Annotated in this window: 55 protein-coding genes (1 of these 55 cut by a window edge); 36 read left to right on the forward strand and 19 right to left on the reverse strand. The window is 63.5% G+C overall.

Annotation, left to right across the window (positions count from 1 at the left end):
* The 6 genes from alaS to AC07P1_RS13225 all read left to right on the forward strand — a co-directional run.
* A protein-coding gene (alaS, locus tag AC07P1_RS13200; RefSeq protein ID WP_494696238.1) for an alanine--tRNA ligase crosses the window boundary here: on the forward strand, positions 1-812 show its 3' end. 1807 nt of this gene lie to the left of the window's left edge; the window shows 812 of its 2619 coding nt (coding positions 1808-2619); its start codon lies off the left edge, out of view; its stop codon occupies positions 810-812.
* 216 nt (positions 813-1028) lie between these two features.
* Entirely contained in the window at positions 1029-1286 is a 258-nt protein-coding gene (locus AC07P1_RS13205; protein ID WP_373999957.1) for a sulfurtransferase TusA family protein, read from the forward strand.
* A gap of 184 nt (positions 1287-1470) precedes the next feature.
* A complete protein-coding gene (locus tag AC07P1_RS13210) occupies positions 1471-2220 on the forward strand; it encodes an electron transfer flavoprotein subunit beta/FixA family protein (protein ID WP_090315761.1) in 750 nt (249 codons plus the stop codon).
* A gap of 10 nt (positions 2221-2230) precedes the next feature.
* Complete coding sequence (locus tag AC07P1_RS13215) at positions 2231-3163, forward strand: electron transfer flavoprotein subunit alpha/FixB family protein (RefSeq protein ID WP_494696239.1); 933 nt, start codon at positions 2231-2233, stop codon at positions 3161-3163.
* A 75-nt stretch (positions 3164-3238) separates the two neighbouring features.
* The gene (locus AC07P1_RS13220; protein ID WP_494696240.1) at positions 3239-5029 is read left to right on the forward strand and encodes an acyl-CoA dehydrogenase; all 1791 of its coding nucleotides are present in this window, start codon (positions 3239-3241) and stop codon (positions 5027-5029) included.
* Between the two features lie 222 nt (positions 5030-5251).
* Positions 5252-5482, forward strand: a complete 231-nt coding sequence (locus AC07P1_RS13225; RefSeq protein ID WP_494696241.1) for a hypothetical protein — start codon at positions 5252-5254, stop codon at positions 5480-5482.
* A 4-nt stretch (positions 5483-5486) separates the two neighbouring features.
* On the opposite strand, the gene AC07P1_RS13230 is transcribed toward AC07P1_RS13225, so the two are convergent.
* Together AC07P1_RS13230 and AC07P1_RS13235 are read right to left on the reverse strand one after the other, a co-directional pair.
* Positions 5487-5849 (reverse strand): VOC family protein, encoded by a 363-nt coding sequence (locus tag AC07P1_RS13230; RefSeq protein ID WP_494696242.1) that lies wholly within the window; start codon positions 5847-5849, stop codon positions 5487-5489.
* Positions 5850-5882: 33 nt separating this feature from the next.
* A complete protein-coding gene (locus AC07P1_RS13235; RefSeq protein WP_494696243.1) occupies positions 5883-6866 on the reverse strand; it encodes a proline dehydrogenase family protein in 984 nt (327 codons plus the stop codon).
* A 351-nt stretch (positions 6867-7217) separates the two neighbouring features.
* On the opposite strand from AC07P1_RS13235, the gene AC07P1_RS13240 reads away from it, so the two are divergent.
* Positions 7218-10406 (forward strand): TonB-dependent receptor, encoded by a 3189-nt coding sequence (locus tag AC07P1_RS13240; RefSeq protein WP_494696244.1) that lies wholly within the window; start codon positions 7218-7220, stop codon positions 10404-10406.
* Positions 10406-12511: a family 43 glycosylhydrolase gene (locus AC07P1_RS13245; RefSeq protein ID WP_494696245.1), complete on the forward strand. Its 2106-nt coding sequence runs from the start codon at positions 10406-10408 to the stop codon at positions 12509-12511. Before AC07P1_RS13240 ends, AC07P1_RS13245 begins: the two co-directional genes overlap by 1 nt.
* A gap of 121 nt (positions 12512-12632) precedes the next feature.
* Here AC07P1_RS13245 and AC07P1_RS13250 read toward each other — a convergent pair whose 3' ends face one another.
* Together AC07P1_RS13250 and AC07P1_RS13255 are read right to left on the reverse strand one after the other, a co-directional pair.
* Entirely contained in the window at positions 12633-13229 is a 597-nt protein-coding gene (locus AC07P1_RS13250) for a glycine zipper 2TM domain-containing protein (RefSeq protein WP_494696246.1), read from the reverse strand.
* Between the two features lie 22 nt (positions 13230-13251).
* Positions 13252-13704 (reverse strand): TM2 domain-containing protein, encoded by a 453-nt coding sequence (locus tag AC07P1_RS13255; RefSeq protein WP_494696247.1) that lies wholly within the window; start codon positions 13702-13704, stop codon positions 13252-13254.
* A gap of 217 nt (positions 13705-13921) precedes the next feature.
* On the opposite strand from AC07P1_RS13255, the gene rpsP reads away from it, so the two are divergent.
* From rpsP to AC07P1_RS13305, 10 genes are all read left to right on the forward strand, one after another.
* Positions 13922-14167 (forward strand): 30S ribosomal protein S16, encoded by a 246-nt coding sequence (gene rpsP, locus AC07P1_RS13260; protein ID WP_019921707.1) that lies wholly within the window; start codon positions 13922-13924, stop codon positions 14165-14167.
* A 14-nt stretch (positions 14168-14181) separates the two neighbouring features.
* A complete protein-coding gene (rimM, locus tag AC07P1_RS13265; protein WP_494696248.1) occupies positions 14182-14742 on the forward strand; it encodes a ribosome maturation factor RimM in 561 nt (186 codons plus the stop codon).
* Between the two features lie 21 nt (positions 14743-14763).
* Positions 14764-15510, forward strand: coding sequence for a tRNA (guanosine(37)-N1)-methyltransferase TrmD (trmD, locus tag AC07P1_RS13270; RefSeq protein WP_494696249.1), 747 nt, complete (start codon positions 14764-14766; stop codon positions 15508-15510).
* Positions 15511-15630: 120 nt separating this feature from the next.
* Positions 15631-16017: a 50S ribosomal protein L19 gene (rplS, locus tag AC07P1_RS13275; protein ID WP_090315727.1), complete on the forward strand. Its 387-nt coding sequence runs from the start codon at positions 15631-15633 to the stop codon at positions 16015-16017.
* Between the two features lie 69 nt (positions 16018-16086).
* Complete coding sequence (locus AC07P1_RS13280) at positions 16087-16755, forward strand: CoA pyrophosphatase (protein WP_494696250.1); 669 nt, start codon at positions 16087-16089, stop codon at positions 16753-16755.
* Between the two features lie 86 nt (positions 16756-16841).
* Entirely contained in the window at positions 16842-17810 is a 969-nt protein-coding gene (locus AC07P1_RS13285) for a CobD/CbiB family protein (RefSeq protein WP_315216836.1), read from the forward strand.
* 235 nt (positions 17811-18045) lie between these two features.
* Positions 18046-18378: a DUF3579 domain-containing protein gene (locus tag AC07P1_RS13290; RefSeq protein ID WP_090315719.1), complete on the forward strand. Its 333-nt coding sequence runs from the start codon at positions 18046-18048 to the stop codon at positions 18376-18378.
* Between the two features lie 253 nt (positions 18379-18631).
* Positions 18632-21385: a M16 family metallopeptidase gene (locus AC07P1_RS13295; protein ID WP_494696251.1), complete on the forward strand. Its 2754-nt coding sequence runs from the start codon at positions 18632-18634 to the stop codon at positions 21383-21385.
* Positions 21386-21429: 44 nt separating this feature from the next.
* Positions 21430-21894 (forward strand): Rrf2 family transcriptional regulator, encoded by a 465-nt coding sequence (locus tag AC07P1_RS13300; RefSeq protein ID WP_494696252.1) that lies wholly within the window; start codon positions 21430-21432, stop codon positions 21892-21894.
* Complete coding sequence (locus AC07P1_RS13305) at positions 21869-22792, forward strand: NAD(P)/FAD-dependent oxidoreductase (protein ID WP_494696253.1); 924 nt, start codon at positions 21869-21871, stop codon at positions 22790-22792. The genes AC07P1_RS13300 and AC07P1_RS13305 overlap by 26 nt, the downstream gene beginning before the upstream one ends.
* A 189-nt stretch (positions 22793-22981) precedes the next feature.
* On the opposite strand, the gene AC07P1_RS13310 is transcribed toward AC07P1_RS13305, so the two are convergent.
* A complete protein-coding gene (locus AC07P1_RS13310; RefSeq protein WP_494696254.1) occupies positions 22982-23722 on the reverse strand; it encodes a GntR family transcriptional regulator in 741 nt (246 codons plus the stop codon).
* A 376-nt stretch (positions 23723-24098) separates the two neighbouring features.
* Between AC07P1_RS13310 and AC07P1_RS13315 the strand changes: the two genes are divergently transcribed.
* The 3 genes from AC07P1_RS13315 (at position 24099) to AC07P1_RS13325 (ending at position 29391) form a co-directional block, all read left to right on the forward strand.
* Positions 24099-26993 carry a TonB-dependent receptor gene (locus tag AC07P1_RS13315; protein WP_494696255.1) on the forward strand — a complete coding sequence of 965 codons (2895 nt, stop codon included), beginning with the start codon at positions 24099-24101 and terminating at the stop codon, positions 26991-26993.
* A gap of 67 nt (positions 26994-27060) precedes the next feature.
* Positions 27061-28086 (forward strand): cupin-like domain-containing protein, encoded by a 1026-nt coding sequence (locus AC07P1_RS13320; protein ID WP_494696256.1) that lies wholly within the window; start codon positions 27061-27063, stop codon positions 28084-28086.
* A gap of 15 nt (positions 28087-28101) precedes the next feature.
* Positions 28102-29391 (forward strand): glycoside hydrolase family 18 protein, encoded by a 1290-nt coding sequence (locus tag AC07P1_RS13325; protein WP_494696257.1) that lies wholly within the window; start codon positions 28102-28104, stop codon positions 29389-29391.
* 83 nt (positions 29392-29474) lie between these two features.
* Here the strand turns inward: AC07P1_RS13325 and AC07P1_RS13330 are convergent, their stop codons facing one another.
* From AC07P1_RS13330 to AC07P1_RS13360, 7 genes are all read right to left on the reverse strand, one after another.
* Positions 29475-30782 (reverse strand): hypothetical protein, encoded by a 1308-nt coding sequence (locus AC07P1_RS13330; protein ID WP_494696258.1) that lies wholly within the window; start codon positions 30780-30782, stop codon positions 29475-29477.
* 201 nt (positions 30783-30983) lie between these two features.
* Positions 30984-32306, reverse strand: coding sequence for an MFS transporter (locus tag AC07P1_RS13335; RefSeq protein ID WP_494696259.1), 1323 nt, complete (start codon positions 32304-32306; stop codon positions 30984-30986).
* 18 nt (positions 32307-32324) lie between these two features.
* Entirely contained in the window at positions 32325-33830 is a 1506-nt protein-coding gene (gene nagZ / locus AC07P1_RS13340; RefSeq protein ID WP_494696260.1) for a beta-N-acetylhexosaminidase, read from the reverse strand.
* Between the two features lie 18 nt (positions 33831-33848).
* On the reverse strand, positions 33849-34862 hold the full coding sequence (locus tag AC07P1_RS13345; RefSeq protein WP_494696466.1) for an SIS domain-containing protein: 1014 nt from the start codon (positions 34860-34862) through the stop codon (positions 33849-33851).
* 5 nt (positions 34863-34867) lie between these two features.
* The gene (gene nagA, locus AC07P1_RS13350; protein WP_494696261.1) at positions 34868-35965 is read right to left on the reverse strand and encodes an N-acetylglucosamine-6-phosphate deacetylase; all 1098 of its coding nucleotides are present in this window, start codon (positions 35963-35965) and stop codon (positions 34868-34870) included.
* Positions 35962-36639, reverse strand: coding sequence for a GntR family transcriptional regulator (locus tag AC07P1_RS13355; RefSeq protein ID WP_315217129.1), 678 nt, complete (start codon positions 36637-36639; stop codon positions 35962-35964). The genes nagA and AC07P1_RS13355 overlap by 4 nt, the downstream gene beginning before the upstream one ends.
* 72 nt (positions 36640-36711) lie before the next feature.
* The gene (locus tag AC07P1_RS13360) at positions 36712-37605 is read right to left on the reverse strand and encodes a glucosamine kinase nucleotide-binding domain-containing protein (RefSeq protein WP_494696262.1); all 894 of its coding nucleotides are present in this window, start codon (positions 37603-37605) and stop codon (positions 36712-36714) included.
* 293 nt (positions 37606-37898) lie between these two features.
* Between AC07P1_RS13360 and AC07P1_RS13365 the strand changes: the two genes are divergently transcribed.
* Positions 37899-38165, forward strand: a complete 267-nt coding sequence (locus tag AC07P1_RS13365) for a hypothetical protein (protein WP_090315688.1) — start codon at positions 37899-37901, stop codon at positions 38163-38165.
* Between the two features lie 248 nt (positions 38166-38413).
* On the opposite strand, the gene AC07P1_RS13370 is transcribed toward AC07P1_RS13365, so the two are convergent.
* Entirely contained in the window at positions 38414-39784 is a 1371-nt protein-coding gene (locus tag AC07P1_RS13370; RefSeq protein ID WP_494696263.1) for a GIN domain-containing protein, read from the reverse strand.
* Between the two features lie 220 nt (positions 39785-40004).
* Between AC07P1_RS13370 and AC07P1_RS13375 the strand changes: the two genes are divergently transcribed.
* From AC07P1_RS13375 to bufB, 9 genes are all read left to right on the forward strand, one after another.
* Positions 40005-40178 (forward strand): hypothetical protein, encoded by a 174-nt coding sequence (locus AC07P1_RS13375; protein ID WP_494696264.1) that lies wholly within the window; start codon positions 40005-40007, stop codon positions 40176-40178.
* The gene (locus tag AC07P1_RS13380; RefSeq protein ID WP_494696265.1) at positions 40178-40705 is read left to right on the forward strand and encodes a hypothetical protein; all 528 of its coding nucleotides are present in this window, start codon (positions 40178-40180) and stop codon (positions 40703-40705) included. Before AC07P1_RS13375 ends, AC07P1_RS13380 begins: the two co-directional genes overlap by 1 nt.
* Positions 40706-40729: 24 nt before the next feature.
* Entirely contained in the window at positions 40730-42442 is a 1713-nt protein-coding gene (locus AC07P1_RS13385; RefSeq protein WP_494696266.1) for an ExeA family protein, read from the forward strand.
* Between the two features lies 1 nt (position 42443).
* Positions 42444-43169, forward strand: a complete 726-nt coding sequence (locus AC07P1_RS13390; protein ID WP_494696267.1) for a general secretion pathway protein GspB — start codon at positions 42444-42446, stop codon at positions 43167-43169.
* A 67-nt stretch (positions 43170-43236) separates the two neighbouring features.
* Positions 43237-43425 (forward strand): hypothetical protein, encoded by a 189-nt coding sequence (locus AC07P1_RS13395; RefSeq protein ID WP_494696268.1) that lies wholly within the window; start codon positions 43237-43239, stop codon positions 43423-43425.
* 106 nt (positions 43426-43531) lie between these two features.
* Complete coding sequence (gene mobB / locus AC07P1_RS13400) at positions 43532-44065, forward strand: molybdopterin-guanine dinucleotide biosynthesis protein B (RefSeq protein ID WP_494696269.1); 534 nt, start codon at positions 43532-43534, stop codon at positions 44063-44065.
* 53 nt (positions 44066-44118) lie between these two features.
* Positions 44119-44319, forward strand: coding sequence for a YjfB family protein (locus tag AC07P1_RS13405; protein WP_494696270.1), 201 nt, complete (start codon positions 44119-44121; stop codon positions 44317-44319).
* 190 nt (positions 44320-44509) lie between these two features.
* Positions 44510-44764: a BufA1 family periplasmic bufferin-type metallophore gene (locus AC07P1_RS13410; RefSeq protein ID WP_315216874.1), complete on the forward strand. Its 255-nt coding sequence runs from the start codon at positions 44510-44512 to the stop codon at positions 44762-44764.
* A gap of 43 nt (positions 44765-44807) precedes the next feature.
* Positions 44808-46472, forward strand: a complete 1665-nt coding sequence (bufB, locus tag AC07P1_RS13415) for an MNIO family bufferin maturase (RefSeq protein ID WP_494696271.1) — start codon at positions 44808-44810, stop codon at positions 46470-46472.
* A 6-nt stretch (positions 46473-46478) separates the two neighbouring features.
* On the opposite strand, the gene AC07P1_RS13420 is transcribed toward bufB, so the two are convergent.
* Positions 46479-46772, reverse strand: a complete 294-nt coding sequence (locus tag AC07P1_RS13420) for a DUF883 family protein (protein WP_494696272.1) — start codon at positions 46770-46772, stop codon at positions 46479-46481.
* A gap of 175 nt (positions 46773-46947) precedes the next feature.
* On the reverse strand, positions 46948-47166 hold the full coding sequence (locus AC07P1_RS13425; protein ID WP_363497768.1) for an RNA-binding S4 domain-containing protein: 219 nt from the start codon (positions 47164-47166) through the stop codon (positions 46948-46950).
* A 189-nt stretch (positions 47167-47355) separates the two neighbouring features.
* Between AC07P1_RS13425 and AC07P1_RS13430 the strand changes: the two genes are divergently transcribed.
* Complete coding sequence (locus AC07P1_RS13430) at positions 47356-48276, forward strand: hypothetical protein (protein WP_494696273.1); 921 nt, start codon at positions 47356-47358, stop codon at positions 48274-48276.
* 70 nt (positions 48277-48346) lie between these two features.
* On the opposite strand, the gene fumC is transcribed toward AC07P1_RS13430, so the two are convergent.
* Positions 48347-49744: a class II fumarate hydratase gene (gene fumC, locus AC07P1_RS13435; protein WP_494696274.1), complete on the reverse strand. Its 1398-nt coding sequence runs from the start codon at positions 49742-49744 to the stop codon at positions 48347-48349.
* 177 nt (positions 49745-49921) lie between these two features.
* On the opposite strand from fumC, the gene AC07P1_RS13440 reads away from it, so the two are divergent.
* Together AC07P1_RS13440 and AC07P1_RS13445 are read left to right on the forward strand one after the other, a co-directional pair.
* The gene (locus tag AC07P1_RS13440) at positions 49922-51595 is read left to right on the forward strand and encodes a type IV pilus assembly protein FimV (RefSeq protein ID WP_494696275.1); all 1674 of its coding nucleotides are present in this window, start codon (positions 49922-49924) and stop codon (positions 51593-51595) included.
* 97 nt (positions 51596-51692) lie between these two features.
* Positions 51693-52910 (forward strand): aspartate aminotransferase type Ic, encoded by a 1218-nt coding sequence (locus AC07P1_RS13445; protein ID WP_494696276.1) that lies wholly within the window; start codon positions 51693-51695, stop codon positions 52908-52910.
* A gap of 177 nt (positions 52911-53087) precedes the next feature.
* Here the strand turns inward: AC07P1_RS13445 and AC07P1_RS13450 are convergent, their stop codons facing one another.
* Together AC07P1_RS13450 and AC07P1_RS13455 are read right to left on the reverse strand one after the other, a co-directional pair.
* Complete coding sequence (locus AC07P1_RS13450; protein ID WP_494696277.1) at positions 53088-53366, reverse strand: flagellar protein FliT; 279 nt, start codon at positions 53364-53366, stop codon at positions 53088-53090.
* 171 nt (positions 53367-53537) lie between these two features.
* Positions 53538-54365: an HDOD domain-containing protein gene (locus AC07P1_RS13455; protein WP_363497751.1), complete on the reverse strand. Its 828-nt coding sequence runs from the start codon at positions 54363-54365 to the stop codon at positions 53538-53540.
* A gap of 129 nt (positions 54366-54494) precedes the next feature.
* On the opposite strand from AC07P1_RS13455, the gene AC07P1_RS13460 reads away from it, so the two are divergent.
* Together AC07P1_RS13460 and AC07P1_RS13465 are read left to right on the forward strand one after the other, a co-directional pair.
* The gene (locus tag AC07P1_RS13460; RefSeq protein ID WP_494696278.1) at positions 54495-55115 is read left to right on the forward strand and encodes a class I SAM-dependent methyltransferase; all 621 of its coding nucleotides are present in this window, start codon (positions 54495-54497) and stop codon (positions 55113-55115) included.
* 117 nt (positions 55116-55232) lie between these two features.
* Positions 55233-55424 carry a CsbD family protein gene (locus tag AC07P1_RS13465; protein WP_494696279.1) on the forward strand — a complete coding sequence of 64 codons (192 nt, stop codon included), beginning with the start codon at positions 55233-55235 and terminating at the stop codon, positions 55422-55424.
* 98 nt (positions 55425-55522) lie between these two features.
* Here AC07P1_RS13465 and AC07P1_RS13470 read toward each other — a convergent pair whose 3' ends face one another.
* Positions 55523-56017, reverse strand: a complete 495-nt coding sequence (locus AC07P1_RS13470) for an Hcp family type VI secretion system effector (RefSeq protein ID WP_494696280.1) — start codon at positions 56015-56017, stop codon at positions 55523-55525.
* Between the last annotated feature and the right edge of the window lie 28 nt (positions 56018-56045).

Genomic DNA, 56045 nt, shown 5'->3' on the forward strand with positions numbered 1-56045 from the left:
AGCAGATCGCCGAAGTGGAGGCGAAGGTCAATAAAGAGATCCTGGAAAACCACGCGACCAAGGCGCAGCACATGTCGTTCGACGACGCCGTCAAGCATGGCGCGATGGCGTTGTTCGGCGAGAAGTACGGCGACGAAGTGCGCGTGCTCGACATCGGCACCTCGAAAGAGCTGTGCGGCGGTGTCCACGTGCAGCGCACCGGCGACATCGGCCTGTTCAAGATCATCTCGGAAAGCGGCGTCGCCGCCGGTATCCGCCGCGTCGAAGCGGTGACCGGCGAGGGCGCGCTGGCGCTGGTGCAGTCGATGAACCGCCGCCTGCTGGAAGCTGCGGCCGCGCTGAAGTCGAATCCCGAGGAACTGACCGCGCGTATCGGCCAGGTGCAGGACCATGTCAAGGCGCTGGAGAAGGAACTGGCGGCGCTGAAGTCGAAGCTGGCATCGGGGCAGGGCGACGAGCTGGTCACGCAAGCGGTGGACGTCAACGGCATCAAGGTGCTGGCGGCAACGCTGGACGGCGCCGACGTGGCCCGCCTGCGCGAGACGATGGACAAGCTGAAGGACAAGCTGAAGACCGCCGCCATCGTGCTGGCGAGCGTCGCCGACGGCAAGGTCAGCCTGATCGCCGGCGTGACGGCGGACGCCACCTCCAAGGTCAAGGCCGGCGAGCTGGTGAACTTCGTTGCACAACAAGTGGGCGGAAAAGGCGGCGGCCGCCCCGATATGGCGCAGGCCGGCGGCACCGATCCGAGCGGTTTGCCAGCCGCGTTGGCTGGTGTGGCCGCGTGGGTAGGCGAACGTGCGTCGAAGTAACTAAAGTGGCTTGCAGCCTGCAACCACGGCTGTAATGCAGCACCGATGCGGCCCGCGTGTCAAGCGCGGGCCGCTGTTGTTTAAGCAGACTTGTTGTGAAATCGCAAGTTCCCGTTGCGAACTTGCAACGCGCAATGAACTATTTTGGTGCAGCGCGTCAAGCTCCACAAATTGGAGTAGTATTGCGAAAGTGCTTAACCAACTAGCGGGTTCTTGATGACTGACACGATACTTGAAAACGAAATCATGGAATTCCATAAAGAACTCGACGCGCGCGGCTTAAATTGCCCACTGCCGATTCTTAAGGCTAAAAAGGCCTTGTCCGAGCTGCAAAGCGGCGAAGTGCTGCGTATTATGGCAACCGACCCCGGTTCCGTGCGCGACTTCCAGGCGTTCGCCAAACAAACCGGCAACGCGCTGCTGTCCCACGTGCAAACCGGACGCGAATTCGTCTTTTTGATGCAGCGCAAATAAGCGCCAGCCATCCCCGTTGCATTTCTCCCGTAGAACCACCGTCTAGGAAAACTGATTTTTAGACGGTTTCTACTAGCGAAAAATCGCACGATCGTGCTTTAATTTCTTGTGCGCGGTGGATTTCTCATATAATCTAGCCCACATTTAGTCCCGAACATTTATACATTTTCCCAAAGGCACAGCTATGAAAGTCTTGGTACCCGTCAAACGCGTGGTCGACTATAACGTCAAGGTTCGCGTCAAGTCCGACGGCACTGGCGTCGATATCGCCAACGTCAAAATGTCGATGAACCCTTTCGATGAGATCGCGCTGGAAGAGGCGATGCGCCTGAAGGAAGCCGGCAAGGTCACCGAAGTGGTGGCGGTGTCGTGCGGCGTGACCCAGTGCCAGGAAACCCTGCGTACCGGTATGGCGATCGGTGCCGATCGCGGCATCCTGGTCGAGACCTCGGTCGAGCTGGAGCCGCTGGCCGTCGCCAAGCTGCTCAAGGCGCTGGCCGACAAGGAACAGCCGCAGCTGATCATCCTGGGCAAGCAGGCGATCGACGACGACTCCAACCAGACCGGCCAGATGCTGGCGGCGCTGCTGGGTTGGCCGCAAGCGACGTTCGCGTCGAAAGTGGTGCTGGAAGACGGCAAAGTGACCGTCACCCGCGAAGTGGACGGCGGCCTGGAAACCCTGGCGCTGACCCTGCCGGCCATCGTCACCACCGATCTGCGCCTGAACGAGCCGCGCTATGTGACCCTGCCGAACATCATGAAGGCGAAGAAAAAGCCGCTGGACGTGACCAAGCCGGAAGACCTGGGCGTCGATGTGACCCCGCGCCTGAAAACCCTGAAAGTCGTCGAGCCAGCCAAGCGCTCGGCCGGCATCAAGGTCCCGGACGTCGCCACCCTGGTCGCAAAACTGCGCACCGAAGCCAAAGTCATCTAAAGGAACAATCATGGTCGCATTAGTCATCGCAGAACACGACAACGCCAGCCTGAAGGGCAGCACCCTCCACACCGTGACCGCGGCCGCCCAATGCGGCGGCGACGTGCACGTGCTGGTCGCAGGTTCCAACGCCGGCGCCGCAGCCGCAGCCGCCGCGCAAATCGCCGGCGTGTCGAAAGTCATCGTGGCCGACGCCGCGCATTTCGCCGACGGCCTGGCCGAGAACGTCGCCGAGCAAGTGCTGGCGCTGGCCGGCTCGTACAGCCACATCCTGGCGCCGGCCACCGCCTACGGCAAGAACATCCTGCCGCGCGTGGCCGCCAAGCTGGACGTCGCGCAGATCTCCGAAATCACCAAAGTGGATTCGCCGGACACCTTCGAGCGTCCGATCTACGCCGGTAACGCCATCGCCTACGTGCAATCGTCGGACAAGATCAAGGTCATCACCGTGCGCTCGACCGGCTTCGACGCCGCCGCCGCCACCGGTGGTTCGGCCGCGACCGAGACCGTCACCGCCGTCGGCGACTCGGGCAAGTCGAGCTTCGTCGGCCGCGAGCTGGCCAAGTCGGACCGTCCTGAACTGACCGCCGCCAAAGTCATCGTCTCCGGTGGCCGTGGCATGGGTTCGGGCGACGCCTTCAAGATCCTGGAGCCGCTGGCCGACAAGCTGAACGCGGCCATGGGCGCCTCGCGCGCAGCGGTCGACGCCGGCTACGTGCCGAACGACTGGCAAGTGGGCCAGACCGGCAAGATCGTCGCGCCGACCCTGTACATCGCCGTCGGTATTTCCGGCGCGATCCAGCACTTGGCCGGCATGAAGGATTCGAAGACCATCGTCGCGATCAACAAAGATCCGGAAGCACCGATCTTCTCCGTGGCCGACTACGGCATCGTTGGCGATCTGTTCGAAATCGTGCCGCAACTGGTCGCAGAACTGGGCTAATACAGCCTGAGCGCACCCGAGCCACGCTGATCCGGCACCGCCGGATTGCCGTGGCTTTTTTCTTGGAGACATAAGATGCCCTATCAAGCACCCCTGAAAGACATGCTGTTCGTGATGAACGAGCTGGCGGACCTGGCCGGCGTCAACGCGCTGCCGGGCAACGAAGACGCGACCCCCGACACGGCCGAAGCCATCCTGGAGGAGAACGCGAAATTCGTCAGCAACGTCATCGCGCCGTTGAACCATCCGAGCGACAAGGAGCCGAGCCATTGGCACGACGGCCAGGTGACCACGTCCAAGGGCTTCAAGGAGGCCTTCAAGGCGTTCGGCGAGGCCGGCTGGCAGGGTGTGCAGCATCCGGTGGAGTTCGGCGGCCAAGGCTTGCCCAAGCTGCTGGCGACGCCGTGCATCGAAATGCTCAACGCGGGCAGCATCTCATTCGCGCTGTGCCCGTTGCTGTCGGATGGCGCGATCGAAGCGCTGCTGACGGCCGGCAGCGACGAGCAGAAAGCCATCTATCTGGAAAACCTGGTCTCGGGCAAATGGACCGGCACCATGAACCTCACCGAGCCGCAAGCCGGCTCCGACCTGGCCGCCGTGCGCACCCGCGCCGTGCCGCAGGGCGACGGCACCTACAAGGTGTTCGGCACCAAGATCTTCATCACGTACGGCGAGCACGACTTTTCCGAAAACATCGTCCACCTGGTGCTGGCGCGCACGCCGGATGCGCCGGCTGGCGTAAAGGGCATTTCGCTGTTCATCGTACCGAAGTTCCTGGTCAACGCCGACGGCTCGATCGGTGAGCGCAACGACGCCCATTGCGTCTCGCTCGAACACAAGCTCGGCATCAAGGCCAGCCCGACCGCCGTGCTGCAATTCGGCGACCACGGCGGTGCCATCGGCACCCTGGTCGGCGAGGAGAATCGCGGCCTGGAATACATGTTCATCATGATGAACGCGGCGCGCTTCGGCGTTGGCCTGCAGGGCATCGGCCTGGCCGAGCGCGCGTATCAAAAGGCGGTGGCGTTCGCCAAGGACCGCGTGCAGTCGCGCGATCTGGCCGGCTCGGCCGGTCCGGTAGCGATCATCCATCATCCGGACGTGCGCCGCATGTTGATGAACATGCGTTCGCAGACGGAGGCCGCGCGCGCGCTGGCCTACGTCGGCGCCGGCATCAGCGATGTCGCCCACAGCCATGCCGACACGGAAACGCGCAAGGCCAATCTGGCGGTGTACGAATATCTGGTGCCGATCATCAAAGGCTGGTCGACCGAGATGTCGCAGGACGTCGCGCGCGACGGCGTGCAGGTGCATGGCGGCATGGGCTTCATCGAAGAGACCGGCGCGGCGCAGCACTATCGCGATTCGAAGATTTTGACGATCTACGAGGGCACGACGGCGATCCAGGCCAACGATCTGGTCGGCCGCAAGACCGTGCGCGACGGCGGCGCTGTCGCCAAGGGCATCATCGCGCAAGTGCGCGCGACCGAAGCGGAGCTGGCCGCCGGCGGCTCGGCCGACTTCAAGGCGATCCTGGCGCAGCTGTCGGCTGGCAGCAAGGATCTGGAGGCGGTGGTGGAGTACGTCGTCGCCAACATGAAGAGCGACATCAAGGGCGTGTTCTCGGGCAGCGTGCTGTATTTGAAGCTGGCTGGCATCGTGCTGGGTGGTTGGCAGATGGCGCGCGCGGCGGTGGTCGCGCAGCGCAAGCTGGACGCCAACGAAGGCGACGCCGGCTTCTACAAAGCCAAGATCGCCACCGCGCGCTTCTTCGCCGACCACATCCTGTCGCAATCGTCGGGCTTGCGCACGGCCATCATCGACGGCAGCGCGGGCGTGCTGGCGTTGAGCGAAGACCAGTTCTGAGCCCGCATTATTCGTTGACGTCAAATTTGACGTGGAGACACGTAGGGCGGATTAGCGCAGCGTAATCCGCCATGCATGCGCCGCCGACGGCTCATCGATGGCCGATTACGGCGTTCCGCCTAATCCGCCCTACGTGGAACCGCAGCTACGGCTTCTTCACTGGAATTGAATCCATTTTCGTGCGCGTTGCGTAAAACGAGGATGTTCACAGTGAGGTCTGCCATGAAATCCATCGTTATCTCCCCCATCAAAAATAGCCGTAAAGCCTACGCCGTGAAACGCATGAACGAGGCTGCCCGCCGCATGCTTCAAGCAAGAACGGCCGCCGAGGAAATCACCGCCGGCCACTGGGTCCTGGCCTGGGCCGTCGCCGCGGGCGCGCGCCCATCAGCCCGCTCGGTACGCGAAGCGGAAGCGGCCATTTCAACACTGGTCGAATTCCGCCTTCATTAATGGACTAGAGTTCCTGCCCGAACATGATGCGGTGGCCGTCGATGGTGCGAACACCAAACTCGCGCATGCCCCACGGCTTGTCCGCCAGCGTCTGCGTGAACTCGGCGCCGGCGGCCTGATACTCCGCAAACAGGGCGGTGGCGTCCGACACCGTCACATACCCATACCACGAATGGTCGCCCAGCTCCGCCGGCGGAATGGCGTCCGTGCACTCGCCGAGCATCACGCGAAAGCTGCCACGGGACAGAAACGTCCAACCGGGCGCCGTGAAGTCTATCTCCAGACCAAGCACCGAAGTGTAGTAGTGCGTGGACTTGGCCAGGTCAAGCACGGCAAGCGTGAATCTGACATGGGTGAAATCTGACATATGGGTCTCCTTATCGAATCGTTGTTGACGCCGTCACGCCGGCGTGCCCATCACGTCCACAATCGCCTGATACACCCGCACCGGTTCCTCGGCGATACGGTTGAGCACGTAGAGGAAATGCTCTTCGCCGAAGACCACGTATTCGCGGGTGGGGAAGCCGCGCGCCTTGAGCCCTGCGATGTTTTCTGTGCCGAGGCCGATCAAGGATTCGAATTCATACCAGCGCGGATCGATCCGCTCCTTCAGAATCAGTTCGCTGAGGTCGGCCTGGATCGCGTGGTCGTGCGTGGCGATCGAGCACTTGTGGCCGCTCAGCAGCAGTTCGCCCGCGTACCGGCGATACGCGGCCGCCAGCTCGGGGCTGTTGCGGTCGTAGGAAATCTCCGCCGACTCCAGAAACGCGCCTTTGACCAGTCGTATGCGGCCGGGAATCTTCATCAACTGCGGCAGGTCGCGCGCGGTGCGATGGCGCTTGGCCGGCACCGTGATGCCGACGTTGTGCAAGCCGTCCTCCTTGTGCAGCCGCGCGTAGACGGCGTAGATGTCGTCGGCGCGGTCGGCGCCTTCCATCGAGATCATCACCTCGCGGTTGATTTCCGCCGCCGCCAGCGCCACCCGGCGCAGATTCCGGTAGCCCAACTCCAGGTCCACCATCGAGCCGACGTGCGACAGGTCCAGCGAGATCGAGCAGTTCAGATTGCGCTGGCCGACCGCGCGCGTGAGTTCCATGAACACCTCCGTCTCGGCCATCGCGAACGCTTCGTCGCGCACGCTCTCGCCCATGTATTCGACCGACGCCGCGTGGCCTTGCGCCACGATGCTTTCCACCCGCGTCAACGCCTCCGCGACCGTCTGGCCCGCCACGTAGCGCTGCGAGACTTTGTGCATGTAGGCGCGCAGCAGCGGGTCGTTGCAGAATTTTTCCTTGGCCGATTCGTCGAGCGCCAACGCGCGCAGCGCCGTCGCGGCTTGATCGACGAGGCCTTGCCATTGGGCGGGGAAGGTTGGTGCGGACACGGCGTCTCCTGAAGTGGTGGAATAAACAACACATTGTGTCATAGCGACGGCGGCTCGTCCAAACGGTGGCGCATCGCTGTCGCTGCGAAACTGATGATTGCGCAATCTCAGGCGCGCGAATATACGCCAGAAAACGCCCTTATTGCTGTATTTTTTTGGCAACTTAGTTCAAATTAAACGATTGACGAAGTTGTTATAAAGGCAGAACATCCAAAAATGATTGCGCATAACATTTGTCTTGTTAGGAGGTTGATAGTCACTAAAAGTAACAAAAATTGGTAGAGGAAAACATAAAATAATGCGCCCAAGGCGCGCACCCCACAGGCAGCGATGCCGGGTAGAGGAGACAGTATGGACAGTAAGTTGATCGGCGCGCCACGGCGCGGACCAGGCTTGGGCGGATGTATTGCCGCCACCGTCGTAGCAGGCCTCATTTCAAGCGCGCATGCGCAGACCACCCCGGCGCCGGCGGTTGCGCCGGCCTCGTCGCCGGCCCCGGCGCCCGAGCCGGACGACGACAAGGACGCGAAGCAGCCGGTCAAGCCGACCGTGGTCATCAGCGGCTACCGCAGTTCGCTGGCGCTGTCCGCCAACGAGAAACGCGAGAACATCGGCCTGAGCGATACCGTGTTCTCCGAAGACATCGGCAAATTCCCGGACCCCAACATCGCCGACGCGCTGGCCCGCGTGCCCGGCGTCACCGTCCGCCGCGCCGAGATCGACGGCGAGGGCCTGAACATTTCCATTCGCGGCATGGGCTCGGCCTTTACCCGCGTGCTGCTCAACGGCGCGCCGATGGCGTCGGCGTCGGCCGGCAGCTGGGGCGGCTCGATCAGCGCCAACCGCGAAGTCGACATGGACTTCCTGCCGTCCGAGCTGTTCCGCAGCGCCAGCGTCTACAAGAGCCAGCAGGCCAGCCTGATCGAGGGCGGCATCGCCGGCACCGTCAACATGCGCAGCGTGCGGCCGTTCGACAAGAGCGGCTTCCGCTCGGCGTTCACGCTCAGCGGCAACTACCGCGAGCAGAACGGCAAGATGGGCGCCACCGGCTCCGGCCTGATCAGCAACACCTGGACCAGCAACGCCTGGGGCAAGTTCGGCCTGCTGGGCGGCGTGGCCTTCGGCGACACCAAGTACAAGACCGACGGCTTCCAGTCGGTCGACATGCGCAACTTCCAGCTGAAGTCGTTCCAGGCCAATGCCGCAGACAAGCCCAACAGCACCGGCGGCGGTTCGCAATCGACGCCGGACACGGTGCCGTCGGGCCTGGCGCTGAACGACTTGCCCGAGTACGCCCGTTCCATCCTGGTGCCGGGCAAGCAGATCGACCGAGCGATGCTGCTCGCGCTCAATCCCGGCGCCACCATCCAGCAGATCGACAACGCGCTGATGGCCCGCCTGGGCCGCCATCTGGTGTATGAGGGCGAGCGCAAGCGCATCGGCGAAGTGCTGAGCATGCAGTGGCAGCCGAACGACAAGTGGGACGTCTACCTCGACCTGGTCGCCGCCCAGAAGCGCAACAAGATGACCTACCAGGCGATGAACGCCGGCACCCGCGCCAACACGGTGATTCCGATCGGCATGGAGTTCGACCGCAGCGATTGCACCGTCGGTTGCGTGCTCAACAAGGCGATCTTCGCCAACACCTTCTGGTCCTTGGAATACCGGCCCATGGAGGAGAAGACCAAGTTCCACAGCGTCAACCCCGGCTTCGAATTCCGGCCCACCGACAAGCTGACCATCGACGCCCACTTCAACGCCACCAACAGCACCTTCTACCGCGACATGCCGACTGTGCTGTTCGCCACGCGCTCGCCCAACTCGGTGATCAACTATGACAACACCCAGCCGGGCCTGCCGCCCAGCTACAGCGCCAATCTGGATATCAACGATCCGGCCAACTTCGGCTGGTACCAGGGCGGACAGGGCTTGTCGGGCCTGCGCATGGACCTCTACGAGCGCAACAACACCACGCGCGGCACGCGCCTGAACCTGAACTGGGGCGACAACGACTTCAGCATCAAGTTCGGCGGTGCCTACGACGACATCAAGCGCCGCTACCGGGGATTCTCCGTGGCCGACGCCTGGATGAACGTGGCCTGTGGTAACAACGTCAGCGTGCGCTACGCCGCGCCCAACACGCAGCTGCGCACGCCCGGTTGCGATGGCCGCAGCACGCCCGGCCCGATCACCGACGCGGCCACGGCCTATCCCGGCTACGGCACCGGCTCGACCAGCGGCATGACCGCGCCGCTGACCTATCTGGGCTCGGTGGTGCCGAACGCCGCCGTGAGGAATTACGTCAATCCGTCCAGCAACGGCTTCATCACCGTCGATTGGCCGAAGTTCGCGCAGGACACCGACTATCAGTACTTCCGCGATAACATCTACAAGGGCTTCAACAATGGCAGCGGCGGCTATATCCGCGAGGCGGTGAGCGCGTTCTACACCGAAGTCAACGGCCGCAACCAGGTCTTCGGCCGCACCTTGCGCTACAACGCCGGCGTGCGCTACGCGCGCACCAAGCAAACCATCGGCGCGCTGAGCGTCGGCGCCGATCCCCGCAACGCGAACCTGCGCAACGGCGGTCTGTACGACAACATCAGCGTGTGGGCGTACGAGTCGACCACCTACAGCAACACGTTGCCGTCGGCCACCATGGCCTATAACCTCACGCCGTCGGTCATCGCACGCCTGTCGGGCTCGAAATCGCTGACGCGCGCCAACCCCGCCGACCTGCGCCAGACCCAGCTGACGGTCGGCGACCAGGGTATGCGCCAGGGCAACCTCACCAATCCCAACCTCAAACCGTTCGAGGCCAACAACCTCGATCTGGGACTGGAGTATTACATCACCCGCGAGGCTTACGTGTCGGTCAGCGGCTTTGCCAAGGACATCATCAGCCGGCCGGGGCAGCGGGTCACCACCTACACGCTGGCGCAACTCGACGCGCGCTTCGGCACCCTCGGCCTGACCGACGCGCAACAGCAGTCGGTCAACGCCAGCGGCGGGCGCGACAAGCATCTGATCGAGATTTCCGAACCCTACAACATCGACACCAAGCTCAAGGTGCGCGGGGTGGAAGTGACCTGGCAGCAACCGCTGGACATGTTGCCGGTCAAGGGCTTCGGTCTCGCGGCCAACTTCACCTACGCCAAGCAGAAGGACGAGGCGGCCAACGCGCCGCCGGTGGCCGGCGTTCCGCCGCGCACCAACAACCTGACTTTGTACTACGAGCGCAACGGGCTGAACGTGCGCGTCGCGCGCCAGTACACGGCGGCCCACGTCGTCAACACCGGCACCGGCCTGACGGTCCCCGGCGGCGCGTATGCGTACACCACGGAGCGCTCTCAGGTCGATTTGTCGGTCGGCGCCAATCTGAAGCAAATGTTCAATTTCCGCTACAACACCGATCTGACGTTGAGTGTGTGGAACGCGAACAAGGCGATCAGCCGCACCTACACGCAGTTCAGCAACGCGGTGGCCGACGAGTACAAGCCCGGCGCGGCCTACACCCTGTCGCTGCGGACGACGTTCTGATGACGGCCCGGCTCACGCATCATCGGCTCGTCGTGCGGATCTTTTGCGCGGCGTTGCTGGCGACCGCGCCGGGCCTGCCTTCGGCGCAAGCCGGAAAGCAGGTCAAGGCGCAGGCCAAGGCGCCGGCGCACCCCCAGCCCAGGACCTGGACCGCCGACAACGGCAACGGCACCTTCACCAATCCATTGTTCTATGACGAGTTCTCCGATCCGGATCTGATCCGCGTCGGCGACTGGTTTTATATGACCGGCACCACCATGCACGCGATGCCCGGTCTGCCGGTGATGCGGTCGAAGGACCTGGTCAATTGGGAGTTCCTCAGCTACGCCGCGACCAAGCTGGATTTCGGTCCGCAGTTCCGGCTGGAGGACGGCAAGGAAATATATGGGCAGGGGATCTGGGCGCCCAGCCTGCGCTTCCATAACGGCACTTTCTATATCTTCACCAACATCAACCGCCGGGCGACGCAGGTCTACTCCGCGACCGATCCGCGCGGACCGTGGAAGCATCACGAGATGCGACGCAGCCTGCACGACTTGTCGGTGCTGTTCGATGACGATGGCAAAGCTTACGCTGTCTGGGGACACCAGACCATGCAAGTTGCCCGCCTCAACGACGATCTGACCGACATCGTGGCCGGCTCCGAAAAGACCTTGTTCGACAAGGACGACGGCATGGGGGAGGGCGCGCACTTCTATAAAATCGACGGCAAGTATTACATCCTCAGCGCCAACTACGCCGGCGGATTCCGCATGCCGGCCGCGCGCGCCGACAACGTCTACGGCCCCTACGAGGTGAACCGGGCTATCAGCATGGACGAGGGCTTCGGTCTGGCGCGCGGCAACCGCATGAAGGAAGCCAAGCCGCCGTTCGTCATCGACCGGCCCAAGCCTGGGTCCGGCGACGCCACGACCTTGCACCAGGGCGGCATCGTGCTCACGCCGGCGGGCGAATGGTGGGGCTTCTCGATGATGGACTACAACTCGGTCGGACGTCTGACCGGCCTGTCGCCGGTGACGTGGAAAGATGGCTGGCCGTACTTCGGCCTGCCGGGCAATCCGGGGCGCAATCCGCGCACCTGGGTCAAGCCGAAGACCGCCGTTCCCCAGCCGATCCGCGTGCCGTACGAGCGCAGCGACGACTTTTCCGGCGATAGGTTGAAGCCGATCTGGCAATGGAACCACGTGCCGGTCGAGAACAAATGGTCGCTGACACAGCGGCCGGGTTTCCTGCGCCTGCATTCCCTGCCCGCGACATCGTTTTGGGACGCGCGCAATAGCCTGACCCAGCGCGCCATCGGGCCGGTATCGTCGCCAACGGTCGCGCTGGATCTTGCGGGGCTCAAAGAGGGCGACATCGCCGGCCTTGGTCTGCTCAATTTGCCCCACGCCACGCTCGGCGTCGAAAAAACCGCCGAAGGCTTGAACATCGCGCTATTCGACCAGATCAGCGGGCAGGCCACACGGATTGCGCTTGACGCCAAACGAATCTGGCTGCGCGCCGACTGTGACTTTCTGGCCGAGCAGGCGAGATTCAGCTATTCGGTGGACGGCAAGCGTTTCGTCGACATCGGCGGCCTCTGGCCCATGGTGTTCCAGCTCAAGACGTTCCAGGGCGTGCGCTATGCGCTATTTCATTACAACGTCACCGGAGTGGAAGGTGGCTACGCCGATTTCGACAGCGTCGACATCGCGGAGCCGATGCCGCGCGGTTTGATGCGTGCGATTCCTTTTGGCAAGTCCATTAGCTTGGCCTCTTACAAAGCCGAAACCGGCCTCGCCGTCGCGGGAGAAAGGCTGGCCGCATCCGCGCCGACAACGTTCAAGGTGAAGGATATGGGGCTGGGCCGGGTCGCCCTGGCATCGGGAGTGCGTTATCTGGTGGTGGACAAGGAGGGCGGTGTCAGCCTGCGGGCTGGCAAGCCCGGCGCGGCGCAAAGCTTCCAGTGGATGGAAACGCCGACGGGGGAGTTGGTGCTGATGTCGCTCGCGAACAATCGCTACCTGCGCATCGATCCGAAGACAGGAACTCTGGTCGCGAACAGCCCGGGACCGCTGCCGGACGGCGGCGATGGCGTGCGATTCATCTGGTCGCACGCCAAATAACCCTCGGGGGTCAGTGCCGACATTCGGACACGGACACAACCATTACTTGGTTCAGCCCGTGTCCGAATGTCGGCACTGACCCCGCTGGCGTGTCCGAATGTCGGCACTGACCCCGCTGGGGTTAGCGGCGGACGATGCCGCCGTTCGAGCGCTTGACCTGGTCGCCCTTCATCATGCCCGGGTCTTCTTCGAAGACGTAGCTGTCGTGCTTGCCGTCTTCGTATTCGACGTTGACGGTCCACTGCTTGCTCGACCGCGCGTGCTCCTCGACCTTTTTGCCGGCGTAGGCGCCACCGGCGGCACCCGCCACGGTGGCGAGCTTGCGGCCACTGCCGCTGCCGACCTGGTTGCCCAGCAACGCGCCGGCGACGCCACCGGCGATCAGGCCGACGGCGCCGCCTTCACCCTTCTTTTCTCCCAGGACGACCGAGGTGACCCGGCCGCAGTCGACGCAGTTTGCGGCCGGCTTGGCCGTGCCGGCACTCTTATAGGCAGCCTTCGCCTGCGTGTTGGATTTGTTGAATTCGGACTTGGCGTCGCGCAGACATTGCATGCGGGCGCTCGATTCGGTTTCTTCGGCGCACAGTTTCTTGTCTTCCGCGTAGCGGGTGGCGATGCGCTTGGTTTCGGCGTTGTAGTGTTGTTTTGGAGTCTGGGCTTGCGCGGCGGACGTCAGGGCGGCCAGCGTGATCGCCAGCACAATTGAACGTTTATTCATAAGTAAGTCTCCTATTGTTGGCTTAGCCATAAGCGCCACCAGTGTACAGTAAGTCAAATAATCGTGAGATTGTGGCAATCAAGCCGGCGGCCCCGAGCATCATGGAGGCGACCAGGATGATGGCCAGCGGCCAGCGCGATTCGGATTGCTTGCCCGACGCCGGGTTGAAGCGCGCATCCCACTTCTCGTCGGCCATCAATCCGAGCACCAGCGCCTCCAGGAAACCGACCAGTCCGGAGATCATAATCGGCAGCACTTTATAGAAGCCGTCGGCGTCCGGCGCGCCCTTGGCGATCATCCAGGCCAGCGGCAGGCAGGCCAGATGCGCCCACAACCAAGGATCGCGCGGCCCGCGCAGGTATAAACGGTGCAGGCCGAGCCCGCCAAACAGGAAGGCCAGCAGGGCGGCGACGGTCTTGTTTTTGTGACGTGCGGAAGCGGCGGTGGCGGGCGCGGTGTGGTGCGGATTCGTCATGGTTATCGATTAAATAGCCGGAAAGCATGCAGTATCGGTCATAATATCGGCCCGGCCCACCTTTTTATCGCTGTGGCTATTGCCCCGTGCGCCGGAACGGGGGATAATCTTCGATTACCCCAATTCGCCCGATTATTTCATTAACGCTTGCTGCTTCGCGGCAAAGCGCGCTATAATTTGCGGCTTTTTCCGTCCTAGCACACTTTTTGGAAATATTATGGTCGTTATTCGTTTAGCTCGTGGAGGCGCCAAGAAGCGTCCGTTCTTCAACATCGTTGCAACCGACTCGCGCAATCGCCGCGATGGCCGTTTCATCGAACGCATCGGTTTCTACAACCCGATGGCGCAGGGTGGCGAAGTGCCACTGCGCATCACCGCTGACCGTCTGGCTCACTGGCAATCGGTTGGCGCACAACTGTCGCCTACCGTCGCTCGCCTGGTAGCGTCGAACAAAGCTGCTTAAGTCTGGCTGCTGGTTTGACCGATAAGAATGCATCCGGGGTGCAAGTCCCCGACGATCTGGCACAGGTAGGCTTTGTCTTCGGTGCTTACGGCGTCGCTGGCTGGGTGAGGATACGTCCTTTCTCGGAAGATGCGGATGCGCTCCTTTCGGTGAAAACCTGGTGGATCGACAAGCCAAGCGTGCACGAGGTCGAAGTCAAGCAGTCCAAACTGCATGGCGGCGACGTGGTCGCACAGCTGGTGGGAGTGACCGATCGGGACGTCGCAGAAGCGCTCAAGGGCGCCGCTGTTTCGGTTCCGCGCAGTTCGTTCCCGGCCTTGTCCGATGATGAGTTTTACTGGACCGAGTTGATTGGTCTGGATGTAGAGAATTTGCAAGGTGAGCACCTCGGTACGGTGACTGACATGATGAGCAACGGTCCGCAGTCGATCTTGCGCATCACGGCAGCCGTCGCTGAAGATGCGAATCCCGAAGTTGCGGCGCAAGAGCGCCTGATCCCGTTTGTCGAAGCGTTCATCATCAAGGTGGACAAGGCGGCCAGGAAGATCACCGTCGACTGGGGCCTTGATTACTAAAGAACATAAGGGCGGCCCGCCATGCAATTCGATGTCGTGACCCTGTTCCCCGAAATGTTCGCCGCACTGACGCAGTCGGGGGTCACCCGGCGCGCGTTCGAACAGAATAAATGTGGCTTGTCGTTGTGGAATCCGCGTGATTTCACCACCGATAATCACCGCACCGTGGATGACCGCCCCTATGGCGGCGGCCCCGGCATGGTGATGCTGGCCAAGCCCCTGGAAGCGACGCTCAACGCGGCGAAGCAGCGCCAGACCGATGCCGGTCTGCCCGCCCCCCGCGTGCTGTTCATGTCGCCGCAGGGCAAGCAGTTGACGCACGAGCGTGTCATGCAGCTCAAGCAGGAGCCCGGTCTGGTGATCCTGTGCGGCCGCTACGAGGCGGTGGACCAGCGTTTGCTGGACCGTTGCATCGACGAGGAAATCAGCCTCGGCGATTTCGTGCTGTCCGGCGGCGAGCTGCCGGCGATGGCTTTGATGGATGCCGTGATCCGCCAGATTCCCGGCGTGCTGAACACGGATGCGTCGGCGATCGAAGACAGTTTCGTCAACGGCCTGCTCGATTCGCCGCACTACACGCGGCCGGAAACGTACGAAGGGGTGGGCGTGCCGCCGGTGCTGATGGGCGGCAACCATGCCGAGATCGAAAAATGGCGCCGCCAGCGCATGCTGGAGGCGACCGCGCGCAAGCGCCCCGATCTGCTGGTCAAGGCGCGCGAAGGCGGCCTGCTGACCAAGCATGACGAGAAATTTTTGGCAGGTTTATAAAAACCTGTTGTTGTAGAAGCTTGCGGATATGTTGTCCGCCTGTTTAACCCCATCCTCTACTGGGCGAGTGTTTGAACAGCACTCATTGCGCGCCAGCACGATGGTTTTTGGAGTCTTAAAATGAATCTGATTCAACAACTCGAGCAAGAAGAAATCGCTCGTCTGGGCAAGAAGATCCCTGATTTCGCCCCTGGCGATACCGTGATCGTCAACGTCAACGTCGTCGAAGGCACCCGCAAGCGCGCCCAGGCATACGAAGGCGTCGTCATCTCCCGTCGTAACCGTGGCCTGAACTCGAACTTCATCGTTCGTAAGATCTCGTCCGGCGAAGGCGTCGAGCGTACGTTCCAGCTGTACTCCCCGCTGATCGCTTCGATCGAAGTGAAACGCCGCGGTGACGTACGTCGCGCTAAACTGTACTACCTGCGTGATCGTTCCGGTAAATCGGCACGTATCAAGGAAAAACTGCCAAACCGTCGCCCAGCGGCGAAAGCAACCGCAGCTTAATAGCCGCGCTTGTGTTTGGATGAAGGGGCACCACCTAACGGGGTGCCCTTTTTTTATATGGAGACAGCGTTGGCCAAACCGCTATTTGATCCGAAACTGCTGCCGATCGACGCCATCGCCGGCGAGCCGGCCATCGCCCGCGAGCGCCTGGTGCCGCAATGGCTGCGCAGCCGCTTCGCCGAGCAGCCGGTCTGGACGCCGGAGAGCACCGACGAGCGCAACCTGCAGCGCGCCGACGGCACGCCGGCCACGGCCGCCTCCGTGCTGATCCCGCTGGTGCTGCGCGAGACCGGCCTGACCATCCTGCTGACCCAACGCAATCCCGACCTGACCGACCATCCCGGCCAGGTCAGCTTTCCCGGCGGCCGCGCCGAATCCTACGACACCGGCCCGGTCGACACCGCGCTGCGCGAGTGCGAGGAGGAGATCGGCCTGGACCGCTCCCATGTCGACGTCATCGGCACCATGCCCGACTATTACACCGGCACCGGCTACCGCGTCACCCCCGTCGTCGGCCTGATCGCGCCGCCGTTCGAGCTGCGGGCCGATCCTTCCGAGGTGGCCGAGATCTTCGAAGTGCCCTTGGCCTTCCTGATGGACGGTTTGAACCACCAGCGCCTGTCGGCCCAAATTGCCGGCGGCGTGCGCAGTTTCTATGCCATGCCTTACGGCGAATACTACATCTGGGGCGCCACCGCCGGCATGCTGCGCAACCTGTTCCACTTCCTGCGCGCTTGATGTCCGAACTAATAAGTTTGATTCTCCCACCACGGTGGGTTATCGTAGCGGGCATCAAGGCGTCGCCGACCTAAAAAGGACCATTAATGACATTTCTTTCCATTTTATGCGCGCTGCTGCTCGAGCAAATGAAGCCGCTGCGCGCGGACAACCCGATCTACGCCGAGATCAAGAGCCTGGCGTTGCGGATGGAGACTTGGTTCAACGCCGGCCATTCGAGCCATGGCCGCCTCGGCTGGTTCCTGATGATGGCCATCCTGATGGTGCCGACCGCGCTGATCTACTGGGTGCTGAAGTATTACGATTGGTTCCTGGCCGCCTTCGCCTGGAACGTGCTGGTGGTGTACCTGACCCTCGGCTTCCGCCATTACAGCCACTATTTCACCTCGATCCAGCTGCATCTGAGCGCCGGCGACGACGCCGCCGCGCGCGCCTTGCTGGCCGAATGGACCAAGCAGGACACCGTCGGCATGGATGTCAGCGAAATCTCCCGCGTCGCCGTCGAGAAGGCGCTGATCACCACGCACCGCAGCGTGTTCGGCGTGTTCTTCTGGTTCCTGATGCCGCTCGGCCCGGCCGCCGCCGTCATGTACCGCGTGTCCGAATACCTGGCGCGCGCCTGGAATGAACCCGAACATATGCGCAACGAGGCGTTCGGCCAGTTCGCCGCCCGCGCGTTCTACTGGATCGACTGGATACCTGTGCGCTTGACGGCGGTGGCCTTCGCCGTGGTGGGCAACTTCGAGGATGCGATCTACGCGTGGCGCAATTTCGCCCACCGCTGGAATGACAAGGCGATCGGCATCATCCTGTCGGCCGGTGGCGGCGCCATGGGCGTGCGCCTGGGCACGCCGGCAGAGAACGCGGCCAAGGTGGTGCTGGTCGACGCCTCGACCGTGGACGTCAGCGACATGGAGCCGGACATGCTGCCGGGCGAGGAGCCGGGCATCCGCGCGCTGCAAAGCACGGTGGGCCTGGTGTGGCGCGCATTGTTGCTGTGGATGATGTTGCTATTGCTGTGCTCCGGCGCCGCCTGGCTCGGCGGGACGCCTTAAAACGGCCGAGAGCAGGGTACAATAGCGGTATTGCCTTGGTGCGGAATGATGAGTTTTCTGCACCAATTTGGTTATCCGCGAGGAAAGGTCGATTGAAATCAATGACTTACGTATTTAGGTCTTCTATAAGATATAATACGTAAGATTCTTCTAGAATGATATCCGCCCGGCGCACCTCGCCGGGACTTTCCACGCATTCTTGTTACCAACAAGTATCTACGCACAAGCCCCGCCCATGGCAGAGTCAGTTCAAAAACCGGCAGAACAGCAGGAATCGTTCTTCATCCTTGGCCTCACCAGCAATGGCAGGCAGTTCCGTCCCAGTGACTGGGCCGAGCGCCTGTGCGGTGTGATGTCCTGCTTCAAGCCGGAAGGCTACGGCGGCGGACGCGACTCCCACTTGCAGTTTTCGCCGTATGTCACGCCGACGGTGGTCAACGGCGTCAAGTCGGTGGTGGTCAACGGCAAGCTGCGCGCCCTGGAGCCGCTGGCGTATCACTTCGTGATCTCGTTCGCCAAGGATAACGACCTGCAGATGGTCGACGCCTGCCTGGTGCCGGAGAAGTAATACCGGCTCCACGGCGGCATGGAACCGCTGCCCAAACCACGGAATTACCAAACCACTGAAACACGTAGGGCGGATTAGCGTCAGCGTAATCCGCCAAGCTCCGTCGGCGGCGCATCCATGGCGGATTAGACGTATTCACGCGCAGCCGGCCGCCGCCCTTTAAGCCATCCCTCAGAAAAATTTCGTTTTTGCCACTACCCACGTCGGCGGGGTGGGGCTATGCTGCCTGTTCATCCGTTTTTAGCGAGACACCATGAACAACAGCCGTTTGAAACACGCCGTCGTCGCCAGCATGCTGCTGTGCGGCCTGTCCTTCGCCGCCACCGGCACCGCCTGGGCCGCGCCCGCGGCTGCCGCCACCGCCGCCGTCAAGCTGCCGGCCGGCGTCGTCAAGGGACCGTCGGTGGAAGGCATCACCGAATACCGGCTGCCCAACGGCTTGAAAGTGCTGCTGTTCCCGGACGCCTCCAAGCCGACGGTCACCGTGAACGTCACCTACCTGGTCGGCTCGCGCCACGAGAACTACGGCGAGACCGGCATGGCCCACCTGCTGGAGCACATGCTGTTCAAAGGCTCGCCGAAGAACCGCAGCATCCCGCAGGAATTCGCCAACCGCGGCATGGACTTCAACGGCACCACCTCCTTCGACCGCACCAACTATTACGAAGTGTTCCAGTCCAGCCCCGAGAACCTGAAATGGGCGCTCGACATGGAAGCCGACCGGATGGTGAACTCCTTCGTCGCGCGCAAGGACCTGGATTCGGAAATGACGGTCGTGCGCAACGAGTACGAGAGCGGCGAGAACAGCCCGTTCGGCGTGCTGCTCAAGCGCATGGAGAGCGTCGCCTACGACTGGCACAGCTACGGCCGCGACACCATCGGCAACCGCAGCGACATCGAAAACGTCAAGATCGAAAACCTGCAGGCCTTCTACCGCACCTACTACCAGCCGGACAACGCGGTGCTGCTGGTGGCCGGCAAATTCGACCCGGCGCAAACGCTGGCATGGATCAGTAAATCGTTCGGCGCGATCCCCAAACCCAAGCGCGTGCTGCCGCCATTCTGGACGGTCGAACCGACCCAGGACGGCGAGCGCAGTTTCGTCGTGCGCCGCAAGGGCGACATGCAGCTGGTGGTCCTCGGCTACAAGATCCCGTCGGCGCTGCAGGAGGATAGCGACGCCCTCAGTTTCATGTCCGAGATCCTCGGCGACACGCCGACCGGCCGCCTGCACAAGGCGCTGGTGGAAACCGGCAAGGCCGCGCAGGTGTTCAGCTTCGGCCAGACCGGCTACGCGCCCGGTCTGCAGTTGATCGGCGCCGTGGTCAAGGCCGGCGAGCCGCTGGAGCCGGTGCGCGACGCGCTGATCACGGCGGTCGAGAGCTTCGCCAAGACGCCGCCAACGGCCGAGGAAATGGAGCGGGTGCGCCGCAACGTCGCCAACGGCATCGAGAAGTCGCTCAACGATCCGCAAAAGGTCGGCGTGACCTTGTCGGAGGAGATCGCGCTGGGCGACTGGCGCCTGCTGTTCCTGGACCGCGACAAGCTGCCGACGATCACGCCGGAGCAGGTCAGCGCGGTCGCCGCGCGTTACCTGAAGCGCGACAACCGCACCGTCGGCACCTTCATCCCCGAGGACAATCCGCAGCGCGCCGAGATCCCCGCCGCGCCGACCGTCGCCGAGGTGATGAAAGACTTCAAGGGCAAGGACAGCGTGCTGACGTCGGAGGTGTTCGATCCGAGCCAGGACAACATCAACGCCCGCACCGAGATCAAGACCATCGGCGGCCTGCGGGTCGCGCTGCTGCCGAAGAAGAATCGCGGCGAGGCGGTCTCGGTCAACATGTCGCTGCACTGGGGCGATGAGAAAAATCTGTTCAACACCTCCATCGTCTCCGGCGCCGCCAGCGCGATGCTGATGCGCGGCACCGACAAGTTCACGCGCGAGCAATTGTCCGACGCCTTCGCCAAGTTGAAGATCTCCGGCGACCTGTATCACTTCGATACCACCGGCCCGAATCTGGACGCGGCGCTGCGGCTGGTCGCGCATGTGCTGAAGGACGCCAGCTTCCCGGCGGCGGAATTCGAGCAACTGCGCCAGCAATGGCTGGTCGGGATAGAAGCGTCGCGCAACGAGCCGCAATCCCTGGCCCGCACGGAAATGGACCTGTACTTCAACCACTACCCGAAAGGCGACGTGCGCGCGCCGATGTCGGTGGACGAGCAACTGGCGGCGGTCAAGGCGCTGAAACTGGAGGACGTGGTGGCCTTCCACCGCAAGTACTACGGCGCCAATCACGGCGAGATCGCCGTCGTCGGCGATTTCGACAAGGCCCTGATCAGCAAAACGATAGCGGACAGTTTCTCCGGCTGGGACAGCAAGGTCTCGTACGCTCCGGTCACCAGCGTCAACGTGGACAAGGCGCCGATCGTCAAAATGATCAACGCGCCGGAGAAGGAAAACGGCTTCTACACGGCGCGCCTGAACCTCGACTTGAACGTCAACGATCCCGACTATCCGCTGCTGGACCTGGCCAACTACATCTTCGGCGACGGCGGCTTGAAATCGCGGCTGATGGACCGCATCCGCCAGAAGGACGGCTTGTCGTACGGCGGCGGCACGGGCTTGCAGGCGGGCGAGATCGACCGCGCCGGCAGCTTCGACGTCAACGCCATCGCCGCGCCGCAAAACCTGAAAAAGCTGCAATCGGCGATCAGGGAAGAGCTGGACCGCGCGGTAAAAGAAGGCTTCACGGCGGCGGAACTGGCGGGCGCCAAATCGGGCCTGCTGCAGCAGCGCATCCAGAACCGCTCGAAGGACGAAGTACTGGCCGCCGGCTGGACGCGCAACCTGTACCTGAACCGCACCTACAGCTGGAGCAAGGAATACGAGGACAAGCTGAAGGCCGCGACCTTGGCGCAAGTCAACGCCGCCTTCCGCAAAGCCGTCGACCCGGCCAAGCTGACGGTGGTGGTGGCCGGCGACGAGTCCAAAGCCAAAAAATAAGGAATGTTCTGCATCATCTCCAATTATGTACTATCATTAGTTACATGAGACGAGACAGCAAACTATCCTCCATCCTGCACGTGCTGCTGCACATGGCGCACGCCGACCGGCCGTTCACCTCGGACGAGCTGGCCGGCTTCCTCGGCACCAACCCGGTGCTGGTGCGCCGCGTGCTGGCCGGCCTGCGCGAGCGCGGCTATGTCGGTTCCGACAAGGGCCACGGCGGCGGCTGGACCATCACCTGCGACCTGCGCCGCGTGACCTTGCGCGACATCTACGAGGCGGTCGGTTCGCCCACGGTGTTCGCGATGGGGAACCGCAGCGAACAACCCGAATGCCTGGTGGAGCGCGCCGTCAACGACGCGCTCTCCAGCGCCTTCGACGAGGCCGAGGCTTTGCTGATCGAGCGTTTCAAGGACGTCACGCTGGCCGATTTGTCGGCCCGCTTCAACGATGAATACGCCAAGCACAAAGGAGCCTCCCATGCACATCCCACATCCGAGCACTGAATTCGACGTCATCGTCATCGGCGGCAGCTACGCCGGCCTGTCCGCCGCGATGCAGCTGGCGCGCGCCCGCCGCCGCGTGCTGGTGATCGATGCCGGCCAGCGCCGCAACCGCTACGCCACGCATTCGCACGGCTTCCTCGGCCACGACGGCCGCGAGGCGGCGGCCATCGCCACCGACGGCCGCGCGCAGTTGATGAAGTATCCGACCGTGCGCTGGATCGAGGGCTCGGCGCAGCGGGCGGAGAAAGTGGAGCAGGGCTTCCGCGTGACCTTGCAGGATGGCGGCGCCTATAACGCGCAGCGGCTAGTGCTGGCCACCGGCGTGGTGGACGAACTGCCGCCGGTGCCGGGTCTGGCGGAGCGCTGGGGCGGCACGGTGTTCCACTGTCCTTACTGCCATGGATTCGAGCTGATGGAGGGGCGCATCGGCGTGCTGGTCACGGGGCCGTTGTCGATGCATCACGCCATGATGCTGCCCGATTGGGGGCGGGTCACGATGATACTCAATGGCGCCTTCGAGCCGGACGCCGAGCAGTTGGCGTCGTTGGAGAAGCGCGGCGTGGCGATCGAGCGTACGCCGGTCAAGGCGATCACCGGTCGGGCGACGGTTGAATTGCAGGATGGACGTTCACTGGAGATGGCGGGCTTGTTCGTCGTCAGCCGCACGCATAGTGGCAGTCCGATGGCAGAGCAGCTGGGGTGTGAGCTGGAGCAGGGCCCGATGGGCATGTATGTGCGCACCGACGCGATGAAGGCGACCAGCGTCGCCGGCGTGTACGCGTGCGGCGACGCGGCGCGCATGGCGGGGAATGTGGCGTTGGCGGCGGCCGACGGGACGCTCGCCGGCGTGTCGGCGCATCAATCGCTGATCTTCGGCGCCACCGCCGCAGCAGCGTAATTTTGTGGCGGCTCGCAGATGGCGGATTACGCGCTTCGCGCTAATCCGCCCTACGTGTATCCGTGGTAATGCGGGTTCTCGGGGCGCGGATCTCGCGGCGGCCACCGCAACACGATCATACGCGGAGACACGTAGGGCGGATTAGCGCAGCGTAATCCGCCACGCTCCGCCAGCGGCCATATTCCAGCCCTACACCGCATTCAGCTCCGCCACGAAATCATACAAGTCCCCGCGAAAATACGACCGGCAGAACTCCACCGCCCGGCCATCCCGCAAAAATCCCAAACGCTCCACCGCCAATCCCGCGTCGCCCGGTTTTGCCTGGAGCAGCGCCGCCTGCTCCTCATCGAGCAACAGCGCGCTCAATCGCTGGAGCGCGCGCACCGGCCGGTTGTGCGCGTGCTCCAGCGCCTCGTACATCGACACCTGTACCGACTCCAGCGACGGCAAGCACGTCGCGACAATGGTGGCGTACTCGATGCACATCGGGATCTCGTCCGCATACCGGATCCGGTGAAACCGGTACACCGCCGCCCCCGGACTAAGCCTTAACCGCAACGCCTCCTCCGGCGTCACCGTCCCCTCCGACCGCTTGAGCCACACGCTGCGCGGCGTGCGCCCGCGCGCCCGCATGTCTTCCGAAAACGACGTCAGCTTGGCGAAATTCTTTTCGATCCGCGTATTGATGAAGTTGCCCGACCCCGGCCGCCGCACCAGCAACCCCTCGTCGACCAACCCGTCGATCGCCTTCCTGACCGTGATGCGCGAGATCGACAGGTCGGCCGCCAGTTGACGCTCGGCCGGCAACGCCTCGTCCGGCCCGAACACCCGCTGGTCGATGGCCGTGCGCAGCGCGCGCTGAAGGCGCTGATAGAGCGGCTGGCTGCTGCCTTGCCCCAAGGTGTGCATGATCTCTGCAAGCGATGTCATCCGTTTCGTCTCCCTCGTCTCGGGCCGCCATAAATTGGTCTTTACCCGGTTGTTGCCATACCTGATCCGATAATACCAAAAAGAACCACCGTGCTGGTATCACACTGGTTTTACTGTGGACCGCACCGCCCCATAGATGCTCCCCTGCAACGAAGCGGAAATTGGTATGTGTACTTCGCACAACATATGAAAAAAATATGCCAATTGGTAGTATTCTGGTATTGGTACTGCGGTATATTGGCGTTGAATTGGTTTTGTATAAGGTTGTAAAAAAGGGATCTGCACGACATCGCGGCGGCGATGGCCGGGGAATCGATCGACGTTAAAACAGCACGGGCCTTTCCAAAAAAAACAGGCCGCAATCAAGGGGGAGTAAATGAAAGAGAATCTGCCAGGTAAGACGAACATGCCACGCAGCGCGGTCGAGCAGTTGACGCCGATCGCCGCGGCGGTGGGCCTGATGGTGCTGGGCATGTCGTGGTCGGCGCAGGCGCAAGCGCAGGCGCAGCAAGCGGCCGACGCCGGCAAGAAGGACGGCGAGGAAATGCAAACCGTGCAGGTGCAAGGCATTCGTGCGGCCCTGCAACAGTCGCTGAACCAAAAGAAAAACGCCGAGTCACACCTGGAGGTGATCACGGCCGAAGACATCGGCAAGATGCCCGATAAAAACGTCGCCGATTCCCTGCAACGCGTGCCTGGCGTCAACGTCAGCAACGCCGGCGCCAGCGAAGGCGGCTTCGACGAGAACGACCGCGTGTCGATGCGCGGCACCAATCCCAACCTGACCCAGACCCTGTTCAACGGCCACAACGTGGCTTCCGGCGACTGGTTCATCCTGAACCAGACCACCCAGGTCGGCCGCAGCGTCAGCTATACCCTGGTGCCGTCGGAGCTGGTCGGTTCGGTGGTGGTTCACAAGAGCTCGGAGGCGAGCCTGGTCGAGGGCGGCGTGGCCGGCTCGGTCAACATCATCAGCCGCAAGCCGCTCGAATTCAAGGAAAACTTCACCGGCGAAGTGTCGCTGGGCGCGGTGTACGCCGATTTGCCGAAGAAGACCGATCCGCAATTCAGCGCCTTGTTGAACTGGAAGAACGAGCAGAAGACCTTCGGCGCCTTGCTGCAAGTGTTCTCGGAAGAGCGTCACCTGCGCCGCGACGGCCAGGAAGCACTGTCCTACGACAAGATCCTGGCCAACAGCCCGATGGCGATCGCCAACCCGGACCTGGCCAACGCCTACTATCCCGGTTTCCTGGGCGCCTCACTGTTCCAGCAGGAACGTAAGCGCCAGGGCGGTTTGATCGACCTGCAATTCAAGCCGAGCCGCGACCTGAACTTCGACCTGACCGGCTTCAGCTCGACGTTGAAGGCGTCGAACACCAACGACAACTACCTGCTCAACGGCGGCGCCATCATCAACCAGGGCAACGGCCAGGCGCCGCTGCCGGGCTACGTGGTCAAGACCCAGAACGGCGTCAAGACCCTGGTCAGCGCGAACTTCGCGCCGGTGGCCGGCACCAACTACAACGAGTACGACCAGATCTCGCGCCCGGGCGCGGAAGCGACCGCCAAGTTCGTCGCGCTGGACGGCAAATGGCGCGCCGCCGAAAACCTGACCTTCTACGGCAAGGTCGGCAGCTCGAAGGGCGAGGGCAAGACGCCTACGCAGGACGTCATCGCGTGGAACGGCGCCACCGGCACCGGCGCGTCGTACAAATTGAACGGCACCGGCACGGCGGCCGACTTCTCCTTCAATAACAATCCGGCCGCGACCCCGGGCACCGACGCCACCAGTGGTTTCAGCTGGATGTTCGGCGACCAGAACGTCACCGTCACCGACAAGGAAAAATGGCTGCAACTGGACAGCGACTTCCAGCTCGAAGCCGGCCCGCTCAAGCTGCTGAAATTCGGCGTGCGCGGCGCCGACCACGACCGCTATTCGGACAACGTCGTCGGCCAGGGTCCGACCTGCTCGACCCGCACCGACGCCAACGGCGGCCCGGGCTTCTTCTGGGCGGCGCCGCTGCCTAGCCAGTACAGCTGCATCAACGGCGCCAACTCGCCGTACAACCCGGCCAACTGGCCGGCGGCGGCCGGATCGTATCCGTCGAACTACGCCAGCGGCCTGGGCGGCAATTTCCCGCGCGGGATCTTCCGCTACACCGCCGAGCAGCTGGCGGCGTTCTCCAAGCTGTTCGCCAACCGCGCCACCGACGGCACGCGTGAAGACTTCGGCAATGAGTTCAACCTGAAGGAAAAGAACCGCGCCGCCTACGTGCAGGGTAACTTCGAAGGCGAAGGCTGGAGCGGTAACGTCGGCGTGCGCTATGTGCAGACCAAGGAGCGCGCCGTCAGCAATGTCGGCATGCCGGGCGATACGCCGCTTGGCCAGCCGGGCGTGATTTACACGTCGGCGTTCGGCATCTTCAAGCCGACCGCCGTCGAACACACCTACAACGACTATCTGCCGAGCGCCAACCTGCGTCTTGAGTTGAGCAAGGATCTGGTGGCCCGCTTCGCGCTGTCGCGCACCATGACGCGTCCGGACTTCTCGTCGCTGGTCGGCACCTTCACCTTGACGCCGCCGGCGGCCAAGGGCGGCGTCGGCTCCGGTTCGGGCGGTAACCCGGATCTGAAGCCGATCACGTCGAACAACTTCGACGCTTCGCTGGAATACTACTTCGCACCGCGCTCGCTGGTGTCGGCCAGTGTCTACTACATGAACCTGACCAATTACATCGGCCAGGGCACGCGTGTGGGCACCTACCGCACCTACACCGAGGCGACCAAGATCACCGATCCGGATGGTTTCGACGCGCAGTACCTGATCTCTTCGCCGATCAACAGCAAGGGCAAGGTCAAGGGCATCGAGCTGTCGTACCAGCAGCCGCTGTTCGGCTACTTCGGTATCGACGGCAACGCCACCTTCACCAACGCCAGCGACAGCAGCGGCGCCAAGGTGCTCGGTTCGTCGAAGCGCACTTACAACGCCAGCGCGTTCTACGAGGATGAGCGTTTCAACGCCCGCCTGACGTACAGCTATCGCTCGGATTCGTATGTGGGCCTGGATCGCGGCACGGAGTTCAACCAGGTCGGCATGGGGTACATGAACGCATCGCTGGGTTATAAATACAACGAGAAGATCGGCTTCTCGCTGGACATGCGTAACCTGAACGATCCAAAGCTGAAGTACTACGCCTTGAACGAAGACCAGCCACGTTCGGTCTACAAAAACGGTCGCCAGTTCTTCCTGACGATGCGCGTGAAGTACTAAACCGGTCGGACCGCGTCCGCCTCCACGAAAGGGGCGGGCGCGCGTTGGATAACGATATACTTTGCCGATGCACCCAACTCCGCAACCGATACCCGAGTGGCGCGATGTCGACGCCCGCGTCTTCCATGAGCAGATCCTGCCGCTGCACCGTCCCGCAGTGATGCGCGGTGTGGTGCGCGACTGGCCTGTCGTCGCGCGCGCGCTGACGTCGCCGGCGGCGGCCGGCGGCTACCTCAAGTCCTTCGACAGCGGCGTCGATGTCAATGCCATCATGACGCCGCCCGCCGCGCAGGGGCTGGTAACCTATAGCGACGATGTCAGCGCGTTCAGTTTCGTGCGCAACCGACTGCCGATGTCGGACATCATCGACCAGTTGATGCGCTATCTGCCGGCCGGCGCCCGCGCTCCCGCGCTGGCGGCGCAAAGCGCGGTCATCGCCGAATGCCTGCCGGGCTTTTTGGCGGAGAACCGGCTGCCTTTGCTGGGACCCGAGGTGCAACCGCGCATCTGGCTGGGCAATCACATCACGGTGCCGGCCCACTTCGACGAGGCGCAGAATATCGCGGCCTGCGTCAGCGGCCGGCGGCGCTTTACCTTGTTCCCACCGGAGCAGGTCGGCAACCTGTATGTCGGCCCGCTCGATTACACGCCGGCCGGGGCGCCGATCAGCATGGCCTCGCGCGCCCAACCGGACTTCGACAAGTACCCGCGCTTTCGCGACGCGCTGGCGGCGGCGCAGGTGGCCGAGCTGGAGCCGGGCGACGCGATTTACATTCCCGCCATCTGGTGGCACCAGGTCGAATCGATCGGCCAGTTGAACATCCTGGTCAACTACTGGTGGGGCGGATCGCATACCGCAAACGATCGCAGCATGTCGCCGTCGAACGCCTTGATGCACTGCCTGTTGAATATGAAGGATCTAGAGCCGCAGGTGCTGCAGGCCTGGCGGGCGATCTTCGAGCATTTTGTTTTCAATTCCGACCCGCAGCGGTTGGAACATATTCCCGGACAGCGGCGCGGGGCCCTGGGCGCGATGTCGCCCGAAGAGGTGCGCCGCTTCAAGGACGTATTGATCGCGCAGCTGCAAAAATAAGCCCAAGGAGACACCATGAAATTACACGCAGGCGCTGTGCTGGCCGCATCCGTTGTCGCAGCGTTGTCGCCATCGTCCGCCATGGCCGATGAAGTGATCGGCTATTACCCCGGCTGGAAGTCGGCGGCGTATCCGGTCACGGCGGCCAACGTCGGCGCCGACAAGTTGACGATGGCGCTGTACGCGTTCATCGACGTATGCTGGGACGGCAAGCACGGCAACCCCGAGCCGTCCGTCAATGACGAGGCGCCGTGCCAGGACGCCGCCGGCGATCCGGTGTCTGCCAATGGCGCGCTGGTGTTCGGCGACGCCGTCGCGGACGGCGCCAATCTGCGCGCGCTGGTGGCGTTGAAGAAGCAGCATCCGAAGTTCAAGGTGGTGGTGTCGGTCGGGGGCTGGAATTGGTCGAACCGGTTTTCCGACGTCGCCGATTCGGCCGCCGCGCGCGCCAATTTCGTCGCCTCGTCGGTAAAGCTGATGCGCCGATTCGGCTTGGACGGCATCGACATCGACTGGGAGTACCCGACCGAGGTTGGCATACCATGCGTGGCGGGCAGGGTGTGCGCGCGGCCGCAGGACAAGCCGAACTACATCAAGCTGGTGCGCGAGTTGCGCACCGCCTTCGACGCGGCCGGCAAGAAGGACGGCAAGCATTACAGCGTCACCATCGCGTCGGGCGCCAACGCCAACTTCGTCAACGACGGCGCGGCGGGCAGCGCGTGGATCAAGGAGCTGGCGCAAAGCCTCGATTGGATCAACATCATGACCTACGACTACCATGCGCCCTGGGAGAAAACCACGGGGCACCTGGCGGCGTTGAGCGGCGACCCGAAAGATCCGGTGGTCGACAAAGGGTTGTACGCGCAGGCGTCGGTGCAGCGCTATCTGGACGCCGGCATCGCGGCGGACAAGCTGGTGATGGGCGTGCCGTTCTACGGTTACGGCTGGAAGGGCTGCGCGCCGGGTCCGGCGGGCGACGGGCAGTATCAGCTGTGCGAAGGCGGCGCGACCGGCGGCGCCGGCGGCGGCAACTCATATGGCTTCAGCCACTTGCTGAAGCAGGGGATCTTGACGCCTTCATTCGAGGGCGGCAACGGCTACAAGCGGTATTGGAACGCGTCGGCCAAGGTGCCGTATCTGTATAACGCCAAGGAGAAGATCTGGATCACGTACGAGGACCAGGAATCGCTGAAGGGGAAGGCGCGCTACATCAAGTCCAAGAAGCTGCGCGGGGCGATGTTCTGGGAGTTGAGCGCCGATGGCGAGCACCAGCTGATCGAGACGTTGTGGTCGGCGATGCGATGATGGCCCGGATTGGGTGATTTATTCTGAAACACGTAGGGCCGATTACGGCGTTCCGCCTAATCCGCCCTACGTGTTTGTGTGGATTACTTGGCTGCGGCTGCCGCAGGTTTGTTCTGATACATGATCCAGTAGCGCGCCAGGTCGCCACGGCCGTCGTTGCCGGTGATGGTTTCCAGTACCTTGATCGATTCATCCTTCTTGCCGGCCATCGCCAGCGCATAGCCCAGACGCAGTTTTGCGTCTTCCGGATTCTTCGACACGCCCTTGGCGATACCTTGCTTCATCAAGTCGATACCCTTGTCGAACTGGCCCAGGGTGATGAAGTTGTAGCCCAGGTTGACCAGGCCGACACCGTCCTTCGACTTCTGCGCGGAAGCGACACCCGCGTCGATGTTTTTCGCATCGTCGGCGGCGCCCTTGTTGGCGCTGTCGCGGATCTTCTGGATCGCGGCTTTGTCTTTACCGGCCGGGATGGCGCCAGGGTAGGCCTTGTCCATCGCGATCTTACCTTCGGTGAAGAAGCCGCCCAGCACGGCCAGTTCGGCCTGTTCCAGGTAATCCTCAGGCTCCATCTTCGACGGCGCGGCGACGCCTTTCAGACGCGCCATGTCCAGGTCCAGGCGCGCCGCATAGGTCTTCTTGCCGCGCGTGCGGTTCAGCAGGTCGAACCAGTAGTCTTCCGACGGGTAGTAGCGCACCAGCTCTTCGATCGCCGTCAGATACAGGTCGGTGTCCTTCAGCTTGATGCCGACGTTGCCCAGCAAATTGAGTTCGTCCTTGGTCGGTGCGGTGCCGGCTTTTTTGGCCGCTTCGATATCCTTCAGCACTTCGGTCTTGGCGGTGGCGAAGTCGTTCTTCAGGAAGTACGAACGCACGATGTACTGGCGCTGCTTGGCGTTGTCGCCCGATTCGGTGCCGTAGCGGTTGAACCAGGTGATGGCCTTGTCGTAGTCCTTGATGGAGCTGTAGTAGATGCCGGCGACGGCGTCGATGAAGCGCAATTTGTCTTCCTGCTTCAGACGGCCCGAATCGATCATCGATTCCAGCGCCTTCAGGGTCAGCTCATTGTTGCCGGAGGCCTGGCCCAGTTGCACGCGCATCTGGTTCAGAACGAACGCTTCGTACGGGGTCAGGTTGGGCGCGGCCGCGGCGGTGTCGATGCGGGTCTGGTATTCCTGGTAGTTCTTGGCGTCGAGCAGCGGCTTGGTTTGCGCCGGGTCGATCAATTTGTAGATTTCCGGACGTACGGTGTCCTTCGGCGCTTCGGCGGCGGCTTTTTCCTTTTCCTTGTCCTGCGCGTGGGCGGCGGTCACGCCCAGCATGGCCGGTACCGCGTTCAGGCCGATGGCGGCCAGGATCAGACTAATACGAGCGAGACGAATATGGGACATGTTTAATCCTTCAAAAGACATGGGATGGCCGGCGCCGAGGCGCCATGCCGTCGCTATTGGAGTGAGTGTTCAAGGCCGCGCTGCGCGCGATCCGGCAAACCGCACATTCTACGATCCCTTTCCGGGAAGTAAAAGAGCCTGCCGGCCAAACCAACGTATTGTTACATAAATCATGGTTGATGCGCATTATTCAAGGGTGCGTCAACCGTGCGCTGGTCGCGCAACCACCGGCTCCGGCTCGCGCTGCGGGCGCGCGGTCATCGGAATGATTTGCGACAGGACGGCCACCGGGATCGCGCACAGCATCACCCAGATGAAGAAGTGCTGGTAACCGAGCGCGATCTGGATGTCGCCGCTGAATAGTTTGAACAGGACAAAGCCGAGCTGCATGATGCCGGTGGCGAAGGCGTAGTGCGCGGTCTGGTACTTGCCCGGCGCGACCACCTGCATCATGTATAGAATCAGACCGACGAAGCCGAAGCCGTAGCCGAACATCTCGATGCTGAGCGCCGCGCCGATCACCGCCAGGTCGGTCGGCTGGAAGTAAGACAGCAGATAGAAGGCGGCGTTGGGCAGGTTGACCGCGAGGATCAGCCACAGGATGGCGCGCTTGAGGCTTAGCCACGAGGTGAAGTAGCCGCCGGCGATGCTACCCACCAGGAAGGCTACCGTTCCCACCGTGCCGTAGACAGCGCCCACTTCGGCGGTGCTGAGGCCAAGGCCGCCGAGGTGGCGCGCCTCGCGCAGGAACAAGGGGCCGATCGATTGCACCTGCGCCTCGCCGGCGCGGAACAGGATGATGAACAGGATCGAGACCCAGATGCCGGGCTTTTTGAAGAACTCGACGATCACCTCCCACAGCGTGCGGGCGATGGCGGCGGCGTCGGTGCCGGCGCCCACCGCGTTCTTCGACTGGGGCAGCGCCCAGCTGTTGTAAAGCCCGAGGCCGACCATGACCGCGGCCAGGATGAGGAAGCAGATGGTCCACGCGGGCACCACGCCGATTGTTTGTTCGAAGTGCCCGGCCAGCACCAGCAGCCCGCCGGTGGTGAGGAATTTTCCGGCGTTGAAGAAGGTGCCGGTCCAGCCGGCGTATTGCGCCTGGCCTTTTTCATCGAGGCTGGTGATGTACAGGCCATCGCAGGCGATATCGTGCGTGGCCGCCGAGATGGCCACTAGCGCAAGCATCGCCATGCAAGCGGCGAACCAGAATGGCGCGTGCAGCGCCAGCGCGACGCCGCCGAGACATATGCCGCCGAAGATCTGGAAGGTGACCACGATCAGTTTTTTGCTGCTGGCCAGTTCGAGGAAGGGACTCCACAACGGTTTAAAGACCCACGCGAAGCCGATCAAGGCGGTCCAGCGATTGATGTCGCTATTGGGCATGCCCATGCTCTTTAACATCTGGTTGGCGACGATGGCCACCGCGAAGAACGGCAGGCCTTGGGCCAGATAGAGGCTGGGCACCCAGAACTTCGGGTTGCGGATGGTTTGCTGGTGCGTGTCTTGTTTGTTGTTGTCCACGTCGTCCCCGGATGATTTTTATTCGAAGCCCGGCACCGGCGCGCGGCCGGTGGCTGGCAGTTCGTCGGCCAGCCACAAGTTGACCGCGTCCAGCGCCGGTTTGGCGAAGCCGTAGGTCAGCAGCGCGGGCGCCTGGATGTCGAGCGCCTGGTACGGGTTCCACAGCGCCAGATGTAGGTCCGGGCGCCAGGTGGCGCGCGCGTGCGCGCCGTAGCGCAGGCGCGAGGTCGAGGCCAGCATCGTGAAGCGGCCATCGCGGGGCAGGGCGCTCCAGTCGAAGGCCTCGGCGTCGGCGAAGGTCACCAGTTCGACGTCGTACAGGCGGCGCAGCGACGCGGCCACCGTTTCGGCCGGCACGCCGGCTTCCGATACGCCGTCGCTGACGACGTCCTGGCGCACCACCAGGCGCACCCGCGCGTCCTTTTCCGGGCGGTGCGGCTGGCCGTAGGCCGTCAGTGCGCGGAACCAGCCCTCGGCCATCACGTCGCGGTCGGCCGCATCCTCCTTGTACGAGCGCGGCTTGCACGGATAGGCCAGCGCCAGCGCCGACAGGCGGTCCAGGCGTTGCTGGACGTCCTGCAACGTCAGCTCGCCGGAGGCCAGCGCCGCCGCGATGGAGTTCAACGTTTCGTCCTGCGTTTCCGGGGTGCCGAGCGCCATCACCATGTCGGCGCCGGCGGTCAGCGCGCGCACCGCCGCGTTGCCCACGCCATAGCGGCCGGCGATGGCGTGCATGTCCATGCCGTCGGTGATGACGATGCCTTTGTACTTCCATTCGTCGCGCAGCAGGCCGGTGAGGATGCGGCGCGACATCGTGGCCGGGTTGTCCGGGTCCAGGGTCGGATAGACGATGTGTGCGGTCATCATCGCCGGCGCGGCCGCCGACGCGATGCGGAACGGCGCCAGTTCCAGGCGGTCCAGCTCCTCCACCGGCTTGTTCACGGTCGGCAGGTCGCGGTGCGAATCGACGTTGGTGTCGCCGTGGCCGGGGAAGTGCTTGACGCAGCAGGCCACGCCCTCCGCGTGGCTGCCGGCCATCCACGACATCGCCAGTTCGGCGGCGCGTTGCGGTTCGGCGCCGAAGGAGCGCTCGGCGATGACCGGATTGTGCGGATTGTTGTTCAGGTCCAGCACCGGCGCGAAGTTCCAGTTGAAGCCCAGCGACTTGACGGCGCGCGCCACGGCGGCGCCGGTGCGGTAGGCCAGGTCGGTGTCGTCGGCCGCGCCCAGGCCCATGGCCGCCGGCGGCGCCGGGACCCAGGTCGAGCGGACCACCGCGCCGCCTTCCTGGTCGATGGCGATCAGCGATTCCGGTCCCATGACCGCGCGCAGGTCGGCGGTCAGCTTGCCCAGTTGTTCGGAGTCGGTCATGTTGCCCCGGAAAAGGCAGACGGCGCGGATGCCGTTCGCCTTCAGGAAGTCGGCGGTGGCCGCGTCCAGTACCGTGCCGGGGAAGCGGATCATGATCAGTTGGCCCGCGATTTTCCGCAACTCGTCGTGAGTCTTGTTTGTTTGGTCGGTCATTGGGGTGCTCCGGCGTGCTTAATTTGTTTTGGTGACTTTGCTCAGATGGCGCGGCGCGTCCGGGTCCATGCCGCGCGCCGCCGACAGTTTCGCCGCCATCACGTAGAAGGTCTGGATCGCCACGATCGGATCGAGATCCGGCGTCGCCGCCACCGGCAACGTCAGGTCGCGCTCGGCCACGTCGGCCGGCGCGGCCAGCAGCACGCGGGCGCCACGGCCGCGCATCTCGCTGGCCAATTGCAGCAGACCCGCTTGCGTCGGGCCGCGTGTGGCGAAGATCACCAGCGGATAGCCTTCCTCGATCAACGCCATCGGGCCGTGCTTGATCTCCGCGCCGCTGAAGGCTTCCGCCTGCAGCGCCGAGGTTTCCTTGAACTTCAACGAGGCTTCCAGCGCGACCGGGAAGCTGATGCCGCGACCGACCACCATGATATTGCGGGCGGGCGCCAGCACCTCCAGCGCCGGGGACCAGTCCTCGGTGGTGGCGGCGCGCAGCGACTCGGGCAGCGCCTGCAGGCCGGCCAGCAGCTCGGGATCGTTCTGCCACGCGGCCACCAGGCGCGCGCCGGCCACCAGGCTGGTGATGAAGCTCTTGGTCGCGGCCACGCTTTGTTCTTTACCGGCGCGTAGCGGCATGGCCCATTCGGCGGCGTGCGCCAGCGGCGAATCGATGTCGTTGACCAGCGCGATGGTGGTGGCGCCGCCGTCGCGGAAGTATTTGATCGGCTCTACCACGTCCGGGCTCTGGCCCGATTGCGAGATCGAGATCGCCAGCGTGTCGCGAGTGATCAGCGGCGATTTGTTCAAGGTCACCAGCGACATCGGCAGCGACGCGACCACGCGGCCCAGGCGCGCCATGATCAGGTAGGCGGCGTAGGCGCAGGCGTGGTCCGACGAGCCGCGCGCGATGGTCAGCGCGGTCGAGAACGAGGTGCTCCTCAATTTGCGGCCCAGCTCCGCGTAACGGTCGCCATCGTGGTCCAGTTGCAGGGCCACGCAATCAGCGGCGGACAGGGCTTCTTTCAACATCATTGAGGTCACAACAATTCTCCTTCGATATAGACGGCTTTGAGGTTCAGGTCACGGTCGAGCACCACGAGGTCGGCGTAGGCGCCGGGGGCCACGCGGCCCCGCTCTTGCAGGCCGAGATAGTCGGCCGCATACGTTGAGACCCGTGCCGAGGCATCCGCCAGATCGAGGCCGAGTCCGACCAGGTTGCGCAGCGCCTGGTCCATGGTGAGGGTGCTGCCGGCCAGGGTGCCGTCGGGCAGGCGCACGCCGCCCATGCACTTCATGACGACCTGGCGGCCCAGCATATATTCGCCGTCCGGCATGCCGGTGGCGGAGGTGGAATCGGTCACGCAATACAGGCGCGGAATGCAGCGCAGCGCGGTCTTGATGGCGCCCGGGTGCACGTGCAGCAGGTCCGGTATCAGTTCGGCGTACTGCGCGTGCGCCAGCGCCGCGCCCACCATGCCGGGTTCGCGGTGGTGCAGGCCGGTCATGGCGTTGAACAGGTGGGTGAAGCCGTGGGCGCCGTTTTCCAGCGCGGCTTTGCCGTCCTCGTAGGAACCCAGGGTGTGGCCGATCTGCACCCGCATGCCGGCGTCCGACAGCTCCTTGACCAGTTCCAGGTGGCCGTCGATTTCCGGCGCCACGGTGATCAGTTTCAAGGGGGCCAGCGTTTCGAGGCGTTCGACGTCGGCCAGCTTGGCCGAGCGGGCGTAGTTGGGCTGCGCACCGAGTTTGCCGGAGTTGATGTAGGGGCCTTCGAGGTGGGCGCCGAGCACGCGCGCCTCGCCTTTGCCACGCTGGGCGGCGGCCTTGCCGATGCCGGCGAGCGCGAGGTCGATATCCTCCGGCGGCGCTGTCATGGTGGTCGCCAGCATGCTGGTGGTGCCGTGCCGCGCGTGGATGGCGGCGATGGTGTGGACCGCGTCGCCGCCCTCCATCACGTCCTTGCCGCCGCCGCCGTGCACGTGCAGGTCGATGAAGCCGGGGATGATGTAGTCGTCGGCGTTGAGGGCCGGATCGATGCCGCCGCCGGTGATGGCGATCACGCGTTCGTCGAATGTGACCTCGCCGCGGATCCAGCCCGCCGGCGTAAGGATGTTGCCTTTGATTGCACTGCTCATCTGCGCGACTCCGCTACGAATTCATAATAATCACTTCGGCAATACGAGTGGGTCAGTTCCACCGCTGCGCCGTTGTCGAGATAACTGACGCGGGTGATGTGCAGCATGGCGGCACCCGCAGGTATGTTGGCCAGGCGCGCCTGCTCCACGCTGGCGTTGACGGCGCGGATATGCTGCAACGCGCGCATCGGGATCGTGCCCTTCGATTCCAGATAGCCGTACAGCGAATCGGTCACGCTGTGCGGGTTGGGCATGTACTGCGCCGGGATGGTGGTCGTTTCGATCGCCATCACCACGTCGTCGGCGGTGCGCAGGCGCTTCAGGCGCGCCACCGGCATGTTGGGCGAGAGCCCGAGCGACAGCACTTCCACCGGCGAAGCCACGCCGATGTCGCGTTGCAGCCAGCGCGAGCCGGCGTTGAAGCCGCGCTCGCGCAGTTCCTCGGAAAAGCTGGTCAGGCGCGACAAGGGCTGCTCCAGCTTAGGCGTGATGTAGGTGCCCGAGCCGCGCTTGCGTGTCAACATGCCGCGCTCGCACAGCATGTCGATCGCCTTGCGGGCGGTGACGCGCGAGATGTTCAGCATCTCCGACAGCACCCGTTCCGAAGGCAAGGCTTCGTTGGCGCGCCACTCGCCGTTGACGATGCCGTCGGACAGCTTGTTCGCCAGCTGCATGTACAGCGGCGTGTCGCTGCCGGCGTCCGGTTCGAAGTCCTTCAACTGTTCGCTCGACTGGGCTAGCACGGGCTACTCCTTCAATCGTTGTTGGATCAGCCGCAGCGCGCCGGCCGACGAATCGCCGTGCGGCGTCACGCTGCGCGCCAGCACCGCCGCCGGCAGGTAGGGGCGCAGCGGCGCACCCAGGCCGCCGCATAGCGCGATCGGCAGCGCGCCGCTCGGATCGAGCGCGTTGGCCAGGCGTTCCACTTCGCGTCCAGCTTCGAGCAGGATCGCTTGCGCGGTCGGATTCGATTCGCCATGGCGCAGCACCACGGGCGCCAGCTGCGCGTATCGGGTCTGCGTGGCTTTGGCCAGCCAGTTTTGCACTGTGTTGCGCGCTTGCGTGGCGTTCATGTCTTGCGCCGCGCCGCAGGCCTGCGCCACGTCGGCGGCGAAGGCGTTGTCCGGCATGCGGCCGTCGAGCACCTGCTGCAAGTGGTTGGCCGCGCGCAGTCCCATCCAGGCGCCGCTGGCCTCGTCGCCGGCGGGGAAGCCCCAGCCGCCCATTTCGATATGGCGGCCATCCGCCGTTTTGACCTCGCCGACGCTACCGGTGCCCAGCGCGATGATGGCGCCCGGCTGGCCGGCATGGGCGCCCAGCACGGTGGTGTAGCCGTCCGACTCCAGCGCCAGGTGCGCATAGCCTGGATTGGCGGCGACGAACTCGGCGGCCCAGGCCCGGTTATGGACGCCGGCCAGGCCGAGGCCGATGGCGATGGACGATCTGGCGGGGAAACTCAGTCCGGCGGCGGCGAAGGCCTTCGCGGCGGCGTCCTCGACGGCGGCCCAGGCGCCGGCGATGCCGTGCGACAAGGCCGACGGGCCGCTGGCGCCGTTGGCCAGTTCGACGCCGTCGGCGCGCGCCAGGCGAACCCTGGTGCCACTGCCTCCGCCGTCAACGCCGATTAAAAATTCGATCATGGGTATCCGAAAACGCTGTCGCTGGGAATCCGGCCGGGCCGGGTGGTTGAGGGCACTATATGGTTGCCCAACCAGCTTGTCAACAGGTATTTAACTGGTATTATAAAATATTGAAGTGGACTTGCGTTGCCGAGTTGGTATCTATTGGTAACTTATTGTTTTTAATGGGAATTGGCTAGCCGCAGCAAGCTTGGAGGTGAGCCGGTCATGCATGCCACTTTGGTCTGGTTTTGGTAGGGAGGGGAGCGGAAGGAGTACAATTCCGCTTTGCTAGATATTTAAAGGTAAGACAAATGACTGACTATTGGGACGACTGGCAGCGCGAAGCGTTGGCTGCGGGCGTGAAGGCGCCGTTGGCCAAGCTGGGGATGGAAGTGCTGAAGACCCACCGCAAGAACCGCTGGCCATCGCACTTTTTGGGCCGCATGGAAGACGGTCCGATGATGATTGAAATGTGCCTGGAAGAGCCGGACGAGACGGAGCTGCTGTTCGTCGAGAATCTGCATCCGTATGACGACAAGCTGATTGCCGCCACCAAGAAGCGTCTCTGCTTCGATTGATGTTTAGACGGTGCTTGCGCCGCTGGCCGCATTTGGCGGATTACGCTACGCTAATCCGCCCTACGTGTCTCCTTGGTGCGTGGCGGACACGGGCCGTGGATTTTCGCAATGGCCGTGCTCCTGTGATGCGCCTCGGATCCACGTAGGGCGGATTAGGCGGCACGCCGTAATCCGCCAAGAGCCGTCGACGGCCCAATAAGGTCCAGCCCGTGTAGAAATGGTGGACCTGACCCCGGATTTGCCTTTAATTAATTGTTGGCCTTGTCGCGGGTGCCGGTGCGCTCGTACGTCACCAGGCGCGATTGCTCGGCCGCCTTGCCGTTCACGTTGACCACCGCGTTGCCCGGCCCGCGCACGATGACGTCGGCCTGGCCGGTCCACAATTGCTTAGCGTTGAGGTTGCCCGAGCCGCTCAGCTGCGCGGTCAGCGTGGCGGTCTTGCCGTCGAGCTTGACCTCGCCCGGACCGTGCATGTTCAGGCGCACGCTCTTGCAGTCGGCCATCGCCGTCAAGTCGCCGGAGCCGCCCACTTCCGCCTCCAGCGTATCGCTGACCCTGTTCAAATGAATATTGCCCGGCCCACGGCTGCGCGCCACCGCGCGCCCGACCTGCAGCGTGTTGGCCTCCAGATCGCCGGAACCGCTCACCTCCGCGCTCAACATTGCCGTCGCCCCCGACAAGCTCATGCTGCCCGGGCCGCTAAGGATGGCGCGCACCGTTTGCGCCTGCAGGCCGCGCACCGTCAGGTCGCCCGAGCCGTGGACTTCGGCGTCGAGTTTCTTGATGTTGCCGGCGATGCAGGCGTCGCCCGGACCGTGCAGCATGGCGCTGGCCGCTTCGGCGCTCAGTCCGCAGGCGTCCAAATCGCCCGGGCCCGCCACTTCGGCGCGGATCTCCCTGGCGTTGCCGCGCAAGGTGACCGATCCCGGCCCGTGCATCGCGGTGTTGATCTTGCCGGCGTTGATGTCGGCAATGTCGAGGTCGCCCGGCCCGTTGACCGAGATGTTCAGATCCTGCGTGACGCCGGCGGCGTTGATGTCGCCGGGACCGTTCGAGACGACGTTGAGGCTGGCCGCCTTCAGGGTGCGAAGGTCGAGGTCGCCGCTGCCGGACGAGGTGACCGCCAGGTCGGTCACCGTGCCGTTGGCGTGGATGTCGCCGGAGCCCTCCGACGTCAAACTGAGCGTCTGGCCCTGGAATTGTTGCAGATCGACGTCGCCGCTGCCGGCGGCGCGCAGGCTTTTCAAGGTCGCGGCGTTGATTCGCACCGTCACCTGCGACTTGTGGTCGTTGTTCCAGTTAAAGTTGAAGACCCAGCCGTTGCTCTTTTTGCGCGGCTGGCGCACGGTGAGCGTGTCGCCGCTGACCGAGGTTTCGATGTCGGCGAACTTTTTGCGCGGACCGGACAGTTCGATGCCGTTGCCGGCCTGGTTGGTGACGATCACGCGGAACGGGCCGTTCAGGTTGATGCTGGTGAACGGCGCGACGGTGCGGGTCTCGGTGCCGATGGCGCCGTCGGACTTGCTGTCGGACTTGCTGTCGGCCTGGGCGTAGCCGCCGGCGACGGCGGCCGCCAGCAGGGTGCAGGCCAGCGCCTGGTGTTTGATCGTCTGCTTCATTTTTTATCTCGATTGTGGAAGTGGCGAGGAATGAACGATATGACAAAAGCAAGCAAGCGGCGCGCGGAATGGGACGGATGCGCGGAATAGTGGGATCAACGGCAAAAAAGCGGCGCTGAACTGCGATTCAACTTGTCGTGGCGGGCGCCGATAATGTCATAATCGGGTTACTGATGCTCGAGCGGGGAAACGGAAGCGGGGGGCGGACATGATTAAATACATGGGGACAAAAAACACCAACGACGGTTCGGTGCTATACGTGTTCCTGATCAACGGCTTACAGAAGGAAATCCGGGAAACGGCCTTGAAGCAGTACCCGGGATGCTACGAGGCGTTGCCGGCGACCGCCAAGGCACGTATCAGCGCCAACCGCTCCTGGTTATCGAAACTTTAATGATGACGTTTTCCTTATTGCGACGCCACGCCCGTTGTTGCGTGCTGGCGGCGTCCGCCATGCTGCTTTCCGGCGCCGCCCTGGCGCAAGCAGTGCCCACCACCTTCGGCACCGTCATCGGCAACGGCCTGCTGTGCCGCGACCAGACCGCCAATTTCTATTACTACGATTACCTGCTTAAGGCCTTCGGTCCGGCCTACAAACACGACGGCGGCGCCTTCTGGTTCAAGACCGAGGGCGCCAACCTGTGGGGCACGCCGGTCTCCGAGGTGATGGTCAGCGACGACACCAGCACCTATATCTTCGTCGGCGCCGTGGCCGAGGCCACGCCGGAGGAGCTGGAAAAGGCGATCATCGCCCAGGTCGGCGTCCATTATGCGAGAATCGACACGTCGGCCTTCCCCGTGCGCGAGGCCAAGCCGGCCAGCCGCATCGTTTATTTCGATACCAAATCCAAGATTTACTGCGCGAAGTACAAGCCCTTGCCGCCGGTGCAGCCGCCCGCCGTGCGCCAGCGGCTAAAATAGGGTACGCGCACTCCCAAGGTCTTCATGTACACCCACTTTTTCAATCTGAAGCAATCGCCGTTTTCCATCGCGCCCGATCCGCGCTACCTGTTCATGAGCGAACGCCACCGCGAGGCGCTGGCCCATCTGCTGTACGGCATCGGCAGCGGCGGCGGTTTCGTGCTGTTGACGGGGGAGATCGGCGCCGGCAAGACCACCGTGTGCCGCTGCTTCATGGAGCAGATCCCCGAGAACTGCAAGCTGGGCTATATCTTCAATCCCAAGCTGTCGGTGGAGGAGTTGCTGCTGTCGATCTGCGACGAGTTCGGCATCGAGCTGCCGCCGCAGGGCGCCGGGGCCGTCAGCGTCAAGGGCTATGTCGACGCGATCAACGCCTATCTGCTGGCCAGCCACGCGCAGGCCAAGAACAATGTGCTCATCATCGACGAGGCGCAGAACCTGTCGGCCGAGGTGCTGGAGCAGTTGCGCCTGCTGACGAATCTGGAAACGAGCGAGCGCAAGCTGCTGCAGATCATTCTGATCGGCCAGCCAGAACTGCGCACGATGCTGGCGCGGCCGGAGCTGGAACAGTTGGCGCAGCGTGTCATCGCCCGCTATCACCTGGGTTCGCTGACCGAGGCCGAAACGGGCGCCTATATCGAGCACCGTCTGGCGGTGGCCGGCGCGTCGGCGATCGCGCCGTTTCCGCGTCGCCTGATGGGGCTGGTGCACAGTCTGGCGAAAGGCGTGCCGCGCCGTATCAACCTGCTGTGCGACCGGGCGCTGCTGGGGGCATATGTCGAGAACCAACCGCAGGTGACACGCGTCATCTTGCGCCGCGCGGCGTCGGAGGTGTTTTCCGGGCAGGAAGTGGTGCCGGGCGCCTTGCTTGCCGCGTCGTCGGGCCGGCGCTGGCCGCTGGTGGCCGCCGGCGCGCTCGGCGGTGTGATCGTCAGCGCGGTGTTGTGGCAGTTGGCGGCGCACGACGCGAAGCCGGGCATGCCGAGCGCCCAGGCCGCGTCGGCGACGCCTTTGGCAGCCGGTGGCGCCGCTGCCGCCGCGCCGAAGGCAGGCGCGCGGACGCCCGGGCTTGCGCCGGCGGCGTCCTTGGCCCCTGCGGCCAACACAATGCCGGCGGCGCCTGCGACCGAGGGCGCAGGCAAGGCGGCGGCGTTGCGCCAGCTCGCCGGCATGTGGGGGCTGGCGCTGGCCGACGGCGATCCATGTCCGACGGCGGCGCGCCTGAATCTGCGTTGCCTGCAAACCAAAGGCGGCATCGAGGATCTGCGCCTGCTGGACCGTCCGGCCGTGCTGACCCTGCGCGACGATCCCGTCGCGCCCAACTATGTGTTGTTGACCGCGCTGGACAGACGCAACGCGACCATCACGCCCCCTGGCGGCGCGCCGCAAACCATCGGCCTGGATGCGCTGGCCGCGCGCTTCGGCGGCGAGTTCACCACGTTCTGGCGGGCGCCACGCAGTTGGCGCGACGAGGTGTCCGTCGGCGATCACGGTCCCGATGTGGACTGGCTCGCCAAACGCTTGTCGCAACTGTACGAGCTGAAAAAGCCGCAGGAAAATCAGCCGTTGGACGCGGCGTTGCGCAGCCGCCTGACCGAGTTCCAGACCGAGCAGCATCTCAAGGCGGACGGCGTGGCCGGTCCGAAAACTTTCATCCGACTGTATCAGTTGGGCGGCGTACAGGAACCACGTTTGCTGGCCCGTGCCGGCAAGGCCGACGCCGTGGCAGGGAAATAATATGTCCTATATTTTGGAAGCGTTGAAAAAAGCGCAGGCGGAACGTCAACTCGGCAACTCGCCGACCCTGCACGCGCCCACGTTGCAATCGGTGGACCGGTCTTCGGCCGGCGGACGGCTTAAAAAGCCGATGCTGCTGGTGATCTTGGCGATGGGTGTGGTGATTGCCGCGCTGCTGGTGATGGTGTTGAAGCCGGCGGCGGCGCCCGCCGACGCTCCGCTTGTGCGGGGTGGGGTTGGCGCACCGGCGCCAGCCGCGCCGCCGGTGCCGGCGGCCCCGGTCTTCGCCACGCAGACTCCAGTCCAGGTTGTCGCCGATAGTGCCGCGCCGTTGGCGGCGCCCGTCGCCGCGCTGCCGCCACCGGTGGCCACGCTCACCCCGGCGCCGCGCAAACACGCCGAGTCGCAAACGGTTCAGGCCGCGCCTCAGGCTGGCGCCAATGCAAGCCCCGCGGCGGCCCCGGGCGCGCAGGCCAAGGCGCCCGCCGCGTTCGAGGAGCCGGTCCAGAATTTGCGCGATCTGCCCGAGCCCATCCAGCGCTCGATTCCGCAGGTCGCCGTCGGCGGCTACATTTATTCCAAGAATCCGTCCGACCGGCTGTTGTTGATCGACAAAGTCCTGCGCCGCGAAGGGGAGGAGGTCGCGCCCGGCCTGAAACTGGAAAAGCTGAACCCCAAGGAAGCCGTCTTCAATTTCAAAGGCTATCGTTACCGCGTTCCGTATTGAGTGTCATCAACTTGTCACCCCGTAGTGATATTTTCTTATCATTGAAAACAATGCATGGGGAAATATCATGAAGCATCTGAAAATCTTGCCTTTCCTGATAGCCGCAGCCTTCGCCATGCCACGCGCGCAGGCGGCGGAAGTCGATACCCAGCAGGAACCGATCGGCTACGGCGCCGGGCTGCTATGCCTAGGCCTGGTCCTGCTGGCCAACGGCCGTGCGCGCAACGATGCGTTCAACCAAAAGAACGACGAGTAAATATCTGACCGGAAGCCTCGCTGCGTCCTTAAATGTTGCTGCGTATAATGGCGGTAACAGATTGGGGTAGAGGGGTTGATCGATGCAGCAAGAGAGTTCCGCGCACATGCGCAATGTTCTGGGCGTCATCGGGACGTCCGGCAGCGGTAAGACCACGTTGCTGGAATTCCTGATCGCCCGGCTGGCTGCGCAGGGGCTGAAGGTCAATGTCATCAAGCACAGCCACCACGACCTGGAACTGGAGCCGCCGCAGAAGGACAGCGCCCGTTTGCGCATGGCCGGCGCGGCCGAAGTCATGGTGGCGTCGCCGTTCCGTGTCGCTATCATCCGCGAACTGCGCGGCGCGCCAGAACCTGGTTTGCAGGAACAGCTGGACCGCCTGTCGCCGGCCGACCTGACCCTGCTCGAAGGGTTCAAGACGTATCCGATCGATAAGCTGGAAGTCTATCGCGCCGAGCAGGGGCGTGCGCCGCTGTATCCGCTCGATCCGCACGTCGTCGCGGTCGCCTCTGACCTGCCCCGGCCCGCCGATTTGTTGCCCGGCACGGTATGGCTGGACCTGAACGCGCCCGCCGACGTACTGGCCTGGCTGGTGGCCCACGTCGAGAAAAAACGTCAAAATAAACCGCCGCAAGCCTAAAGTTCTTTTCAAATCATCCGTAAAAGAAGTGATACCCCTTAAAGGAGGATGATATGGACGTTTCAAGTATTGCTCAAGCCGCAACCTCGATCGCCGAAACCGGCACCAAGCAGGCGGTCGGCCTGGCCGTGCTGAAAAAAGCCCAGGATATCCAGGCTTCCAGCGCGCAGGCCTTGATTGAAGCCATTCCTCCCGCGCAGTCGGCGCAGAGATTGCCTTCGAACCTGGGTAACACCATCAACACCACCGCCTGAACGGCGGCTGCGTGGCGCCTCCCGGCGCCGCATGCAAGCACCGTGCGCCGTCGGGTGCGCGGCGTCTTTGCGCGATCGTTCGATCCGCTCCTCTCTTCGATTTGAATCCGCTCAACAGAAACAAGCGTATCTACGTTATTACTGATACGCTGCGGTTCTGAATTCAATCACCCACTCGAGGAGATTTACCATGAATAAACGTCAAGCCCTGATCGCCGCCGCCCTGGCCACCGTCTGCGTCACCGCCGCCGCCGTCGATCAAGATACGCCGAAGGAAAAGTGCTACGGCATCGCCAAGGCCGGCCAGAATGATTGCGCCGCCGCCAACGGCACGCACTCGTGCGCCGGCCAGGCCAAGGTCGACAACGCTCCGACCGAGTGGAAATACGTGGCAAAAGGCACCTGCGAAAAAGCTGGCGGCAAAACCACGCCACCGGCCAAGTAATCGCGGCGATACGCACATAGCAATCGTCACAATCAGCGGAGCCATGCCGCCGCCACGCCAGTCGGAGCCGAAGCCGGGTGTCGGCGTTGGATTACGGGCTCCGCACTACCGTCAGTTTCTCGAGCAGCGGCCGCGCGCCGCCTGGCTCGAAGTTCACACCGAAAATTACCTCGATCAAGCCGGCTGGGATAGCCACGTGCTGGAGCAACTGCGGCGCGACTATCCGATCAGCTTGCATGGCGTCGGCCTGGGACTGGGCTCGGCGCGCGGCTTTTCCGAGCGCCACCTCGACAGCGTGCGCAGCCTGGTGCGACGGATCGAACCGGTGCTGGTGTCGGAACACCTGTGCTGGGGCGCCGTCGGCGACCGCCATCTCAACGATCTCTTGCCGCTGACGTTGGACCTTGCCGCGCTCGATATGCTGAGCGCGCGCGTCAGCCACGTGCAGGACACGCTCAAACGCCAACTGCTGCTTGAAAACGTTTCTACCTATGTACGGTTTCACCGCGATGCGATGAGCGAGGCGGAGTTCATGGCGGCGCTGGCGGCGCGCACCGGTTGCGGCCTGCTCCTCGATATCAACAACCTCTACGTCAACCAGTGCAACCACGACGAGGACGCGCTGGCCGCCATCGCCGCCATCGCGCCCGGTACGGTCGGTGAAATGCATCTGGCCGGTCATCTGGTGACGCCCCGGGCTGTGATCGACCACCACGGCGCGACGGTGGCCGACCCCGTTTGGCGGCTGTACGAGGCGGCACTGGAGCGCTTCGGCGCGGTGCCGACCTTGATCGAGTGGGATACCGACATCCCGCCGGTCGAGGTGCTGCTGGAAGAGGCCGCCAAGGCCGAGGCGCTGCATCGCCGCTATGCCGCGCCGCCTGCGGAGCCGCCGCGTTTGGCGGCGGCGCTCGCGCAGGAGACGGACGCCCCCGAACTCGCCGCCGGTCAACAACTGTTCGCCGGCGCGCTGCTCGACCCCGGCCAGACGGAACCGGTGTTATCGCAATTCAAGGGCAGCGACAACGAACACCGGTTCGGGCTCTATCGCGGCAACCTCAGCGCGACTTGGGACAAGACCTTGTCGGCCGCCTATCCGGTGGTGCGGATGCTCATGGGAGAGGAGTTTTTCAGCGGCCTGGGCAAAGCCTACGGCCGTGCCTATCCATCCTCGAGCGGCGACCTTAACCGTTTCGGCGCCGACTTCGACGCGTTCCTGCGCCACTTTCCGCACGTGGCCGATTATCCCTATCTGCCGGACATGGCGGCGCTGGAGTGGGCGCTGCACCGGGCGCACTACGCACCGGCGGCGCGGGGCGTCGCCGCGCGGCGGCTTGCCGCGTTGTCGCCGGAACAGATGGAGGCGGCGCGGATGACACTGCATCCGGCCTGCCGGCTGTTGTCGTCGGAGTGGGCGACGATTCCGCTGTGGCAGGCGCATCAGCCTGACAGCGGGACAGGCTTCCCCGAACACATGGCGGCGCCGAGTTACGGCGTGGTCGCGCGTCCGGCTTGGAAAACGCAGGTGGTTCCGCTCAGTGGCGCCGGTCACGCGGCGCTGCGGGTACTGGGGGAGGGGAGGGATTTCGGCGCCGCGCTCGATGCCGCGTTCGACATCGACGAAGCCTTTGACGTGGCCGGCAATTTACAACTCTGGCTGGCCCACGCGCTGATCGTCAAAATAGATGGGGTGGGTGAAACGGGGTGACCGGTATCAGTGGTCGGGTTTGAACGCGCGCAGGACCTTGGCTTCGCCCGTCAAATCCCGGTGCAGTTTATTGGCGGCGGCCGTCAGCTCGATCATGCGGCCGATCTGCACGTCTTCAAACCGGGCCAGTTCCTCGGTCGCGGTCAGCAGCGCCTGCGCCAGCTTGGCGCGCGCGCCCTGGTACAGCGCGCCGTGGTACTGATTGGTGTTCTTGAGCAGCTCTTCGGCGTTTTCTATCACCTGGCGCAGATCGTCGAGCAGTTTTTCCTGGGTTGGGCTATGTGGTTCAGGACCGTCCATGACGTCCCCCTGGTCGTAAAGAAACTGGTTGAAAAAGCCGGGTGGCAAGCAATTCCAATATAACTACGATATCGCCAGTCGGTTTGCGCGTAATCAAACACGCTCACCCCCGTCTGCAGCGTTTTCTCGGCTGCGCTTATAGATTAGTACGTTATTGCTTAAAAGCAAGAGGAAATTACACCGCGTCAATGCTGATTTTAACGTCGCCGACGCTGACCTGCTGGCCGGCGCGGATTTTCGCGGTCTTGCGCAATTCCTGCTTGCCGTCGACTTTCACCGCGCCGCTGGCGACCATCATCTTGCCGGCGCCGCCGCTGTCGCACAATCCAACCAACTTCAACAGCTGGTTCAGTTCCACAAATTCACCGTTCAATTCGAAGCTTACTTTTTGCATTGTTGTCCTCTGTTGCCATGATATAGAGTCGGCGCCGACGTCACTTCAGATAGTGTAGCGGCATTCCGACAGCCGCGCAGTTTACCCGAACGAATCGGGTTGTCACTTGGAAAAAAAATTGCTATGCTGAAGTGACTGCCAAATATTTAAGCAGCGATGGGTCTTAGCGATGTCTTACCGAGCAGTATCATGAATAAGCTTTCCCTGACTATGCTGGTAATCGTTTCTCCGCTCTCGACAGCGGCCGGGGCGGCCACATCCGATCCTTTGTTCCCCCAGCAAACCACCCCGGTCTACGAAAAACGCGCCAATTCCGCGCTGCTGTTCGACGCCGCCGACCGGCAGTCGGCACTGGTCGACCAGTTGCAGACCGATGGCGCGCGCCGCTATGCCGCTTTCGCCGGCGCGCCGCGCTTGCACTTCGGCGCCTTGCCGGACAATCTGTCCTTGCTCGATCCGCTCGGCCCCCTGCTGAACGAGCGCAGCCGGCGATATCTGAGCAGCGCGGAGTTCGAAAAGAAGACCGGGCGCGCGGTCGGCATCCTGACCATCGGCTTGCTGCGCGAGACCGGCTCCACGCTGGGCGGCGGCCAGCCCGGCACGTCGTGGGGCATGAGCAGCCGTCCCACCACCAAATTCACGTCGTTGTCGCTGGGGTATGCGCTGACGCCGCGCAGCTCGGTCATGGCGATGGCGTCGTATGGCAAGACCGAAGGTTTCGGCGCGCCCGATAGCTTGATGGCGCAGATCTCGTCGGTGCGGACGATGGCGTACAGCGTCGGCTTGTCGACGCGCCAGATTTTCACATCCCAGGACCGGTTGGCGGTGACCTTGTCGGTGCCGGCCAAGGTGCGCACCGGTTCGCTGCAAAACGGTGACCTGGATACGCGTGTCGGTTATGCCAACGGCCAGGAGTTCGGCGCGCCGACCTTGAATCTGCGGCCGACCGCCACCGAGCGCGACCTGGAGTTCGGCTACACCACCATGGTGGGCAAGGCCGGCAAAATGGGCAAGCTGACCGGAGCGGTGATGCTGCGCGTCAATCCCGGTCACGATGCGAACGCCCGGCCGGATGTGCTGACCGGGGTGCGCTACTCTTACGGGTTCTAATCTTGCCGCTGGCTGATCGTGGCGGATAACGCTGCGCTAATCCGCGCTACGTGTATCTGTGGATATTTGACTAGTCCTTGGCGTTCGGGCGCGTCATGTCCAGCGGTACGATCCACTCGTCGAATTGCTCGGCCGTCACATAACCCAGCGCCAGCGACGCTTCCTTCAAGGTCGTCCCTTCATGCTGCGCCTTCTTGGCGATCGACGCCGCCTTGTCGTAACCGATATGCGGCGCCAGCGCCGTCACCAGCATCAGCGAACGTTCCATCAGTTCCGCGATGCGGCCGCGATTCGGTTCTATCCCATGCACGCAATGTTCCTCGAAGCTGCGCATGCCGTCGGCCAGCAGGCGCGCGCTTTGCAGGAAGTTGTGCGCGATCAGCGGCTTGTAGACGTTCAGCTCGAAATTGCCCGAGGCCCCGCCCATCGTGATGGCGACATCGTTGCCGAACACCTGGCAGCACAGCATCGTGACCGCTTCGCACTGGGTCGGGTTGACCTTGCCCGGCATGATGGAGCTGCCCGGCTCGTTCTCGGGGATCGTGATCTCGCCCAGGCCCGAGCGCGGGCCCGAAGCCATCCAGCGCACGTCGTTGGCGATCTTCATCAGCGCGGCGGCCAGGGTTTTGAGCGCGCCGTGCGCCGACAGCAGCGCGTCATGGCCGGCCAGGGCGGCGAATTTGTTGTCGGCGGTGCGGAACGGCAGCGACAAGGTATGTTCCAGCTCGGCGGCGATGCGCACCGCGTATTCCGGATGGGCGTTGAGGCCGGTGCCGACGGCCGTGCCGCCGGCGGCCAGCTGCAGCACGCCGGGCAGGGCGGCGTTGATCGCGTGCTCGGCGAAGTCCAGGTGGGCGACATAGCCGGAGAATTCCTGCCCCAGGGTCAGCGGCGTGGCGTCCTGCAGGTGGGTGCGGCCGATCTTGACGATGTCGGCGAAGGCCTCGGCCTTGGCGTGCAGGCTGGCGCGCAGCTGGCGCAGCGACGGCAGCACCGTGTTGGCCAGCGCCTGCGCGGCGGCCACGTGGATCGCGGTCGGGAAGATGTCGTTCGACGACTGGCCCTTGTTGACATCGTCGTTAGGGTGCAGCTTGCGGCTCTCGCCGCGCACGCCACCCATCAGCTCGGAGCCGCGATTGGCCAGCACTTCGTTCATGTTCATGTTGGACTGGGTGCCGGAGCCGGTCTGCCACACCGCCAGCGGGAACTCACCGGTGTGCTTGTCGGCCAGCACCTCGTCGGCGGCCTGGGTGATGGCGATCGCTTTCGGACCGTCGAGCAGGCCCAGGTCCAGGTTGACGCGGGCGGCGGCGCGCTTGACGCTGGCCAGCGCGTGGATCAGTTCCGGCGGCATGCGCTCGGTGGAGATGTGGAAGTGTTCCAGCGAGCGCTGGGTTTGCGCGCCCCACAGCTTGTCGTCGGGGACGTCGATCGGGCCAAAACTGTCACGTTCGCTTCTGTTGCTCATAATTCATCCTTGTGCGGAAGTCATCATTTGTGGGCTTTTCAGTGTAGCGCAGTTTGGAAAAATTATCCTGGGGCTACAAAATTGGGAAAATCAGCCGTTATAGCCATATACCTCAAGATTACGCGTCACCAGCGCGCATCACCACCGACTTCTATGCAGCGTTTCACACTTACACATTTGCTCCGCTCCCTGGCCTGCGCCGTCTTGCTGGCGCCGGTTGGCATCGTCGCCAACGCGGCCGAGCTGGGCGACGTTTCCGCGCGCTCGTTCATCGGCCAGCCGCTATCGGCGGACATCGAACTGGTGGCGCTGGCGCCGGACGAAGTGAACGCCTTGCAGGTCAGGCTGGCGCGCCCGGATGTGTTCCGTGGCGCGAACATCACGATGAATCCGGCGCTGTCGTCGGTGCGCATGTCGGTCGTCAAGCGCGACCAGAAGCAGTTTTTGCACGTGACGACCACGCACCCGATCGACGCCGATTACGTCCATATGTATGTGGAATTGAGCGCGGCGGGGCGGCAGGATGTGCGTTTGGCAACGGTCTGGTTGCAGGCGGACCCCAATCCGCCACCGCCGCCGGCACCGGTGGTGTCGTCCGTGCCGGCGCCCAGCGTGATGACGTCGGTCGACGCGGAGCGGATCGCGGCGCAGGCGAGGGCGGAGCGGGCCGCCGCGTCGCCGGCCGTGCCTGCCGCGCCGCCGGTGCGGGACCGGACGCGTCCAGCGCCGTTGCCTTCGTTGCATGAGTCCGAGACCGGTGTTCCGGGGGCGCTCAAGGCCGCCGCGGCCGCAGCGACGCCCCGGCAGACGCCGACGGTGGCGGTGCGGGATTTGCCATCGCGCATCGCGGAAGCGATGGGGACGCCGCGCGGTGCGCCGGCTGCCGCCCCCGCGCCCGCAGCCACGTCCGCGTCTGTTCCGGTCAAGCCGTCGGCAAAGCGCGACGCCACCGCCGTCGATAGCGCGGTGCCGTTGCCGGTGGCGCAGGCTTTGCTGCCGTTGGGGCCGTTGCCGCTGCCTGCCGGCGTCAAACGCCCGGCCGCGCCGGCCGCATGCGCGCCGTCCGGCATCAGCGCCAAGGAATGCAAGGCGCTCGACACGCATAGCCAGGCCCTTTCCAGCAAGCTGGTGGAGCTGGAGGGGAAAATGAAGGCGCTGCAGGGTGCGATCAAGAATTCGGCGGCGACACCGGCGGCGACACCGGCGGCGGCTCCCGCGGTGGCTGCCGCCGCCGCCGCGCCAAAAGTCGGGCAGGCGGCGACGGCCGTGCTGGCGGCGGCTGGCAGCAGCGTGGCGGCCGCTGTGGCGGCGCCGGCGTCGGCGAAGGAGGCGCCAAAGTCCGCTGCGGTGGCCTCGGCGGCGCCGGGTCCAGGAGCGGCATCGACCAAGGCGGCCGAGGACAAGCCAGGCAAATCTAGCAAACCAGGCAAGGCCGGCGAAGCGCAAGCGGCGACCATGGATGGCGCCTCGGCCTCGGCTTCGGCGGGGGCGGCTTCCGCTTCCGCCTCGGCGTCCGCCGGCGAGCATGGCGCCAACGCGTCGGCCTCGGCGGCCGGCGCCTCCGCCTCGGCGTCCGCGCCGGTTCCGCTCAAGCGCGTGCTGCCCAAACTGAAATACAAAAAGGAAAAGCCGGTCGAACGTCCGACCAACTATGTCGCCTGGGGCGCCGGCGCGGTCGGCGCGCTGCTGCTCGCCGGCGCTGGTCTGATCTACTGGCGCCGCAAGAAATCCGGCGCGGCGCCGCTGAAAATCTGGCAGGGCTTCCGCAAGAAAAAGCCGGCCGAGGCGGCGGGCAAGCCCCAGGAGGCGCAGCCGCTGCACGAAGTCACGCCCGAATCAATAATGCAATAGTAATAAGCTTATAACCTCAGCTTTGCCTGCGGTGCCTCGATCTGGGTTATAGTATTCGACGCTTTTTGCACGCCATACCCCATTTTGAAAGAGCCATATGACCGCAACGTCGCAATATCAGGAGCAATACCAAGCCTTCAAACAACTCGGCCTTAAACTGGATATGTCGCGTGGCAAGCCAGCGCCCGAGCAACTCGACTTGTCCAACGCGCTGACCGAATCGCTGGGTGGCTTCAAAGCCGCCGACGGCACCGACGGCCGCAACTATGGCGGCACCATCGGCCTGCCGGAAGCGCGCGAGCTGTTCGGCAAACTGCTGGACGTGCCGGCCGCGCAAGTCGTCGTCGACAGCAGCGCCAGCCTGTCGCTGATGCACGACGTCATTATCTACAGCCTGCTCAACGGCACGCCGGGCAACGCGCCATGGGTGCGCGAGCCGGTGACCTTCCTGTGCCCGGTGCCGGGCTACGACCGCCACTTCGCCATTTGCGAAGCGCGCGGCATCAAGATGATCAACATTCCGATGACCGAAGGCGGCCCGGACATGGACCTGGTCGAGAAACTGGTGGCCGAGGATGCCAGCATCAAGGGCATGTGGTGCGTGCCGAAGTATAGCAATCCGGGTGGCGTGGTCTATTCGGACGAAGTCGTTAGCCGCCTGGCCGCGATGAAAACCGCCGCGCCGGACTTCCGCCTGATGTGGGACGACGCCTATCGCTTCCACCACCTGAGCGAGAAAAAGCTGGAAGTCGCTAACATCCTCGACGCCTGCGCCAAGGCCGGCAATCCGGACCGCGCGATCGTGTTCGCGTCGTCGTCGAAGGTCACGTGGGCGGGTTCGGGCATCGCCGCCCTGGCGGCATCGCCGGCCAACATCGCCTGGTGGACCAAGCACGCCGGCATCCGCAGCATCGGCCCCGACAAGATCAACCAGTTGCGCCACGTGCGCCTGCTGAAGGATGTGGCCACCGTCGAAGCGCTGATGGAACAGCATCGCGCGCTGCTGCAGCCGAAATTCGAAGCCGTGCTGGCGCAGTTCGACGCTTACCTGGGCGACGTGCCGGGCGTGTCGTGGACGCGTCCGCTGGGTGGTTACTTCATCGACCTGGTGACGCCGGAAGGTTCGGCCAAGCGCACGGTGGCGTTGGCGAAGGAAGCCGGCATCACCTTGACGCCTGCCGGCGCCGCCTTCCCGTACGGGAACGACCCCAAGGACAGCCACATCCGCATCGCCCCGAGCTTCCCGTCGCTGGACGAGATCACCAAGGCGGCGCAGGGGATCGCGCTGTCGCTGCGCGTAGCCTTGGCTGGATAACTTAAAAGTCTTCTAAAACACGTAGGGCGGATTAGCGCGCAGCGCGTAATCGGCCATCGATGAGCCGCCGACGGCGCTTCGATGGCCGATTACGGCGTTCCGCCTAATCCGCCCTACGTGTTTCAGAATAAAAAAAGCGCCTGTGGCCAGGCGCTTTTTTTCATTGGGCTGGCGGTTTTATTGACGCGCCATGCCTGGTACTTGGTTCATCCAGGGATCGGCGATGTCGCGGATTTCGCGGTCGTTCGCCAGGATCTGCTTGAGCAGGTCGATCTTGCGCAGGCGCGGGGCGCCGCTCAGGGCGGGCACGCCGGTGGCGGCGGCGCGGGCTTCGGTGGCGCACTGGGTTTCCAGCTTGCTCAGACCATCCCAGTCGCCCATGCGCGCGGCGGCGGCCATCTGCTTGCTCAAACCGGCAATGTTTTCGTACATCGAGAGGACTTCGGTAGCAATCATATACCCACCCAGGCTAGTTATCTTCGGCAAAACGGATTACCGCATGTCCTGATTAACGTCGCCTTAAACGGGAACTTTAGGGTATTTTGAAAAAATATTTGAAAAAGTCGAAAAAAAAGCCGCCGTGCTCAAACGCAGGCGGCTTTCGTTGCCGTTAAGGCAAGCTGCTGTTTACTTCACCAGCTCCTCCAGACCAGCGCTCAGCTCGTCCGGTGATGGCATATCGTCAATCAGCGCGTTGTCGTCCAGGCCCAGTTCCTCGGCCAGTTCCGTCGGGTAGCAGGCGGCGATTTCCTCGTCATTCAGTTCGGCCTGCTCGACGCGGGCGCGCCACGCGGCCAGCGAGATGACGGCGGCCAGGCGATTGAGCTCGCCGTTGTGATGCGGTTCCGGGAAGGCCTCGATGGTCTCCGAGAAGGTTTGCGGGAACTTCCAGCGCTTGGCCAGCTCCGCGCCGACATCGGCGAAGGTGTAGCCGAACGAGCCCATCTCGGCGTCCAGGCGGCGCGCGTCCATCGGACCGGCGACCTTGTCGAGCGCGATGGCTTTTTCGGACATGGCCGAGTGCATCACCAGTTGCCCGATCGCGTGCATCATGCCGATGGTGAAGGCGAGGTCGGTGTTTTCCTTGGTCTTCTTGGCGATCCACTTCGCCGACACGGCGGTGTGCAGGCTGTAGCGCCAGAATTGTTTGAGGTCGAGGCCGGGAACGGTCTTGAAACCGCTGACCAGGCCCGAGCTGATGACCAGGGTGCGCACGGTGACGAAGCCCAGCATCAGCACCGCGTCCTCGACCGTGCCGATGCTGCGCGAGACGTGATAGTAGGCCGAGTTGGCCAGGCGCAGCAGTTTGGCGCTGAGCACCGGATCGGTCGCCAGTTTTTTCGCGATCTCTTCGGTCGAGACGCTGGCCTTGTCGAAACTGCTGATCAATTCCTCGACGACCTTGGGCGCGGTGGGCAGCGCGGTCGGATTCTGGAACAAGGCGTCAAGTTTCATTTTTATCTCCTCGATACTCTTAATAGGGGCGTTGCTATGGGCTAACTATATAGCGATTCACCGAATGAAAGAAGCGATTTGATACCTGAGCGTATCTTTTCTGCCGTGCCGATACGCTACACTGGCATCATGGAACCCGATCCCATCGAAGAAATCACACAGAAAACGCTGCGCCATTACGAGCTGACGGCGCAACAATTTTTCGCCGGCACCATCGATCATGATGTCAGCCAAAACATCGCCGCGCTGCTCGACGCGATCGAGGGCGCGGCGCCGTATCGCCTGCTCGACTTGGGGTGCGGTCCCGGCCGCGATTTGAAGACCTTCCGCGAGATGGGACACGAGGCGATCGGCGTTGACGGCTCGGCCCGCTTCGTGGAGATGGCGCGCGCCTACAGCGGCTGTGAGGCCTGGCAACAGGACTTCGTCCAGCTCGATTTACCGGCCGAATATTTCGACGGCGTGTACGCCAACGCCTCGCTGTTCCACGTGCCGAGCGCGGCGTTGCCGGATGTGTTGCGGCGCTTGCACGCGGCGTTGAAACGGGGCGGCGTTCTGTTCAGCTCGAATCCGCGCGGCGACAACCGCGAAGGCTGGAACGGCCCGCGTTACGGCAGCTACTACGATTACGATACCTGGGAACGTTACCTTGTCGCAGCAGGCTTTAGCGCCGTCCAACACTACTACCGGCCTAGCGGATTGCCGCGCGATCAGCAGCCGTGGCTGGCCAGTGTCTGGCGAAAAATTTGATTGTTGGCAGCGTTCGGGAACGCACAGAGAACTCAGCGGCTGGAGCCTATAGTGAAGCCATGCACACGGCGCCAAGTTGTGTGTCCTGTAGCTTCAACAACGATAAAGGAGTTCATCATGAACAAGGATCAAGTTAAGGGTACGGCGAAAGACATCGGCGGCAAAATCCAGGAAAAAACCGGCGAACTGATCGGCAGCTCGGAACAGCAGGCCAAGGGCCTGAACAAGCAAGCCGAAGGCAAAGTGCAAAAAGGCGTCGGCGATGCCAAGGAAGCGATCGACGACGTCGTCAAAGGCAACCGCAACTAACAGCACCACGCCGCGCCCCAGGGCGCATCGCAGGCGATCATTCGCCGCATAAAAAAACAGCCGCGTTAGCGGCTGTTTTCGTTTACCTGCAGGGCGGATCAAGCCGCGATGCGGTTGGTCGACAAATCCCAGCCGCCGGCGGTATTGCCGCCCGAACCGCCGGAGATTTTCTGCTGCGTATAGCGCCACTTCACTTTCGAAAACTTCAGCGACACTTGCTCCGACAGCACGTCGCCTTCCTGCACGCTGGGCGACACGGTTCCGACCAACACATTTTCCAGTTCGATTTCGAAGTACTTGATGCGCTCGCCCTGACCATCGGCACGCATGAATTCGAACTTCGCCTTCGGGATGGTCTTACCGGATGAGCACGTTTGCAGCAGCACCGGCGACGCCAGATCGGCCATTTTCAGGAGGGTGATGTCCTGATGTTCGCAACGCTCGGCGGTATGGCCGCCGCTGGTCGAGGCGGTAGCCGATTTCGGCTGGCTCACCGCCCAGCTCACCGACTTGCATTCAATCCAATCCTTGTGCTTCTCGTCGGCCGACTCGCCCCGAATTCCGTCGATTTGCAGATAGACATCGATAGCCATAATTCCTCCTGGAATATTAGTGAAACGA

The sequence above is a fragment of the Duganella sp. GW821-FHT07F09 genome (assembly GCF_059418705.1).

Coding starts and splice junctions, on each gene's coding strand:
- AC07P1_RS13205 (WP_373999957.1), top strand. CDS start 1,029: ATGACTGACACGATACTTGAAAACGAAATCATGGAATTCCATAAAGAA.
- AC07P1_RS13210 (WP_090315761.1), top strand. CDS start 1,471: ATGAAAGTCTTGGTACCCGTCAAACGCGTGGTCGACTATAACGTCAAG.
- AC07P1_RS13215 (WP_494696239.1), top strand. CDS start 2,231: ATGGTCGCATTAGTCATCGCAGAACACGACAACGCCAGCCTGAAGGGC.
- AC07P1_RS13220 (WP_494696240.1), top strand. CDS start 3,239: ATGCCCTATCAAGCACCCCTGAAAGACATGCTGTTCGTGATGAACGAG.
- AC07P1_RS13225 (WP_494696241.1), top strand. CDS start 5,252: ATGAAATCCATCGTTATCTCCCCCATCAAAAATAGCCGTAAAGCCTAC.
- AC07P1_RS13230 (WP_494696242.1), bottom strand. CDS start 5,849: ATGTCAGATTTCACCCATGTCAGATTCACGCTTGCCGTGCTTGACCTG.
- AC07P1_RS13240 (WP_494696244.1), top strand. CDS start 7,218: ATGGACAGTAAGTTGATCGGCGCGCCACGGCGCGGACCAGGCTTGGGC.
- AC07P1_RS13245 (WP_494696245.1), top strand. CDS start 10,406: ATGACGGCCCGGCTCACGCATCATCGGCTCGTCGTGCGGATCTTTTGC.
- AC07P1_RS13250 (WP_494696246.1), bottom strand. CDS start 13,229: ATGAATAAACGTTCAATTGTGCTGGCGATCACGCTGGCCGCCCTGACG.
- AC07P1_RS13255 (WP_494696247.1), bottom strand. CDS start 13,704: ATGACGAATCCGCACCACACCGCGCCCGCCACCGCCGCTTCCGCACGT.
- rpsP (WP_019921707.1), top strand. CDS start 13,922: ATGGTCGTTATTCGTTTAGCTCGTGGAGGCGCCAAGAAGCGTCCGTTC.
- trmD (WP_494696249.1), top strand. CDS start 14,764: ATGCAATTCGATGTCGTGACCCTGTTCCCCGAAATGTTCGCCGCACTG.
- rplS (WP_090315727.1), top strand. CDS start 15,631: ATGAATCTGATTCAACAACTCGAGCAAGAAGAAATCGCTCGTCTGGGC.
- AC07P1_RS13285 (WP_315216836.1), top strand. CDS start 16,842: ATGACATTTCTTTCCATTTTATGCGCGCTGCTGCTCGAGCAAATGAAG.
- AC07P1_RS13290 (WP_090315719.1), top strand. CDS start 18,046: ATGGCAGAGTCAGTTCAAAAACCGGCAGAACAGCAGGAATCGTTCTTC.
- AC07P1_RS13295 (WP_494696251.1), top strand. CDS start 18,632: ATGAACAACAGCCGTTTGAAACACGCCGTCGTCGCCAGCATGCTGCTG.
- AC07P1_RS13300 (WP_494696252.1), top strand. CDS start 21,430: ATGAGACGAGACAGCAAACTATCCTCCATCCTGCACGTGCTGCTGCAC.
- AC07P1_RS13305 (WP_494696253.1), top strand. CDS start 21,869: ATGCACATCCCACATCCGAGCACTGAATTCGACGTCATCGTCATCGGC.
- AC07P1_RS13310 (WP_494696254.1), bottom strand. CDS start 23,722: ATGACATCGCTTGCAGAGATCATGCACACCTTGGGGCAAGGCAGCAGC.
- AC07P1_RS13315 (WP_494696255.1), top strand. CDS start 24,099: ATGAAAGAGAATCTGCCAGGTAAGACGAACATGCCACGCAGCGCGGTC.
- AC07P1_RS13320 (WP_494696256.1), top strand. CDS start 27,061: ATGCACCCAACTCCGCAACCGATACCCGAGTGGCGCGATGTCGACGCC.
- AC07P1_RS13325 (WP_494696257.1), top strand. CDS start 28,102: ATGAAATTACACGCAGGCGCTGTGCTGGCCGCATCCGTTGTCGCAGCG.
- AC07P1_RS13330 (WP_494696258.1), bottom strand. CDS start 30,782: ATGTCCCATATTCGTCTCGCTCGTATTAGTCTGATCCTGGCCGCCATC.
- nagZ (WP_494696260.1), bottom strand. CDS start 33,830: ATGACCGACCAAACAAACAAGACTCACGACGAGTTGCGGAAAATCGCG.
- AC07P1_RS13345 (WP_494696466.1), bottom strand. CDS start 34,862: ATGATGTTGAAAGAAGCCCTGTCCGCCGCTGATTGCGTGGCCCTGCAA.
- nagA (WP_494696261.1), bottom strand. CDS start 35,965: ATGAGCAGTGCAATCAAAGGCAACATCCTTACGCCGGCGGGCTGGATC.
- AC07P1_RS13355 (WP_315217129.1), bottom strand. CDS start 36,639: ATGCAGCTGGCGAACAAGCTGTCCGACGGCATCGTCAACGGCGAGTGG.
- AC07P1_RS13360 (WP_494696262.1), bottom strand. CDS start 37,605: ATGATCGAATTTTTAATCGGCGTTGACGGCGGAGGCAGTGGCACCAGG.
- AC07P1_RS13365 (WP_090315688.1), top strand. CDS start 37,899: ATGACTGACTATTGGGACGACTGGCAGCGCGAAGCGTTGGCTGCGGGC.
- AC07P1_RS13370 (WP_494696263.1), bottom strand. CDS start 39,784: ATGAAGCAGACGATCAAACACCAGGCGCTGGCCTGCACCCTGCTGGCG.
- AC07P1_RS13375 (WP_494696264.1), top strand. CDS start 40,005: ATGGGGACAAAAAACACCAACGACGGTTCGGTGCTATACGTGTTCCTG.
- AC07P1_RS13380 (WP_494696265.1), top strand. CDS start 40,178: ATGATGACGTTTTCCTTATTGCGACGCCACGCCCGTTGTTGCGTGCTG.
- AC07P1_RS13385 (WP_494696266.1), top strand. CDS start 40,730: ATGTACACCCACTTTTTCAATCTGAAGCAATCGCCGTTTTCCATCGCG.
- AC07P1_RS13390 (WP_494696267.1), top strand. CDS start 42,444: ATGTCCTATATTTTGGAAGCGTTGAAAAAAGCGCAGGCGGAACGTCAA.
- AC07P1_RS13395 (WP_494696268.1), top strand. CDS start 43,237: ATGAAGCATCTGAAAATCTTGCCTTTCCTGATAGCCGCAGCCTTCGCC.
- mobB (WP_494696269.1), top strand. CDS start 43,532: ATGCGCAATGTTCTGGGCGTCATCGGGACGTCCGGCAGCGGTAAGACC.
- AC07P1_RS13405 (WP_494696270.1), top strand. CDS start 44,119: ATGGACGTTTCAAGTATTGCTCAAGCCGCAACCTCGATCGCCGAAACC.
- AC07P1_RS13410 (WP_315216874.1), top strand. CDS start 44,510: ATGAATAAACGTCAAGCCCTGATCGCCGCCGCCCTGGCCACCGTCTGC.
- bufB (WP_494696271.1), top strand. CDS start 44,808: ATGCCGCCGCCACGCCAGTCGGAGCCGAAGCCGGGTGTCGGCGTTGGA.
- AC07P1_RS13420 (WP_494696272.1), bottom strand. CDS start 46,772: ATGGACGGTCCTGAACCACATAGCCCAACCCAGGAAAAACTGCTCGAC.
- AC07P1_RS13425 (WP_363497768.1), bottom strand. CDS start 47,166: ATGCAAAAAGTAAGCTTCGAATTGAACGGTGAATTTGTGGAACTGAAC.
- AC07P1_RS13430 (WP_494696273.1), top strand. CDS start 47,356: ATGAATAAGCTTTCCCTGACTATGCTGGTAATCGTTTCTCCGCTCTCG.
- fumC (WP_494696274.1), bottom strand. CDS start 49,744: ATGAGCAACAGAAGCGAACGTGACAGTTTTGGCCCGATCGACGTCCCC.
- AC07P1_RS13445 (WP_494696276.1), top strand. CDS start 51,693: ATGACCGCAACGTCGCAATATCAGGAGCAATACCAAGCCTTCAAACAA.
- AC07P1_RS13450 (WP_494696277.1), bottom strand. CDS start 53,366: ATGATTGCTACCGAAGTCCTCTCGATGTACGAAAACATTGCCGGTTTG.
- AC07P1_RS13455 (WP_363497751.1), bottom strand. CDS start 54,365: ATGAAACTTGACGCCTTGTTCCAGAATCCGACCGCGCTGCCCACCGCG.
- AC07P1_RS13460 (WP_494696278.1), top strand. CDS start 54,495: ATGGAACCCGATCCCATCGAAGAAATCACACAGAAAACGCTGCGCCAT.
- AC07P1_RS13465 (WP_494696279.1), top strand. CDS start 55,233: ATGAACAAGGATCAAGTTAAGGGTACGGCGAAAGACATCGGCGGCAAA.
- AC07P1_RS13470 (WP_494696280.1), bottom strand. CDS start 56,017: ATGGCTATCGATGTCTATCTGCAAATCGACGGAATTCGGGGCGAGTCG.